Raw genomic sequence first — 56,610 nt, forward strand, 5'->3', positions numbered from 1 at the left:
GGGATACGACGCTCAGGCCAGCTGCAATAGCCAGGGTTTTGGCGAGACGACGAGGAGTAGTAGTGAAAGTCATGTGAGTTACCTCTCTTTCAGTTTTGCGCCCGGTCGGGCGTCTCGGATTTCTGATGTTTAAAAGCGGGGGTGTTCATAGCCATGTTCTGTTGGCGCGAACCGGCTTGTTTAAGCTGCGCAACCCACTGCGGGTCGGCATCACCGATTTCGTTGTTTACCGGCAGATAACGTTCAGGAAACTCCCAGATCAGCACCTGGGGCGGGCTGTTCTTGAAGTCATCGCTTTTCAGGTAGCTGAGCATCGGCAGGATCGGACCGTGGCCGTCTTCCGAATAGTTGATGACGTCGCTGTGCAGGGCTTGCTTGAGCGCACCGACGAAGTTCCAGTTGGGGTTGGCGCTGTAGCTGGTGCCCACCAACGCCACCGGCGTTTCGCTATCGGTAAACAGCGCGTCGTCGCCTTTGCTTTCGGCCAGGTGCGTCACGCGTTTTTCCAGCGGTTCTTTGGGCGGCATCAGGTTTTCGAACAACGGGTCCAGGGGCAGGAACAGACGCAGGTCGCCTTTATGCGGTGCGGTGTTCTCGGCCTCGGTGACAAAGCGTTGCGGCTCGCCGCTCAGCGGGGTTTTTTCGCTGATGGCCTTGGCCAGTTGCTTGGCCGCGATCTCGGCACCGTCCGGGGTCCAGTGGGTGTCGGTGCGCAGGAACACTTGCTTGCCACTCAGCTTGCCTTGTTGCAGCGGGCCGAGCAGGTCGGGTGCCGGGATGTTGTCGGCGGCGACGCGGGCATGGAAGTCCTGGTACAGGTTGGCGTGGATGCTCGCCGGTTTCACTTCACCGACGTGTTCCGGGTACAGGCGCACTTTGGCCGGCACAATCGCCATGACCAATTGAATGCCCTGGGCCTTGAGCTTCTGGCGCACGCCTTCGACCAGCGCGTAGTTGCCTTGCAGGTTCTGGTCTTCGTTGATAATGGGGTTGAACTCTTCGTCGCTGTACAACCAGTGATCACGGCCCAGCACCACGCCAGGGCGACCTTCGTTGAACAGCTTGTAGTCCAGCGCCGCCCACAGGTTGGTGCCGATACGCTTGATCGGGAACTCGTCGTCGTAGTGGGTCTCGACGGCTTTGGTCCAGCGACCGTTAAGCACGGTGGCGTCGGCGTTGGTGCTGAAACCGAAGAAACTGCGCAGCGACCAGGCGCCCAGGGCCAGTAGCAGCACCATGAACAGGCCGATATAGAGAACGCGTAATGAACGGGTCATGGTCGGCTCCCTCAGAATTGGAAGTAAAGGAACGGCGAGAAACTCTGCGCCGACAGTTTGAGAATCGACGCCACGAACAGTGCAAGCACCGCCGCACGCATGGCGTAGCGTGGCCAGTCAGCGGTCCAGTAGGCCGGTTGCACGGCGGCGTCCTGGCCTACGGTAAAACCGGGCTGGTGGATGCTGCCGGGGTTGTCGCCCGGCACGGCCTTGATCAGGCTCGGGTCGGCGGGCTTGGTTTTCTCCGCAGGGCGATTGGTGTAGAAATCCCGCAGGCCGAAGAACGCCAACGTTGCATACGCCACCACCAGAGTCGCCACTTGCAGGCCGGTGAGGCTGGCGCGGTTGAGTTCCGACAGCGACCACTCGCCAAAGCTGAACATCGCGCCGTACATACGGCCGGCGACATGCAGGTTTTCAGCGCGGAAGATCACCCAGCCCATCACCACCAGCAGGAAGGTGAAGGCCCAGCGCACCACGTTGAAGCTGCGTGGTGAAGTGTTCAGGCCGATGGCTTTTTCAATCGCCAGCCACATGCCGTGCCACGCGCCCCACACGATGTAGGTGATGTTCGCGCCGTGCCACAGGCCACCCAGCAGCATGGTCAGGAACAGGTTGCGGTAGGTGATCAGTGTGCCTTTACGGTTGCCGCCCAGGGTGATGTAGAGGTAGTCACGCAGCCAGGTGGAGAGGCTAATGTGCCAGCGGCGCCAGAACTCGGTGATCGACTGGCTGATATACGGCTGCTTGAAGTTTTCCATAAAGCGGAAACCCATCATCAAGCCCAGGCCGATGGCCATGTCGCTGTAGCCGGAAAAGTCAAAGTACAGCTGCGCGGTGTAGGCCAGTGCGCCGAGCCAGGCATCGCCCGTGGTGGGGTTTTGCAGGGCGAAGCAATGGTCAGCCACCACCGCGAGGGTGTCGGCGATAAAGACTTTCTTGATAAAGCCCTGCATGAACCGCGTGCAGCCCTCGGAGAATTTATCGAGGGTGTGGGTGCGGTTGTTGAACTGGTCGGCCAGGTCGCGAAAGCGCAACACGGGGCCGGCAATCAGGTGCGGGAAGATCGCCACGAACGCCGCAAAGTCGATCAGGTTGCGGGTTGCCGGGGTGTCGCCGCGATACACGTCGATGATGTAGCTGATGGACTCGAAGATGTAGAACGAGATACCAATCGGCAACAGCACGTGGGTCAGGATGAACGGCTCCAGGCCCGCCGACTTCATCATCACGTTGATGCTGTCGACGCCGAAGTTGGCGTACTTGAAGTAGCCGAGGATACACAGGTCGACGGCCACGCCGAGCAGCAGCCAGCGCTGGGCCGGCTTGGTGCGTACGCCGGCTGCACCGACTTTAAGGCCGATCCAGTAGTTCCACAGCGTCACAGCGGCGAACAGCGCCAGGAAGTCCACTCGCCACCAGGCGTAGAACACATAGCTGGCAATCAGCAGCAGCAGGTTGCGATAGCGTTGCCCGCTCAAGTAGTACAAGCCGAGGAATATCGGCAAGAACAAAAACAGGAACACATTGGACGAGAAAACCATCCCGATCTCTCCATGTTTAACCACAGTCAAGGGCCGCAGCCCCCCCAAACCCCCCCCACGATTTCGAGGGAGGGCGGTATTGCAATCTCGCTGACGGAACCGGCTCAAAATGTGGGAGGGGGCTTGCCCCCGATGGCGGTGTGTCAGTCACCAGATGCATCCACTGATGCACCGCTATCGGGGGCAAGCCCCCTCCCACATTTGAATCCCATTCAGTCAGTTAACTTTTCAAGAACCTTTGTTGCCTTTTTCATGCGCCGGGTCGTAGACCTTGGTCAGGTCACCGCCAAGACGGAACGTCTTGAACGGCTGCATCCCGTGCTTGCGCTCGATCACATCCGGGGCGCAGGTGTAGAGGGTGCAGAAGGGTTCGAGCCAGGCGAATTTCATGTCCTGCTTCAAGTCCTTCATGTCCTGGTCCTTGCCGTTCTTCTTCTCGAAGATGTCCGGGTCTTTGACCCCGGCCAGTACCTTGTCGCCCAGGCGCTTGAGCGCGCTGTTGTTTTCCTGGCGCAGGTCGACACCGTTGACCAGGGCAAAACTGGCGATCATCGACAGCGGCGGCAGGGCGTAGTTGTGGTACGACAAGGCGCGTTGCTGACGCCTCAACTCGTTCGGCAGGAAGCCCTGGTCATCGACCTGATTCACGCCGACCTTGTATTCCTTGACCGCCCAATCAAACAGGTCGCGACGGTTGGTGGCGACGGACGTGGCCATCACCGACCACGCGGCCCAGTAGGAGTGGTTGTTGGTTTTATCCAGCGGCAGGTTGTCCCAGTCGCTCACCACCTGATCCGCCAACTTGTTGAACCAAGCCTCGATCAGCTGGGATTCCTGTTGATGGTTGGCCAACGGGTGCGAGTCGGAAAACTTCAAGCGCACATAGGCCGACGCCATGCTGCCCAGCGCCCATTTGCGCATGGACTTGCCGGTGTGGTTGAAGTCCTTGGACATCAACGCATCGGCCTTGGCCCAGCTGGTGAGCCAGTTCAAGGTGCATTCGAGCTGCTCCGGACGCCCGTCGCGCATAAATTGCATCACGCGCTTGCTGGTGTCTTTTTCCAGCTTGGTGATATCGGCGGTGCTGTCGCGAAAGGCTTTTTCGGACTGGGTATTCAGGGTGGCGCGCGCCTTGTCCGAACCCTCGTACTTGCTGCGAAATTGCAGCGAGCCGGTGTACGGCGCCGGCATGGCGTCGCAGTCATTCTTGAAGTCGCCGGTCTTGAACGCCTCGATCGGGGCGAAGTAGCCCTGGGGCGGACGCAGTGGGGCGGCGGCGTTGACTGCACCGGCGAACATCGCCAGGCCCAGTAACGTGGGGATCAATAACTTCTGCATAGGTAACCTCATTGCCCGAGCGACGCGGTTTTTTGACCGCCGCTTGGGAATACGTTGCGTGTGCAAATTTTCGCTTCAACCTTCTGCGCGGCCTGGCCCGCTTCGGGGCCTTGCACTTCCACGGCCAGCAGGTTCTGCGAGGCCCAGTCTTCATCGGTACGCAGTTCGAAGGCGAAACGCCCGTCTGTATCGGATGTTTCGGGTTTCTCGATCTTGATGTCCTCGTGGCGCCCGTTCATGTACCAGAGGGTGGCTTGCAGGGTTTTCACCGACGGGTCGGCGAAGCGGATATCAACCTGGTGATTGGCATTACGCAGGTCTTTGTTCGAACTGTTCACCAGCAATTCGTTCTTGCCGGGCTTCAAAGAAGTGCTGGCGGTCATCTGCGCGGTCTTGCCTTCGCAGCCGTTGTCCAGCAGCGACATCATCTGGCGGTAGATGGTCTCCTGGTCCAGGCGATACAGCGGCGAGAACTCCCAGATCAGGATTTTCGGCGGGGTCTTCTGGAATTCATCGCTGCCCAGGTACTGGATCATCGAACCTTCCAGGCCGCCGCCGGGGAAGGCGACGTTGAGGATGTCAGCACCGATTTCCTGTTCCAGGAAGCCGGCGAAGTTGTAGTTCTTGCCGCTGTGGCTGGTGCCCACCAGGGTGATCTGCGGGTTGCCGGAATCGCCGAACAGGTCGCCGTCACCCGCTTCGCCCTTGGGCTCGGTGGTGAACTGGTCCATGTACTGGATCGCGTAGCTGGTGCCGCACAGCTGCCCGGCCATGTTGTGCAGGGTGCCGGTCTTGCCCATGCGTCCGGAGCGGGTGGTTTCGAATTCACGCTTGGGGATATCAGCGAACTCGGGCATGGCGCGCACTTTGGCGCCGACGATTTTCGCGGTGCGCTGGGCGCCGTAGGGGGTCCAGTGTTGGTCGCCGCGGAAGTAGAAATCGTGGGCCGGCAATTCGTCGGGAAGCTGTTCGTTGGTCAACGGCGACAGGTCCGGCACCACGTAGCCCATCTTGGCGAAACGGCCGAGCATGGTCTTGTAGTTGCCCAGGGCCTTGTCGAAATCGAACTTGGCTTTCTCTTCCGGGTTGAGCTTGTTGCGGTTCACCAAACCACGGGTTGGTTGGTAGACCACCACCAGTTCCACGCCCTTGGCCTTGAACGCATCGTGCAGTTGTTGCATGCGTTTGTAGCCGGCCGGTGTGGTATCGAATTCGGTGCGCAGATCTTCCTGGGTACGGAACAGCCAATCACCCTGGGCTTGTACCAGCGTGGTGAAGTTCTGCTGATAACGCGTGGTGTAGTTGCGCGCATCATGGGCGGCGGGGCACAGGCTACAGCACGGTTCGGCGGTATAGGTCGGTGCCTTCACGTCGTCGGCGCGCACGCCCTGGCTGGCCGCGAGCAGGCCGAGGGTCAGACCCGAAAGGCTCAACAATTTGATCATGTGTGGGTGCATAAGGGTCATCCTCAGTCCTGCAATTCGGTCTGGCGTTCGACAGGGTCGATCAGCACGGCTTTCTGCTGGCGCACCAGCAGGTCGAGAATCTCTTCCTGGCGATCACCCAGCACACCGTTGAAGCTGATGCCGCTGGATTTGGTCGGCGCCAGCATCGACACGCGGTACAGCTCCACGCTCAATGGCGAGTCGATGGACAGCGGCCCGCTGCCGTTACCCGCCAGTTCACCGCCGACCACAATCAGCGACACCTGGGCGTCGAACGGGTCGAGGGCGATGTCACGGTCGGTGTCGGTCAAGTCCTTGATGTGGCCGTACAGGCCGGTCAGGCCGTTGGCCATCGAGGTGTTCTCGTACAGCTTGATATTCACGCTGTTACGCACGCGAATGCCGTGGCGACGGTTGGCAATCACCTTGTTGCCCCACAGCAGGTTGTCACCGCTCTCATAGAGGGTGATGCCGTCGGTGTGGTTGCGGTAGAACTCGTTGTCGGCCACCAGGTTGTTGACGCTGTTACGGTCGAGGACCAGGCCCGAGAGCTTGTTGTCGTAGCTGCGGTTATTGAAGATGAAGCTGTCGTTCACTTCCCGGGAAATGATGATGCCGTGCTTCTTCTTGGTGCCGTACACGGTGTTGTCCGCGATGATCAAACCGTGGGAGCGGTCGTGGGGGTCAATGCCGTAGACGATGTTGTCTTTATAGGTATTGCCCTTGATCACGAAGTTCGTGGTCTCGTAGCAGTAGAAGCCGTACCACATGTCCGAGAACTCGGAATCAATGATCCAGCCGGTGGGTTCCGGGCGCTTGAGCACCTTGGCCATGTTCGGCGTGTACTGGGAAATACTGACCCCGTACGACTTACTGTTGGCATAGCCGAAACTGGCCATCTTGGTCTTGGAGACGTAGGTCTCGGTGCCGCCCCAGGCCAGCAGGAATGGGCGGAACTCCTTCGGCGACTTGAACAGCGCCGGACCGTTGGCCTTCTCGCTCCAGCCAGTGATCTTGGTGTCGCGCACAAATAGCTGGCCGTCGTTGATCAGGAACGAACCGGCTTCCTGGGACAGGCGCAACTCCTGGGTTTTCTTGTCGATTTCCAGGATGCCCTTGCGCCCGACCACGATCGGCAACTTGGCCAGGAACACCCCCGGCGAGGTTTCGCTCAGGTACTGCTTGGGCACCTTGCCCAGCAGATCCTTGAGGTTCATATAGCCGTCGTCGACAAAGATCGCCTGGGGAATGCCGTGCTGGCGCACCACCCATTCGGCCATCTTGTTGTCACCGCCGATAAAGTCCTTGAGGGCGTCTTCCTGCATCATGCGGCGGATGCTGATTTTGCCGGGCTTGCTGCGCACGATCTTCTTTTCCATCGCCGCATCGGTGTAGCCCGACAAGTCAGGCAAGGCTGGCTTGGCCATTTCCAGCGGCGCGGTGGGCGGGCTGGAAATGGTGTAGGTCTTGGCCTGTTGCAGTTCTTTGGCGATGGTCGGCGCCTTGGCCTGCGGTGCGGTGTCGGCGAAGGCCGTGGCGTTCGCCATCAGCATCGCGGCGACGAGCAACGTGTGAGGTTTCATAGCGCAGGCTCCCATCAGAATCTCCACACCACATCAACAAACGCGCGGTGCATGTAAGAGTCGACTTGGCTGCCGTAGGCGTCGCCCGGTTTGAACACGCCTGCACGGAAACGCACCAGGGCCGACGGTTCGTCGATGGACTGGCTGAGTGCGGCCGGCAGCAGGCCTTTCTTGAAGTACTTGGTGACCACCAGGTCCATCTCTTGGCCCAGGTCTTTCTTGCCGTCTTCAAGGGGCAGGGAGGTGCTGGACACAATCGCGCCGGTCACGTCATCGGTGTTGTTCTGCACCGCATCGATACCGTTGCTGCCCACCGGCTTGTTGCCGTCGACACGCCAGAACTTGTGGTACACCAGGCTGGCGTCGTAGTCCTCACGCAGCTGCCAGGAACCGAACAGGCTCATGGACTGCATGTTGTTCATCTCGCCACGGAACGCTTCGCCGAAGCGGTGCACGCGGGACTGGGTGCCGGTCCAGTTCGAACGGTTGCTTTGCAGGCCGTTCTGCTCGTACTCGGCGCTGGCGCGGGAATACGCCGCGCCCACTTGCCATTGCGGGTCCAGACGCAGGCGGATACCCAGGTCGGTGGCCCAGCCGCTCACATCATCGCTGCGCTTGGCGTTCGTTGGGCGGGTGCCGTCGGCGTTCAGGGCGTTGACCGTGTCACGGTCGCCGCGCATGCCGGTGATGCTCGCCCAGTAGTTGACGGTGTTGGTATTGCGCCAGTTGTAGGCATCGCTGTTGGCTTCGAGGCCGAGCCAGGTCAGGTCGCCGTTCTCGCGTTTGTCCAACGAGTCGGTCGGCACGCCCGGTTCCGGATAGTCGAGCTTGCCGTTGTCATGGGTATGGTGAGCGCGCAGGCCGACCCACTGGCCAGGCGTCCACTGGTAAGCGCCGTCGGCGTAGAGGTGCTGGCGGTCTTTGTCGACCGGGGCCAGTTCCTTGAGGTCGGTGCGGTATTCGCTGAAACGCTCGGCGACGCCCACATTGGCCTTGAGCAAAGTGGTGTCGAAGGTCCAGTTCAGCGCTTCGATATTGGTGTCGCGCCATTGGCCGTCGTCATTGCGCAGGCGTTGGCGACCGAGCTTGAGGATCTCGCCGGGGTAGGGCGTGAAGCCGCTGTAGCCGACCCAGAACTCGCGCATCGCCAGGTAGTTTTTCTTGGTCTTGCGGTCGTTGTTGCTGGTTTGCTGGTTCTCGTCATCGGCCGACTGTTGGAGGGTGTCGGTCTCGATGATGTCGCTGGAAGTGACCGCCTGGCCCATGGCATAGGCGCTCCACGCGCCGCTTTCGCCATAGATCCACGGGCGCAGGTCAAGGCCGACGCCGTTGACGTCGCCGCCTTTTTGCGTGCCCAGGTCGCGGTCGTCTTCGGACTGGCCGGTGATTTTCACTTCCAGGCCGAAGTTCTTGGTTTCGGTCAGCGCGGCCAGGGTCGGGCACGACCACAGCAGGGCGAAGGTCAGGCCAATACCGGCCTTGACGAAGGGATTGAGCGTCATAGGGATTCCTCGCCGTCTTCTTCTTCCAGGGCGTGCAGTTGCAACGTGCTCTGGGCCAGGGTGCCGCGGGTCGCCAGTTCTTGTTGCACCAGGCGTTGGCCCTGGGTGCGTTGCTCCGGGGTCAGCGGCGCTTCAAGTTGGGTGGCCAAGTCGTTGGCCTCCGGCGTGTCCTGGGCTTTGGCCAACTGGCTGAAGACATAGGCGTTCAATGGGTCGGGCTTGGTGCCCTTGCCTTGGGAAAACAATTGGGCGATGGCGAAGTCGGCACTGTTCTGGCCGTTGCGCGCAGCGGTCAGCAGGTGGTCCAGGGCCTTTTGCGGATAGACCTTGCCCAAATAGCCACGGCGGTAAATCTGGCCGAGGTAGTAATCGGCGGCCACTTCCTTGCCCTGGGCTTTTTCGAAGTGCGCTTCGGCGGCCTTGGCGTCGGCGGGCACCCACTTGCCTTCGTAGTAGAGCTTGCCCAGCAACAGCTCGGCGCGGGGCTGGTCGGCGGCGCGGCCGTTGTCCAGGTACTTCATCATCTGGTCGACGTCGCCCAGTTCGGGGAAGTCGTAGAGCAATTGCGCCAGGCTGACCCAGGAGGCCGGATAGCCGGGGGCGATTTTTTCCAGCAGGGCCTGGGCGGTTTTTTCGTCCGGTTGGCCCAGGCTGGCATCGCCCAGTACACGGGCAACGCTGTCGACGCGCTGCGCGGTGACGGTGCCACGGCTGTAGCCGGCTTCCATCTGCTTGAGCAACTCGGCCTGTTTCTCCGGTGCGGCTTGTTTCTGATAGACCGTGGCCAGCTCGACGTAGCAGATATCGGTGCTGTTCAGTGCGGCCTTGCAGATGCGTTCCACATCATCCAAATGCTGGTCGTACGTGCCTTGGGTGCGATACAGCAGCACCTGGGCCAGACCGGCCTCCGGATAACCCGCGGCCTGCCACTTGCTGATCTGTTGCTGGGCATTCACGTTGGGGAAACTGTGGGGGTATTGCAGGTACAGCATCGCCAGCGGGATCAGGGTATTGCCTTCCCCATTGGCAAAGGCTTTCTTCAACAGGCCTTCGGCTTCGTGGTGCTCGGCTTCGGTAGAGCCAGGCTTGGCCACCAGCAGGCGGCCGAGGCGGGCCTGGGCACGGGGCGAAGTATCAGCCGCCGCACGGTAGGTGGCTTCGGCCTGTTTGATTTGCGCAGGATCACGGGTGCCTACCTGGATATCAGCCAGGCCCACTTGGGCCTCGCTGTAGCCGAGGTCGGCCAGTTGCTGGTAGTTCTGCTGGGCGGTGACGGTGTCGCCACGCTTGAGCGCTTCGTTGGCCAGGCGCTGGTCGGGCAGGCCGGCGCAACCGGCGAGGCTGACTGCAACAGCCAGCAACGCCGCTGTACCCATGTGGGAGCGGCTTTTGTGGCGAGGGAGCTTGCTCCCGCTGGGGTGCGAAGCGCCCCCAACAGCCGGCGACTGCTGCGCAGTCGAACGGGAGCAAGCTCCCTCGCCACAGCAAGCCCGCTCCCACAGGGACCGCGGTGTTTTTGTAAGAGTCATCACAGGCATGTCCTCTGCTTACAGACCGTGGGCCATGGCTTTGTCGATCAGCCAGTTCAGCGAAGGGCCACGGTCGCTGGTCACTTCCACCGGGCGACCGGCGTAGGTGCTGTCCAGCGGTGCGTCGGGCTTGATCTGCACGCGAATGTCGGAGGACAGGTCGGCGCTGTTCAGGCTGGTGCTGCTGACGATGGTGCCGGTGCGCACTTGTTCTTCATCGGCCACCTGGAAGCTCACCGGTGTGCCTGGGCGCACGTCGGCGAACTGGCGATAGGTAAAGCGCGCCTCAACGTTGGCCAGGCTGCCACGTGGCACCAGTTGGAAGATCACATCGCCCTTGTTGGCGTACTGACCATCGGCCACCAATTGCTGGGCGACCACGCAATCACACGGCGAAGTCAGGGTGCCGGTCATTTGCTTGCCGAACAGCTCTTCGACCTTGGCCGGTTGCAGTTGGTCTTCGTCAAGGTGGCCCTTGAGCACATCCAGCATGCTGGTGCTGAAGCTCGCCAGCGGCGCGCCCTTGGCGGCGATGGCGTCACCTTTGAGCAGGCTCTGCACGGTGCCGTCGCGGGGCATGGTCACGTTCATGCCGGGCACGCTGACCAGACCGGCCTGGGCGTGGCTGACGAAGTACATGCCGTACACCGATTTGAAGATAAAACCGAACGCCGCCAGGCCGACGATAAAGATACCGGCGCTGAACGTCACCGCCCGCAGGCGACCGAACGCGCTCATGCCGCTGCCGCTGTCCTTGACCTTGCGCGCCTTGGTGAAATTGTCGCGTTGCAGGGTCGCCAGCACGTCGCCCATGGTCACGATGTCGCCGGACAAGTGCGAGGTGATCAAGTGGCGCAGGGTGGAAATATCCTGCGGTTCCAGGTTCTGGAACTGGCAACCGGTGCGGCCGCTTTGGCGGTCGTAGGAGCGGATTTGCAACTCCACGTCCATCGCCAGGCCCAGGTTATCGATCACAAACTGCAGGCGGCCCTTGTGCACTTCGCCGACGGTCAACGGCTGGGTGGAGGTGAATGCCAGGCCGCCGGCGGACAGGTCGATCACCCGGGCTTCGGTCGGTGTGCGGTCAGTGTTGAAAAAGCGCAGCTTGGCCGGGATTTTGACCCGGGCATGTTGGCGCTGGGCTTCGGATTCGTGGACAACGTTGACGTTTGCTTGGCTATTCATCGGTGTAATTCCTAAGTTAATTCAGGCTTGGTTGGGTCAGACCATCATCAGCAGCACGGCGACAAAAATGCTGCCGGCGGAGAAGGTCATGGTCCGAGACGACCAGGTGTTGAACCAACGTTGAAAGCTGGCCAAATCGCGGGTCAGTTTGGTGTCCTGGCGGGTCCAGGACTGTTGATCAAGGCGGAAGAACACGTAGATCTTCACCAGCGCGCCCATGATCTGGTTGTAATAGAGAATCACCGGGTAAGCCGGTCCGATCTTGTGGCCGGAGCACGACAGCAACAGGGTGAGGATCAGGCGGGTGATGCCGATCCACAGCAGGTACGCGAGGATGAACGCGCCGCCGTATTTGAAGGTGGCGATGAACGCGACCGTCAGGCCCAGCAGGGACGTCCACATCGACACACGCTGGTCGAATAGCACGATGCTGGTGAACAGACCGAGGCGACGCACACCCAGACCGAGGGCGCGGGAGTTCTGGCGCAGGTTGTTGCCGTACCAGCGGAACATCAGCTTGCGGCTGGCCTTGATAAAGCTCTTTTCCGGCGGATGTTCCACGGTGTTGATCGCGGCGTCCGGCACGTAAAAGGTGTCGTAGCCCAGGCGCATCAGGCTGAACCAGCTGGACTTGTCATCGCCGGTCAAGAACTTGAAACGGCCCAGGCGCCAGTGTTGCAGCGAGTCGCTTTCCACGTCGGCGATAAAGCCGGGGTCGGTGACCACGCTGGCACGGAACACCGACATGCGACCGGTCATGGTCAGCACGCGCTTGGACAGGGCCATGGAGCACATGTTGATGTGGCGCTGAGCGAAGCGCAGCTTGTGCCACTCGCTCATGATGTAGCCGCCGCGCACTTCGCAGAACTCGTTGGTGGTCAGGCCGCCGACATTGCCGAACAGCTGGAACCACGGCACGGTCTTGCGTACCACGCCTTCGGCGAGCACGGTGTCGCCATCGATCACGGCGACCACGGCGCGGTCATCCGGCAGGTGGCGGGAGATCGCACGGAAACCAAAGGCCAGGCCATCGCGCTTGCCGGTGCCGGCGATGCGCACGAAGTCGAGCTTCACGTGCTCTGGCGGCTGCATGCGTTCCCACAGGCTTTTCACCAGCAGCTCATCGGACATTTCCACCAGCGAGCAGACCACGGTGGTGGGGAAGCCGCATTCGATGGCTTCGCGAATCACCGAGCTGTACACCTGGGCGGTGGTCAGTGCATCGATCCGAAAGCTTGTGACCATCAGGAACACATGGGACGGGTCGGCGGCCTTGCCCAGCTTGCGCACCTTGCGGCGCAGGTGCGGGTAGACCACGTACAGGAACAGCATGCCGCGAAAGAAATGCGTAGCACCCATCGAGTAGCGCCAGATACCCACGGCGCCAATCAGGAAAATAAAATTCTTCGACTCGGAGTCGAACGTACTCGCCGGCAGCAGCAGGGCGAGTCCCATCAGCAGGCTGAGGAAGAACAGCCAGCCGGCAGATTGCAGTAATACATGTTTTAACTTGGACATAAGCATCTTCCGAAGGTGAAGGAGGTTTCAGGCGGCGCGCGCTGGGGATGGAAACCCGCGTCGCCTGAAACTTGCCGTTGCTGTTACCAGCAGATGCCTTCGGTGCGACCGGTGGTGCAGGTCGCATTTTTCATGAAGCCCACCAGGTCAATCACTTGCTTGCCGTGCGGTGCGTTCTGCGCCAGGGCACGGAATTTCTCGTCACGGTTGCCGAGGATGATCACGTCGGAGTTGTTGATCACATCGTCGAAGTCCGAGTTGAGCAGGGACGACACGTGGGGGATCTTGCCTTCGATGTAGTCCTTGTTCGCACCGTGGACACGGGCGTACTCGACGTTGCTGTCGTAGATGCTCAGGTCGAAACCCTTGCCGATCAGCATTTCGGCCAGCTCTACCAGCGGGCTTTCACGCAGGTCGTCGGTGCCGGCCTTGAAGCTCAGGCCCAGCAGGGCGACTTTGCGCTTGTCGTGGCTGGATACGATGTCGAAGGCGTTCTGTACCTGGGACTCGTTGCTGCGCATCAGCGAATTGAGCAGCGGCGCTTCCACGTCCAGAGAACCGGCGCGGTAGGTGAGGGCGCGCACGTCTTTGGGCAGGCACGAACCACCGAAGGCGAAGCCTGGGCGCATGTAGTACTGGGACAGGTTGAGGGTCTTGTCCTGGCAGACCACTTCCATCACTTCGCGACCATCGACGCCGACGGCCTTGGCGATGTTGCCGATTTCGTTGGCGAAAGTGACCTTGGTGGCGTGCCACACGTTGCAGGTGTACTTGATCATCTCGGCCACCGCGATGTCCTTGCGGATGATCGGTGCGTCGAGTTCTTCGTACAGCGACTGCAGGACATCGCCGGAGGCTTTGTCGAACTCGCCGATAACGGTCATCGGTGGCAGGTCGTAGTCGGCGATGGCGGTGGATTCACGCAGGAATTCCGGGTTGACCGCGACACCGAAGTCGACGCCGGCCTTTTTGCCGGAGCAGTCTTCGAGGATCGGGATGACTACGTTGGCCACGGTGCCTGGCAATACGGTGCTGCGCACCACCACGGTGTGGCGGGTGGTTTTGTCACGCAGGACAAACCCGATTTCGCGGCACACGGCTTCGATGTAGTCCAGTTCCAGGTCGCCGTTTTTCTTGCTCGGCGTACCGACGCAGATCATCGACAGGTCGGTGTCGCGAATGGCTTCGGCGAAGTTGGTGGTGCCGCGCAAACGACCGGTCTCGATACCCTTGTTCAGCAGCTCGCCCAGACCCGGTTCAACGATCGGCGATTTGCCTGCATTGATCAGGTCGATCTTATCCTTGGAGATGTCTACGCCAACCACTTCGTGGCCACGGGCAGACAGGCAACCGGCACACACTGCGCCAACGTAACCTAGACCAAATATGCTGATGCGCATCGCATTTACCTCTTTAATAATCACGCCATTAAATGGCCGGAGTTCATGTTTGCAAGCGTCACTGATGCCACGAAAGTTGGGCGAATAGACGCCGACTCATCGCGTGCAGGCATGTTTAATAACGAGTGACTAACTATTGCACTCAAGTTGTGCGCAACTTGGCCTTGTTATTGGGGCTTGCCCTCAAATGCAGCCGGCCTTCTGGGGGGAAGGTCCCGGCGCCAGTGCCACAAGGCGCAGATAGAGGCATAAAGCCTTTTGATATCAACGTCTTGGGTGTCATCACTGACACATTTGGGTAAGCGCTGCCTTGGCCTAATAGGGGAAAGCAATGAATCCTTATCGCCGCCCTCAACTCATATCAGTTGATGATGTGACCTGTGAGTCAAAGTTGTTATGCAACTTCGCTACTTCCTTAGGTCGTTATGTAAGTCATCTCTTACAGAAACAGAGAATTTCGTTACCGGTGGTATGAGCCGCCCGTTTAGACGAAGTTCCTGGCCGCTCATCCTGTTTCCGGAAATTTCTTGAAATATTAGCAAAGATGGCACTGGTACTATATTGATAGCACTTGCTGTTTTAGTCAGTGGTTATAGGGAGTTGGCGCGGGGGGATAGTTTTGTGCCACTAGTGTTTAAAAAAAGTGGTGCCACTACGAAAAAAAACGACGAATGTCGAGTGAAAGAATCGTTAGGAATGCGTCAAGATGTTTTTTGACGTCAAAATTATGGCTATCCCAGGGCTGAAATGCAGACAAAAATGTGGGAGGGGCGGTGCGACGATTCGACTTGCCCCCGATAGCGGTGGGTCAGCTAAGCATTCATTGACTGACACACTGCCATCGGGGGCAAGCCCCCTCCCACATTTGAACATCTGTGTTCTTGAGAGCGTTATTCCGGTGCGTGATCGCGCAAGAACACCAGATTATCCGGCTTGGACTGCTCCGCATTGAAGCGGTAGCCCTGCACATCGAATTCCTTGAGCCTGGCCGGGTCGTTGATGCGTTCTTCAATCACAAAGCGGCTCATCATGCCCCGGGCCTTCTTGGCGTAGAAGCTGATGATCTTGTACTGGCCGTTCTTCAAGTCCTTGAACTCGGTATTGATGATCCGTGCGTTCAGGGCGGTGCGCTTGACCGCCGAGAAGTATTCGTTGGAGGCAAGGTTCAACAGCACGTCGTCGCCCTGCTCGGCCAGGGCTTCATTCAGCCATTCGCTGATGCGGGTGCCCCAAAAGGCGTACAGGTCCTTGCCACGGGCGTTGGCCAACTTGGTGCCCATCTCCAGGCGGTACGGCATCATCAGGTCCAGGGGGCGCAGCAGGCCGTAGAGGCCCGAGAGCATGCGCAGGTGGTCCTGGGCGTAGGTGAAGTCGGCTTCGCTGAAGGTTTGCGCGTTGAGCCCGGTGTACACGTCGCCCTTGAACGCCAGCAGTGCCTGCTTGGCGTTGGCCGGGGTGAACGCCGGGGTCCAGCTGCCGAAGCGCGCGGCGTTGAGGCCGCCGATCTTGTCGGACACATGCATCAGCTCGCTGATTTGCGCCGGGCTCAACTCGCGCAGTTGTTCGATCAGCTCCTGGGAATGGTCCAGGTACTGCGGCTGGGTAAAACGTTCGGTAGCAGGCGCGGTCTCGAAATCGAGGGTCTTGGCGGGGGAAATCACCGTCAGCATGAAGTCGTCTCCTTAAATCGTGCGGGGATTCTAGGGGCTTGGGCGTTTTGACTCCACCTATGATGGCGATAGGCACGATCCGCTATGATGGGCGGTAACTCTGGAGAGGGAGACCCTGTGTGCGAATCGCGCTTTTGTTATCGGCTTGCCTGCTGTGCCTGACTGCCCAGGCCGCGCCGGTGGATGTGGCCAGCCTGGACCGTGGCACCTGGCCTGAAAAGCTCAGCAGCCCGGCCCTGTTCGATGTGGCTTCACGCGCAGAAATCCTGATGTTCGCCCACAGCCTGCTGGCCAGCGAGAGCCAGGATGAAACGGCGCTCAAGCAACGTCTGGGCTTGAAGATCATCAACCTGGCGGCCATTGACGACCTGCGTCGCCAACTCTGGCAACGCCTGCTGGAGAACTACACCTTCGCCCAGCAGAGCTGCGAGGAAGATGCCTCGTTCTGCTACCTAGTGGAGAGCATGGACGATCTACGCGAGCAGGCCGGCAAATTCGAGGTCAGCGAAAACTCCTTCTATATAGGCTGGGCAGCACCCAGTCATACCTTCCATGAGCGTTATCTGGATGAACTGCTGCGCAAGGCTGCGCTGTTTCCGCAGATCAGCAGCGAAGTCGCGCGTTTTGGCGACCATGAGCGCAATGGCGATGAATTCAACGACCGGATGTTCCTGCTGACCTTCGACGGTGGCCCTGCGCCGGTCAGCGGCAATACCGACTGGCTTGCCGACTACCTGCGCAAGCAGAAGCTGAACGCCACGTTCTTCATCCTTGGCAGCAGCCTGCAAACCCGCGTTGAGCGCAGTTCTGCCGCCGAGGTGCAGGCGTTGTACCAGGGCCAATGCGTCGGCACCCAGGGCTGGCAGTACCGTTCCCACAGTCATTGGGTCGACTGGCAAAGCTCCATCACCCGCACGGCGTTGTTGACGCAGAACCTGATGCCGGAAAACTACGTGCCGCTGTTTCGCCCGCCCTACGGGCAGCGTCGGGCGGACAGTCAGGGTTTTTTCCAGGGCCAGGGTTTGCAGGTGGCGTTGTGGGACATCGACTCCCAGGATGATCCGGGCAAACTCAAGGCCGATGAGTCGGCGCAGCGGGTGCTGACGCTGATGCTGCTGTGGCGCAAGGGGGTGATTGTGTTTCACGACACCCAGGACAAGGCGCGGGTTGCGTTGCCGATGTTGTTGCAGTCAACGGCACAGAGTGGACTGGGTTGGCAGGACTGCCGGGAAGCATTTCGTTAAAAAGACGAAGTGCCCGGCCCTGTTGGGTCTAAGGACTTTTTGGGGTGATTTTGTGCGACAAATCGATGCAGGCGGACTTCCGACTTTAACGGGCTACCTGGCACTCGGCTAGTGCTATTCGTCATCCTGAAAAATAAACTTCAAAAAACCGTCAAAGTGCTTTTTCCTGTCACAGGTTTTGCGGTATTACGAAGTCAGATCGCCGAAACCTGCAGCACAGGTGGCGTCTTCCAAGACTCCTCATGTGGGCATGCACTTGACGTCCCTCAGGTGCATTCGGTGGTCGAATCGAGGCGCAGCACCGCCCAGGTATTGCGTCGACTGGCTCCCACAAAAGGTGACCGAGTATGGATGATCATGGACGCACCCCTTCTTCCGACCAGCCAATCCTTTATGTGCTTGATACGAATGTATTGATCCACGATCCAAACGCTCTGCTCAACTTTGAAGAACACCACGTCGCCATCCCGATGATCGTGCTTGAGGAACTCGACAAACTCAAAAGCGGGCATCACAGCGTTGCCGCCGAATGCCGCCAGGCCATCCGCCTGATCGACCAGACATTGGGCGAAGCTTCACCGGAAGACGTTGAAGTCGGCGTGCCGATCCAGCGCGGCAAAAGTGGGCCCAAGGGCTTGCTGTCGATCCTGATGAGCAAGCACCGCGAGCCCAACAGCCTGCTGCCGGAAAACCTCAACGACAACAAAATCATCAACCAATTGATCGACCTGCACGCGCGTGACAAGGACCTGCGCCTGGTGCTGGTGACCAAAGACATCAACATGCGCCTCAAGGCCCGTGCGTGTGGGATCGCGGCCGAGGACTACAGCACCGACCAACTGGTCGACGACGTGTCGATGCTGTCCCGTGGTTATCACACAGTGACCGGCTCGTTCTGGGACCTGGTGAGCAAGGTCGAAACCCGTCAGGACCATGGCCGCACCTGGCACCAGGTACAGCTGATCGATAACCTGCCGGCCGTGCATATCAATGAATTCATCATCGACGAACAGGGCTTTGTGGGCTGGATCAAAGAGATCCAGGTCGACAAGCTGCTGATCCTCGACCTGCATCAGGAACCCCTGTTGCACCAGGAAGCCTGGGGCCTGAAACCGCGTGACATCTACCAGAGCCTGGCGCTGTATGCGCTGCTCGACCCGGACATTCATTTGGTCAACCTGACCGGCGCTGCCGGTTCCGGCAAGACCATTCTCGCCCTGGCCGCTGCCATCGAGCAGACCATGGTGACCAAGCGCTATCGCCGCATCATCGCCACCCGCAGCGTGCAGGGCCTGGACCAGGAAATCGGTTTCCTGCCCGGCACCGAGGCGGAAAAAATGGAGCCGTGGCTGGGGGCGATCACCGACAACCTCGAAGCCTTGCACATGGATGACGAAAACACCCATGGCAGCGTCGACTACATCCTCAGCAAAGTGCCGTTGCAGTTCAAATCCCTCAACTACATCCGAGGTCGCAGCTTCCAGCAGAGCCTGATTTTGATCGATGAATGCCAGAACCTTACGCCGCACCAGATGAAAACCATCATCACCCGTGCCGGCGCCGGTTCCAAAGTGGTGTGCCTGGGCAACCTGGCACAGATCGACACCCCTTACCTGTCCGCGACCAGCTCCGGGCTGACCTACCTGACGGAACGCTTCAAAGACTTCCCGAACGGCGTGCACATTGCGCTGCAAGGGGTTCCTCGTTCGATCTTGGCTGAATACGCCGAGTCCCACCTGTAACCACTATTAATGTGGAGGGGGCTTGTGTGGGAGGGGGCTTGCCCCCGATAGCAGTGGGTCAGTCAACAGAGATGTTGAATGTGCCATAGCCATCGGGGGCAAGCCCCCTCCCACATAAGCTTGTGACACATCTTGAACAGGGTTGGGTTTACAATCGCTGCTCCTGATCAGGAGTAACCCCGTGCTGACTCATCTCGATTCCCAAGGTCGCGCCCACATGGTCGACGTCACCGACAAAGCCGTGACGTTCCGTGAAGCGGTGGCCGAAGCGCGTGTGCGCATGCTGCCCGAGACCCTGAAAATGATTATCGACGGCGCCCATCCCAAGGGCGACGTGTTTGCCGTGGCCCGCATTGCCGGGATCCAGGCCGCCAAGAAAACCAGTGACCTTATCCCGCTGTGCCATCCGCTGATGCTCACGGGCGTAAAAGTCGAGCTCAGTGCAGACGGTGCGGACGCCGTGCACATCCTGGCGCGCTGCAAGCTCTCCGGGCAGACCGGCGTGGAGATGGAGGCCCTCACGGCGGCCAGCGTCGCGGCATTGACGATCTACGACATGTGCAAGGCGGTGGATCGCGGCATGACCATCGAGCATATTCGCCTGCTGGAAAAACTCGGCGGCAAAAGCGGGCATTTCAAGGCGGACCAGGCATGAGCATCAACGTATTGTTTTTTGCGCGCTATAGCGAAGCAGTGGGTTGGGATTCGCTGGAAGTGGAAGGTGACTTCGCCACGGTCGAAGACCTGCGCAAGACGCTCGCGGCTGACCCAGGTTTTGAAGTGCTTAACGAAACCAGCCTGATGTGTGCGCGCAACCAGGAACTGTGCAACCTCGACGAGCCGTTGCAGGCCGGCGATGAGGTCGCGTTTTTCCCACCCGTAACGGGAGGCTGACCATGGCCATTCGCGTACAAACTCAGCCGTTCGACCCCGGTGCCGAAGTCAACGCCATGCACGCGGCCAATGTGGGCGTGGGCGCGGTGGTGAGTTTTGTCGGTTATGTGCGCGACTTCAACGACGGCCTGGACGTGGCGGGGATGTTCCTGGAGCACTATCCCGGCATGACCGAAAAGGCGTTGGCCAAGATTGTCGTGGAGGCTGAGCAGCGTTGGCCGTTGCTCAAGCTGGACGTATTGCACCGCATCGGCGCGCTGGAACCGGGGGAGCCGATTGTGTTTGTCGGGGCGGCGAGTGCCCATCGCCAGGCGGCGTTTGATGCCTGTGCGTTTGTGATGGACTACTTGAAGACACGGGCGCCGTTCTGGAAGAAAGAGCACACCAGTGAAGGGCCGCGTTGGGTGGAAGGGCGTAGCAGCGACCACGCCGCCGCAGACCGCTGGAAATAACCGGCCAAACACCTATCTCAAAACCAACTGAGATCAAATGTGGGAGGGGGCTTGCCCCCGATGGCAGTGGGTCAGTCAATGGATATTTGGCTGATACACCGCTATCGGGGGCAAGCCCCCTCCCACATTTTGACCGCATTCCAAGGCTGTTTTAGGGGCGTTTGCGCTCTACCGGGCGCAACAAATGCGTCGGTGGCATCTCACAGCTGATCTTGCGACCCAGCAGTTCCTCAATCGACGGCAACTGGTACGAGTCATCTTCCCCGGCAAAACTGATCGACACACCCGCCGCCCCCGCACGACCGGTACGGCCGATACGGTGCACGTAGTCGTCCGGCACTTCCGGCAGGGTGAAGTTGATCACGTGGCTGATGCCGTCGATGTGAATCCCACGGCCCGCCACATCGGTGGCCACCAACACGCGGATCTTGCCTTCGCGGAAGCCTTCCAGCGTCTTGATGCGCTTGTGCTGCGGCACATCGCCCGACAGTTGCGCAGCGTTCACGCCATCGCGCACCAGGCGCTCTTCGATGCGGCGTACTTCGTCCTTGCGGTTGGCGAACACCATCACGCGCTCCCAACCGTTGTCGTTGACCAGGTTGTAAAGCAACTTGTATTTGTCGGCACCGGCCACCGCGTAGATGTGCTGCTCGACGTTGGCGTTGGCGACGTTTTCCGCTTCGATCTCGACGATGGACGGGTCGGTGGTCCACTGCTTGGCGAGGTTCATCACGTCATCGGTGAAGGTGGCGGAGAACAACAGGGTCTGGCGCTCGGATTTCGGCGGGGTCTGGCGAATGATCTGGCGCACTTGCGGGATAAAGCCCATGTCGAGCATGCGGTCGGCTTCGTCCAGCACCATCACTTCGACCATGTCCAGGTGCACGTCGCCGCGCTGGTTGAAGTCCAGCAGGCGGCCCGGTGTCGCTACGAGAATGTCGCAGTGACGGGCCTCAAGGTGCTTGAGCTGCTTGTCGAAGTCCATGCCGCCAACGAACGTCATGACGTTGAGGCCGGTGTACTTGGTCAGGTCAGCGGCGTCCTTGGCGATCTGCACCACCAGCTCCCGGGTCGGGGCGATGATCAGTGCACGCGGCTCACCCATGTAGCGTTCTTTCGGCGGCGGCGTTTGCAGCAACTGGGTGATGATCGAGATCAGGAATGCAGCAGTCTTGCCGGTGCCGGTCTGGGCGCGGCCGATGGCATCTTTGCCGGCCAGGGTGAAGCCCAATACTTGCGCCTGGATCGGCGTGCAGTACGGGAAACCCAGGTCCTGAATGGCGTGCATCAGTTCCGGGGCCAGCTTGAAATCGTGGAAGCGGGTCTTGCCTTCCTGGGGTTCGACGACGAAGTCTTCGAGTTTCCAGGGAGTAACCGGCGGTTTTGGTGCGCGCTCGCGGCGCGGCTTGGGGGCCGGTGCGGCTGCTTGTGCCGGTTCAGGCGTTGTCACCGTAGGCGTTTCGGGCTGGGCGACAGGCGCAGTCCGGTCGGGCTGTTTACCGTCATTGCGGCTGCCGGCAGTCGGGACAGGAGCAGTGGGAACAGGCGCGAGCGGCTCGGCCTCGCTTTTGCCGAACATCTTCTTGAGTGCTTCGAGCACGGTGATCTCATTAATTGGTTAAGGAATGTACGCCGGCCAGTGTAATGCAAGAATCGGGCGCGGCGTAGTGCGTCTGTCATACGGCTACATAAACGCGGGTTTTCAACCCAGGCGAGCGGCCAACCAGGTGCCGATATCGCGAATCTCCTCGGGTAACACTTCGTGGCCCATTGGGTATTCCTGCCATGTCACGGTGACACCACGGTTCTTCAAATGCTCGTAGGCGCTACGGCCCATGGCGTTTTGCACCACTTCATCGTACTGGCCGTGCAGGCACAGGGCTGGAATACGCTGCTGGCTGGCGGACAATTCCAGCTCATCGCTGAAGGTCGGTGCATAGGTGGAGAGGGCGATCACGCCACCCAATGGACCTTCCCAATTCAAAAACGCGGTGTGGAACACCACGGCGCCGCCTTGGGAAAAACCGGCGAGAAAAATTCGCGAAGCGTCTATTCCGGTTCTTTTTTGCGCTTCGATCAAATCCGTGACGGTCTTGGCCGAGATTTCCAACTCTTCCAGGCTGATGGAACGGGCCGGGCTCATGGCCTTGATGTCGTACCAACTGGGCATCTCGTAGCCGCCGTTGATCGTTACTGGACGAGTCGGCGCCTGGGGCAAAACGAAGCGCGTGGTCAGCAGGCTTTCTTGCAGCGCTTCGGCCACCGGCAGGAAGTCGTAGCGATCGGCACCCAGGCCATGCAACCAGATTACGCAGGCGTCTGCGGGCTTGGCGGGCTGAAGAATCAAGGGTTCGGTCATGTCTGCTCCATCTATGTGCGGGCGCTCCGATTAAGTGCGTCGGAACGGTGCGCGACAGGTTGATCTGTTAAGAGAATGTCGCAAGGTTGAATCTTTTGCGCTGGATAGTGAGCTGAAACGACTCAGTCGTCACTCTGGTACGCGCCTTGCTATGTGTTGAACGATGTCAGAACTATCTCTGCAAGCGGTAACACTATCAGTGACTGCCGCTTCTGGGATAGCCGCTGCAATTACGGCGAAAGCCTCATGCTGCTTGACCCTAAAAAAAGCCAACACGGGTCGATATCGCCTCAAAAGGGTGCGCAGGGGTTGGAGCTCCGACACAACAAGAGCAACTGGAGGTTTGAATGAAGGTATTGAAATCCACCCTGGCCATCGTGACTGCGGCGGCTGTATTGGGTGTCAGCGGTTTCGCCCAAGCCGGCGCCACCCTGGATGCCGTGCAGAAGAAAGGCTTTGTGCAATGTGGCGTGAGTGACGGCCTGCCGGGTTTCTCGGTGCCGGATGCCAGCGGCAAGATCCTCGGGATCGACGCTGACGTGTGCCGCGCTGTAGCCGCTGCCGTGTTCGGCGACGCGACCAAGGTCAAATTCAGCCAGTTGAACGCCAAGGAGCGTTTCACCGCGCTGCAATCGGGCGAAGTCGACATCCTCTCCCGCAACACCACCATGACCAGCTCCCGTGACGCCGGCATGGGCCTGAAATTCCCGGGCTTCATCACTTACTACGACGGCATCGGCTTCCTGGTAAACCAAAAGCTGGGCGTAAAAAGTGCCAAGGAACTGGACGGTGCAACCATCTGCATCCAGGCCGGTACTACCACCGAGCTGAACGTTTCCGACTACTTCCGCGCCAATAACCTGAAATACACCCCGATCACCTTCGACACCTCCGACGAAAGCGCCAAGTCGCTGGAGTCGGGTCGTTGCGACGTGCTGACCTCCGACAAGTCCCAACTGTTCGCCCAGCGCAGCAAGCTGGCCGCGCCGAAGGACTACGTGGTTCTGCCGGAAACCATTTCCAAGGAGCCACTGGGCCCGGTCGTGCGTAACGGCGACGACGAGTGGCTGGCCATTGTGCGCTGGGTAGGCTACGCCCTGCTCAACGCTGAAGAAGCCGGTATCACTTCGAAGAACGTAGAAGCTGAAGCCAAGTCCACCAAGAACCCGGACGTCGCGCGTCTGCTGGGTGCTGACGGCGAATTCGGCAAAGACCTGAAAGTGAAGAAAGACTGGGTCGTACAGATCGTCAAGCAAGTCGGCAACTACGGTGAGATCTTCGAGCGCAACCTCGGCAAGAGCACTCCGCTGGAAATCGACCGTGGCCTGAACGCGCTGTGGAACAACGGCGGCATTCAATACGCACCGCCTGTGCGCTGATCGCTGATGGTTCTGTCACCCGGTGGGCCAACCGCCGGGTGATGTTCTGTTCCATTCTTTCCGGGGCACTTCATGCAAACTCAAATCGGCGCACCCAAGCAGAAGCTCAGCTTCAGCGACCCCAAAGTGCGTGCGTGGCTCTTCCAGATCATCACGATTGTGGCGGTGGTCTCGCTGGGCTGGTACCTCTTCGACAATACCCAGACCAACCTTCAACACCGGGGCATTACCTCGGGTTTCGACTTTCTTGAACGCAGTGCCGGCTTCGGCATCGCGCAGCATTTGATCGACTACACCGAATCGGACAGTTATGCCCGGGTGTTTGTGATCGGTTTGCTCAACACTTTATTGGTGACCTTTATCGGGGTGATCCTGGCGACCGTGCTGGGCTTCATCATCGGCGTGGCGCGGCTGTCGCCGAACTGGATGATCAACAAACTGGCGACGGTGTATGTGGAAGTATTCCGCAACATTCCGCCGCTGTTGCAGATTCTGTTCTGGTACTTCGCGGTGTTCCTGACCATGCCGGGGCCACGTAACAGCCACAACTTCAACGACACGTTCTTTGTCAGCAGCCGTGGCCTGAACATGCCGGCCGCGATTGCCGCTGACGGGTTCTGGCCGTTCGTGGTCAGCATCGTGGTTGCCATTGTGGCGATCGTGCTGATGGCGCGTTGGGCCAACAAGCGTTTCGAGGCGACCGGCGAGCCGTTCCACAAGTTCTGGGTGGGCCTGGCGCTGTTCATCGTGATTCCGGCGTTGTGCACCCTGATCTTCGGCGCGCCGTTGCATTGGGAAATGCCCGAGCTTAAGGGCTTCAACTTTGTCGGCGGCTGGGTACTCATCCCTGAACTGCTGGCACTGACCCTGGCGCTGACCGTGTACACGGCGGCGTTCATTGCCGAGATCGTGCGTTCGGGCATCAAGTCCGTCAGCCACGGCCAGACCGAAGCCGCACGCTCACTGGGCCTGCGCCCAGGGCCGACGCTGCGCAAGGTCATCATCCCGCAGGCGCTGCGGGTGATCATTCCGCCGCTGACCAGCCAATACCTGAACCTGGCGAAAAACTCGTCGTTGGCCGCCGGTATCGGTTACCCGGAAATGGTTTCGCTGTTCGCCGGCACGGTGCTCAACCAGACCGGCCAGGCCATCGAAGTCATTGCCATCACCATGAGCGTGTACCTGGCGATCAGCATCAGCATTTCCCTGCTGATGAACTGGTACAACAAGCGCATTGCGCTGATCGAGCGGTGAGGAAACGCCCATGAGTACGCATACGTTCAAACCTGATATGCCGCCGCCGAGCAAAGTGTTCGGGCCGATGGCATGGATGCGCGCCAACCTGTTTTCTAGCTGGCTCAATACCCTGCTGACGCTGTTGGCGTTTTACCTGATCTACCTCGTCGTGCCGCCGATCCTGCATTGGGCGATCCTCGACGCCAACTGGGTAGGGACCACCCGCGCCGATTGCACCAAGGAGGGCGCCTGCTGGGTGTTTATCCAACAGCGCTTCGGGCAATTCATGTACGGCTACTACCCCGGCGACCAACGCTGGCGCGTGGACCTGACCGTGTGGCTGGCCATCGTCGGCGTGGCGCCGTTGTTCATCTCGCGCTTCCAGCGCAAGGCGATCTATGGCCTGAGCTTTTTGGTGCTGTACCCGATCATTGCCTACTGCCTGCTGCACGGCGGGGTCTTCGGCCTGACCAACGTGGCCACCAGCCAATGGGGCGGCTTGATGCTGACCCTGGTGATCGCCACCGTCGGCATCGCCGGCGCCTTGCCGCTGGGCATTGTGCTGGCGCTGGGTCGGCGCTCGAACATGCCGGCGATTCGTGTGGTCTGTGTGACCTTCATCGAGTTCTGGCGCGGCGTGCCGTTGATCACCGTGCTGTTCATGTCTTCGGTGATGCTGCCGCTGTTCCTGCCCGAAGGCATGGGCATCGACAAATTGCTGCGGGCGCTGATTGGCGTGATTCTGTTCCAGTCGGCCTATGTGGCCGAGGTGGTGCGCGGTGGCTTGCAGGCGATTCCCAAGGGGCAGTACGAAGCGGCCGCGGCGATGGGCCTGGGTTACTGGCGCAGCATGGGCCTGGTGATTCTGCCGCAAGCCTTGAAGCTGGTGATCCCGGGCATCGTCAACACGTTTATCGCGTTGTTCAAGGACACGAGCCTGGTGATCATCATCGGCCTGTTCGACCTGCTCAACAGCGTCAAGCAAGCCGCCGCCGACCCGAAATGGTTGGGCATGGCCACCGAAGGCTACGTGTTCGCCGCCCTGGTGTTCTGGATTTTCTGTTTTGGTATGTCGCGCTATTCCATTCATTTGGAACACAAGCTCGACACAGGCCACAAGCGTTAGGAGTTGATGTTATGAGCGAAGCGATCAAACAGCCTGTGAGCCCTGAAGGCATTATCCAGATGCAGGGCGTCAACAAGTGGTACGGCCAGTTCCACGTGTTGAAAGACATCAACCTCAACGTCAAGCAGGGCGAGCGCATCGTGCTGTGCGGCCCGTCGGGTTCTGGCAAGTCCACCACCATCCGCTGCCTCAATCGCCTGGAAGAACACCAGCAGGGCCGCATCGTGGTGGATGGCGTGGAGCTGACCAACGACCTCAAGCAGATCGAAGCGATCCGCCGCGAAGTCGGCATGGTGTTCCAGCACTTCAACCTGTTCCCGCACCTGACCATCCTGCAAAACTGCACGCTGGCGCCGATGTGGGTGCGCAAGATGCCCAAGCGCAAGGCCGAGGAAATCGCCATGCACTACCTGGAGCGCGTGCGTATTCCGGAGCAGGCTCACAAGTTTCCGGGGCAACTGTCCGGCGGCCAGCAACAGCGTGTGGCGATTGCCCGTGCGTTGTGCATGAAGCCGAAAATCATGCTGTTCGACGAGCCGACCTCGGCCCTCGACCCGGAAATGGTGAAGGAAGTGCTCGACACCATGATCGGCCTGGCCGAAGACGGCATGACCATGTTGTGCGTGACCCACGAAATGGGCTTTGCGCGCACCGTGGCCAACCGCGTGATCTTTATGGACAAGGGCGAGATCGTGGAACAGGCAGCACCGAATGACTTCTTCGACAATCCGCAGAATGATCGGACCAAGTTGTTCTTGAGCCAGATTTTGCATTGATCGGAGCTTGAATAAATAAACCCGGCCTAGTGCCTAATGCCAGTCAGTTAAGGCAAACACTGTACCTGTGGCGAGGGAGCTTGCTCCCGCTGGACTGCGCAGCAGTCCCATTCTTTTAAACAAAGAGCGGGGCCGCTTCGCGCCCCAGCGGGAGCAAGCTCCCTCGCCACAGGTCACCTTTTGCCCTTCCGACTTCTTAACTGACTGGCATTAGGCTTGGAGCCGGGTTTATTTTTTTGGGGCTAGGACGTTTTGAGCGATTCAGCCTTATCGTGCTTGGTGTAGGTGAAGGCGCCACGCATATCCGCACCCTCGGCCAACACTTTTGCGTCAGCCAGCAAATGCGGGTGACGGTCCAGCAAACGCATCAGCAGCACCAGGGTTTTGGGCGCCAGCAACTCGCCACGCTCATAGCGAGAGAAGGCGTTGTGGCCGCCACCGGATAGCAGTTCGACGGCTTCTTTTTGCGTCAGGTGCAGTTTGCGGCGGATACGTTTCATCTCGGCGCCGATCATTTGTCGGAAAGCGAGGGTCAGTTCATCCTTTGCCTCGCCGTAGCGGTCCGCACTGTCGTTTTCTGGATCCCAGAATCCGTCACCACATACCTCACACTCCCAGCCTGAAAGATTGTCGATCCGACGCTCCATCCCTTTGACTTTGATTGTTTCGCTGCGGCCCTCGTAATAGCTCAATGCATCGGGAGCCCCGCAGATGTAGCACAGCTCTTTCGTTTTCATAGGTTTTTCTCCTTGAAGGAGATCACCGGCGGTCTACCGTCTGTGCGGTAAGTGACCTTGATGTAAATCTCCCTACTTTTCCATAAGACACCCGAGTTCAATAATTACCCTCAGAGGGTAATTTTACCAATCGAAAATACTGCTCCTTTTCCTGCCCAAGAACCCTAGTGCGTTGCCTTTGTAGGCAGCTCCGAATAGGCTGTAGGAAAATTCATCCTATGATTGGACGAAAGTGCTAAACCCATGACAGACATCGCCCCTCTGATCAAACGCTCCCTGGTGGACCAGGCTCTGGAGCAACTGCGCGAGCGCATCAGCCAAGGCGTATGGGCCATTGGCGAGCGTTTACCCACCGAGCCCGAGCTGTCGGCCGAGCTGGGCATCAGCCGCAATACTGTGCGCGAAGCCATGCGCGTGCTGGCGTTTTCCGGGTTGATCGAGATCCGCCAGGGCGACGGCAGTTATTTGCGCTCGATGACCGACCCGCTCGGCACGATGCGGGCGTTGTCCCACTGCACGCTGGAGCAGGCGCAGGAGACGCGGCAGATTCTGGAAGTGGAGGCGATCAGCCTTGCGGCGTTGCGCCGTACCGAAGACGACCTCAAGGATTTACGCGAAGCGCTGGACGCCAGCGCCGCGCTTTATCACGGCGATCTGGAGGCGTATATCAACGCCGACCTGATCTTCCACAAGCGCCTGGTGGACGCCGCGCACAACCCGGCGCTGAGCGAGCTGTACCAGTACTTCTCCGCCATCGTCGGCGCCCAGTTACGCCAGACGTTGAACATCTCGCCTCGGCGCCAGGCAGTGTTCGACCTGCATGTCGCCCTGCTCGACGCGGTCGAAAACCAAGACCCGGAACGCGCCAAATCCCTCTGCCGGCAGTTGATCAATGAACCCTGAAACCAAGCTTGAAGAACTGTTGATCGACGCCGAAGCCGACGACGAGGTGGTGCAACACACGCCGCCTGCTGTGAGTCGCCCGTGGCTGTTGCTGTTGGGACTGATCCTAGTGGCGCTGAACCTGCGCCCGGCGCTGTCGAGCATGTCGCCCTTGCTCAGCGAAGTGTCCAACAGCCTGGGTTTGTCGGCGGCCAAGGCCGGCTTGCTGACGACATTACCGGTGCTGTGCCTGGGCCTGTTTGCGCCGACCGCACCGATCCTGGCACGGCGTTTTGGTGCCGAACGCGTGGTGCTGGGCATTCTGCTGACGCTGGCGGCAGGCATCGTCTTGCGCAGTTCTTTCGGTGAAGTCGGATTGTTTGCTGGCAGCCTGTTGGCCGGCGCCAGTATCGGCATCATCGGCGTCTTGCTGCCGGGCATCGTCAAGCGCGACTTCGCCAGACAAGCGGGCACCATGACTGGCGTCTACACCATGGCGCTGTGCCTGGGCGCGGCGTTGGCAGCCGGCGCCACGGTGCCACTGAGCCGGTACTTTGGGGACAGCTGGAGCATCGGCCTGGGCTTCTGGATTGTGCCGGCGCTGGTGGCGGCGTTGTTTTGGTTACCGCAAGTCGGGCAGAAACAGGGCGCCCATCAGGTCGCCTACCGGGTGAAGGGCTTATTGCGCGACCGATTGGCCTGGCAGGTGACCCTGTACATGGGCCTGCAATCGTCCCTGGCGTACATCGTGTTTGGCTGGATGCCGTCGATCCTGATCGGCCGTGGCCTGAGTGCCACCGAGGCGGGGTTGGTGCTGTCCGGTTCGATCATCGTGCAGTTGGCCAGCTCACTCGTCGCGCCGTGGCTGGCCACTCGTGGCAAGGACCAGCGCCTGGCGATCGTGGTGGTGATGGTGCTGACCTTGGGCGGTCTGTTCGGCTGCCTGTATGCACCGCTCGACGGCCTGTGGGGCTGGGCGATTTTGCTGGGGTTGGGGCAGGGCGGAACGTTCAGCCTCGCGCTGACGTTGATCGTGCTGCGCTCGCGGGATTCCCATGTGGCCGCCAACTTGTCGAGCATGGCCCAAGGCATTGGTTACACGCTGGCGTCCATGGGGCCATTCGCCGTGGGCCTGGTGCACGATTGGAGCGGCGGCTGGGCTGCCGTGGGCTGGATTTTTGCGGTACTTGGCGTGGGCGCCATCGTGGCCGGCCTGGGGGCAGGCCGGGCGATGTACGTGGATGTGCGCAGCGAGAAGGTGTGAGGATTAGAGGTACACCACTTCCAGGGTGGCGGAGCCATCCATCGGCGTGTCGGTGCTCAAGTCCAGGTTCTGCTTGGCGTTGATCACCGCTTCCAGCTTCAAGGTACTGGTCAGGTTCTGGATCGCCGAAGGGCCGGCCACGCTGCCGATCACATCGGTAAACCCCAGCAGGCTGCGTGAGCCGACATCAATGGGGTTGGTGTTGGAGGTGCGCCACGCCACACCGCCGGTGGTGGACTCGGTGCCGTAGATCTGCGGCAAGTCATCCACCACGGTCTGCTTGGGGTCGAAACTCACCGAGTACACGCCGAGCTTGTTGCCGCTGTGGTCCAGCCCAAGGCCGTAATAGATCTCGCTGTTCACGTGGGCCGTGCCGTCGCGGTTGTCGCGCATGCGCAAGGCGTAACGGCCAGCGGCATTGCAGCTCACTGTCAGCGTCAGGTACTTGAGGGGCAACCGCGTGCCGGTGGCCTGGTTGAGGTCTTTCTGGGAGATCTTGCCGAAGTCCACCAATCCGCCGCCGGACAGCACCGGTGTGCAGGCCATGGGCGTGATCAGGCCCGTGACGGTGAGCTCAACAGTGGAGGCGGCTTGGGCGGCGCCAGAAAGAAAAGCCAGAACAATCAGTGCATTTTTCATGGAACGCTCCTAGAGATAGTTGATTTCGAGGGTGACCGAACCGTCGATGGGCACTTCTTTGGTCAGGGTAAGTGTGTTGGCAGGGGCGATTCGTGGTGTGATCTGCACCTGCGCGCTCAGATGCTGGATCGGATCCGGGGCCAGGTTGGGCGTGCTCCAGTTAAAGGTGAACGAGGAGAGAAAGGCGGCTGACAAAATCGAGGAGGGGCCCCAAGACGTCGTTCCCACGGAACTGATGGCGCGCATCTCGGCGCCATCGGCCATGATTGACTGGAGATTCAATGCCATGCTGCCAAGCTTTTCATTGCCATTGACCAACCCAAGGCCGAATTTGTGCACAGTCTCATTATCGAAATGGGAGCCAGAACGGTTATCCGAGGGCTTCAAGGCCACCAGGGTCGATCCTGCGCAGGTGAGCGTCAGTTGCAGGTTGTGGACGGGAAGCGCGGTGGGTTGATCGGCGTTCAGTTCCTTGGCGGCAATCTTGCCCAGGTCATACACACCGCCATTGGACAGACTCGGTTCGCAGGCGCTGGGCGTGATCTTTCCGCTGACGCTCAGGTCGACGCTGGACGCGGCTTGGGCGCAGGGGACGCTTGCCAGCAGGGCAAGCAGGGTCAGTAGCTTTGTCATCGAAGTGTTCTCAAAGGTAATTGATTTCGAGGGTGCCCGAACCGTCGAGCCGCACCTCACTGCCCAGGTCCAGCGAACCCAGGGGGGCCAGTACCGCTTCCAGGTTCAGCGTGGCGCTGAGGTTTTGAATGGCGCTGGGGCCGCTGATGCTGCCGGCGTTTGCGCTGAAACCCAGGTAGCGGTTGGCGGCGACCGCCATCGGGCTGGCACTGGCACTGTTCCACGGCGCGCCACCGGTGGCGGAGTCGGTGCGATAGACCTGCATGAGGCTGTCTGCCGTGATCCGTGCCGGGTCGAAGATCAGCCGGTAGCGCCCGATCTTTTGTTGCCTGGCATCCAGCCCCAGGCCATAGACGGTGTCGTCCGCACCACCGGTTGCCGAGCCCTGGCGGTTGTCCTGCATGCGCAGGGCAAAGGCCGTCGGGGCGTCGCACGTGACGCTCAGTACTACCTGGCGTGGTAGCAGGGTGGTTTCCTGGTGCTGACTCAAATCAATGACCGACAGTTTGCCCAGGTCCACATTCCCGCCATTGGACAGGCTCGGCGTGCACGCCGCCGGGGCGAAGCGGGCGAGCAGGTTCAATTCCCGCGAGCGGCCGGTGCCGATGGCATCGAACAGCCCGCTGGTTTCCCAGGTCACGGCATCTCGCACGTTTGATGCCTGTTCGGAGGCCCAGGCGCTGGCATCGATCTGCACTGACAGGCTGCGGCCCTTGACCGCTGTACCGCTACGCATCGGCCCAATGCCGTGCTCCGGGCGCCAGGGCAGCGTGGCGGCAGTCATCACCGGCGATTGGCCCGCGCCGGGTAACAAACCCAACTCCACGGCCTGGCCATCGAGCACGGCATCGCGCACCTGCAAGCCATAGCTGCCACGTTCGGTGAAGCGAAAGCGTTGTGCGCTCGCCGCCAACCCTCGATAAAAAATACTCAGGTCGGCCTGCTCGGGACAGTTGAGCGTGAGGGTCAAACGGCGCTCCCCCAGCAGCCGTTCCGAGCTGGGAACGAGCGCCACGGCGCGGTTCATCAGGCCGAAGTCCAGGCGCGATTCGCTGAGGTTGAGCTGGCATTCATCGGCGCCCCACGCGTGGGTGCCCAGCAGTGCAAGGCCCAGTGAGAATAAGGCAGGTTTCATGATGGTTATCCTCATGGCTTCAAGCACCGGGCTGGTGCGCTTTCGTAATACAGATCCGGATCACCGGTTTGTGGCAGGTTGAAGCTCAGTCGGCAGCGTGGCTGGCCAGGCGCCTTGATCCACAGTGGGCGGGTGTCGAGCACGTTGGACAGGAAGACTTGACTGCCTTCCTGAACCAAGGTGATGAACTCGCCGCTCTCGGTGCTCACTGCCGCGCCCCGTGGTAACGGTTGGCCATCGTCGGTGGTCACGCTCAACAGGGCGCGACGGGTCATGGTGACGCCGAATTGCACCTTGTCGACGCTGCCTCGCCCGACCGTCAGTACGGCCATGCCGTTGCTGATGTCGGCGTTGCGCGGCAGTGAACGGGTTTGCACCTCAACCGGGCTACGACCGTAGGCCGTCAGCTGTGGCGCCACCGCCTGGCCTTGCCAGTCGGTCCACACCGGGCCGCTGGGCGTCGAGACCTTGATCCCCGCCATATCGCCGACTTGCATCACTGCAAAGGTGTCGCGAACCGGATACGGTGAAAACGTCACGCCATCGCCATGCACCACCACACCGCCACGGGCGCCGCCCTGGTAGCTGGAACGATCGGCGTCGGAGCGGGTGTAGTTGAAATCCAGCTGGCTGTAATAGGGCAACGCCGACACACCCACGGACGATTCCACTTCGCGGTCGCGGCTGTCGCGCTCCACACCTACGCGGTAGGCCAACTGATCATTGACCTGCTCACTCATGCCCACCCCAAGGCGGTGCTCACCGCCGGTATTGCGGGCCCAGGCACGGCCACGGCGGTTCTCACCCAGGGGCAGGCTGATGTTCAGGTAGACGCTGTCGTCGCTTTGCTGACGGCCACCCACTTGCCATTCGGCATTGGCGGAAACCGACACCGCGCCAAATGACGTGCCCCACGACGCCAGCGCCCGGCTGCTGCTGAAACCGGCATACGAGGCCGAGCGTGAAATGCCGGCGCTGAAGGCGCCCAGCCGGGGACTGGCCCACGAGGCCGTGAGGCTTTGCTGGTCGCGGTAGCGCGAGCGCTCCTGCTCACGGGTGTAGACGGCGTAAGTGGACTCATCCAGGTCACGGTAGCCCAATGATCGCCAGGACGCGGCGGTGGTGATCGCCCAGTTGTCGCCAAGGCGCTGGGACCAGGACAGGTCGGTCTGCACCCCTTGTTCGTTGCCCACTCGCGTAGCCTGGGCGCCCTGGAAGCCAAACTGCACCTGGCTGTCCGGACGGGGCAGCCAGCCCAGGTTCATGCCGGCCGCGCGGTATTCGTCGGCGATCAGTCCGCCCGCACCTACGCTGACTCGGGTGTGCAACGCACCGCTCCATCCGGCGCTGACCACCCAGGGCTCGGCGCCATCACTCTCACCGATCTTGCGCACCTGGCCCGCCGCCACGGAGTATCCCGGCGCCGGCAACCCGAGCCCCAGCATGGCGGCCGGTACGGTAAAACGCCGCTCTTCGCCAGTGGTTTCCCTGACGGTGACTTCCACGTCGGAGCGGCTGTTCAGACGCTTGACATCGGTCAGGGAAAAAGGCCCGGAAGGGACGACTGTGGAGTGGATCAGCGCACCGTTCTGCCGGACTTCGACCTGTGCCGGGCTGTTGGCGATCCCCGTGATGGTCGCGCCTTGGTTCTGGTCCTGCAGGGCGGTTTCGTTCAGCACCTGGGCGCCGGTGATTTGCGTACCGGCCAGCACCGGGTTGTACAGGTTGATCTGCCCCGCCTGGAACACCGCTTGTTGCTCGGCGAAGGTGCGCTGGGCATAGGCATCCAGATGGGTGGTGCGCGAAACCTTGTCTTGCCAGGTTTGCACCTGCCGGCTGCGCACGATCCAGTCACCGGCGTTGAACCCGACCTCGGTGTTGGCTGAGCCGAAGCGGTTGCTGCCGTCTGCGTACTCGTTGTGCAAGCCCGTCAGGTCGTAGTTGAGCAGGCCGGCGATGCCGCCGCTCTGGTAGCCGGACACGTCCTGTACCGCCGGGCGTATCGCTTCGCTGGGGACGATCAGGGCGAGGTTGAGGGCGGCGGGGTCTTGCTCGACCACGGTCTGTGGATAGGTAGCCAGGAAGTCCTGGCAGGGCGCATCCGTGCCTGGCATCACCAGGTTGCCGGTGTCCAGCAGGGATCGGTCAAAGCACAAGGCGCCCTCGCGATCAAACGCGACGTCCACCCGGCCCCGGCGCTGGCCGTTGACGCTGAGGTTCACCGCGTGTCGACCTGGGGGAAAGTGGGGGGCGTCCAGCAGCAAGTGGGCCAGCGCGGGGTCGATTCCACGCTGGGCCAGGGTTTGCGGGTCGAACGAGCCGGGTTTTGTTGCCTCCTCGGCCGAGGGTTCGCCGAAGGGCCATAGGGTGCCAAGGGTCATCGCCAGCCCTGCCAGAAAGGCATGGCGCAGTGAAACGCCAGGCACGGCTTCGCCGTCGCGGTCAGTCATTACTGTGCTCACAAGGTCGTTCCCAATGATGGAAGCGTGTTGGCCGCACTGCGGCGGGGCTTCCGGGTGGCCTTCAATGAGGCCACTTCTCTATTTGAGGGTTGGCGCGGTGTGACCGGCGCCTGTTCTTATAGGTTGAGCGGTGCGACGTAGGGCGCTACGGCAAAGCCATACACGGTGGCAGGTTGCAGCTGCACCGTGGTTGCCGTGGTGATGCTGGGTGTCACATTGAGGGTTTCCCCTGGCAGTACGTAGGTGCGCGGCAGCAGCGCTGAACCTTCACCCGGCAGCAGTCGCAGTTCCTGGGCCAGGCGCACCACATAAGGGGTTGGATTATGTACCTTCAACTGGTTTTTTTTCAGGCTCCAGACCAAGCCTTCCCATGGCGTACGGTTAGGGGCCAGGCCCTTGGGATGGATAATCACCGGCAGGTTCTGGCGCACGGTCACTCCGACCCGTGCATGCCCGGCCTGGGCTTCCGAGCGGCCCTGGGGCATACCTTCGAAAATTACCCGTTTCAACCGTTGGGTGGTCAGGGGGGCGGGGGATTGCAGGATAAAGCGTACCAATTGGCTCTTGGACGGTTCGACCCGGGACAGGGGAGGGGTGACAAACAGCAGTGAGGCGGTGTCTTCGGGAATGTCTTCCAGGGTGACGTGCAACAAGGCCAGCTTGCTATCGGTGTTGGTCACGGACACCGAAGCTTCGCCGTCGGCCTCGTTGACGATGACCACCGAAGTGTCCGGCACCATACCGTCAGCCAGGGTGTGCTGGCTGAGTATCAGTGCCAGTGCGCCGAGGTACAGGCGCAGGGTTGGAAAAGGAAAACCAGGGAAGGTTTGCATGGCTACATATACCTGAGGTCGAGCACGATGGAACCGTCCAGCGGCACTTCCTGATTGAGGGTCAGGACCGCGGCGGCATTGATCGACGTGTTGATTTGCAGGGTGGCGTTGAGCAGGCGATGGGGTTCCGGCACCAGGGTGCCGGGCTTGGCAAAGCCCATGAAGTTATCGGGGTAGGCATTGACTTCGGGGAACCAGGTCTGGCCCTGATTGCTGGAAGCCAGCACCAGTGCCGGCCCACCGTCGGCCATGACGTTGCGAAAAGCCAGGGAGACAGTGCCCAGGCGTTCCTTCGGTGCGTGGATGTTGTTTCCCAACCCGTAATAGAACCCCGGTCCCAGGGATGACGGCGCCCGGTTATCGACGCCAACCAGCACAAACAGCACGGGCTCATTGCAGCTCACGCTCAGGTCCAGCGGCCGCATGGGCAATGCGCTGAACTCGTATTGATTGAGGCTGCGCGCCGGGACCCTGCCGTGATCGACGATGCCGTTATCCGACAACGTGACCTCGCACGCGCTGGGCGTGATCAGCCCCGTAACATTGAGCACGGTGCTGGATGACGCCCATGCCGATTGGCTGGTGCTGAACAGGTAAAGCAAGGCGAGCAGGCCGGAAGTCGCAGTCTTCATGGGGGGTCACAAGGTGCCTGGGTTTTCGAGGGCATCACCTGAGTAATGCATCCACGCAAATGGGTTGGAACGAGCGGCGAGTGGCTCGCCGCTCCCGGATTTACAGGTAGCGCACGGTCAAGGTGGCCGAGCCATCCATCGTCAACTCTTTGTCCAACGTGAGGCCGTTGGCGGGGGCGATGTAGGCGTCGATATCGATATCTCCACTCAGTGCCTGAAGGGCAACAGGTGCGATCGTCGTGCTGTCGGCTACCGACATCAAATAGTTGGGCCGCATGACAGCAAAAGCTTGCCAGGTCGAACCGTTGTTCGATGATGCGATCACGCGCATCGACTCACCATCGGCCGTGAGGTTATTCAAACGCAGGCCGTAATCGCCGAGCTTTTCTGTGTCATTGACGATACCCAGGCCGTACATACGGCCATCGCCATCAGGGTCTGAACCGGCACGGTTGTCCGTACCCCGAAAGCCGATCAACGTCTTGGCTTCGCAGGTGATAGTGAACGGGATGGTGCGTATGCCAAGTGGGGTGTAGCCATCGGCCGTCAGGTCTTTGGCGGAGATTTTGCCGTAGTCGATTGCTCCGCCGCCTATCAGGGCCGGAGTGCAGGCGCTTGGGGTGATCAGGCCGGTCACACTCAGGTCGACACTGGACGCCGCAAATGCGTTGGCGGTGGCGGTCAGTAGCAGGGCAGGCAACAGGCATTGCGATAAACGTTTCATGGTTGGGTCAGATCCTTCAGGGAAAAGGGAGGTTGGGATTACAAGTAGCGAACCGTCACGGTCACGGAACCGTCGATGGCCACTTCGTTGTTCAGGGTGAGCTGGCTGGTGGGGGCGATTTTCGGGGCAACTTCCAGCGCAGTGGTCAGCAGCTCCACGGGCATGGGGGCGACGGTGCTGGCGTCGGCGACCGAGAGGATGTTGGTGCGTGTCAGGTTGTTCTCGAGCACCCAGGTAGAGCCCCCGTCTTCGGAGCCGATGGTGCGCGTCGACACGCCGTCGGCCACTGGGGTTTGCAGGGTCAAGGTCATGGCGCCGAGCTTTTCGGTGCCATTGATCAGGCCCAGGCCGAACTCGGACGAATCATTGTTGTAGTCAGAGCCTTCGCGGTTGTCCTTGGCCTCCAGGGCCATCAGGGTTGCCGCGTCGCAGGTGACGGTCATTTGCACGGTTTGTGGCGTGAGGGGTGTGGCTTGGACGGGGTCCAGGTCCTTGGCGGAAATCTTGCCGTAGTCCACCGCGCCGCCATTGGACAGGGTGGGCTCGCAGGCGCTCGGGGTGATCAGGCCCACGACGGTCAGGTCGACGCTGGACGCGGCGAATGCACCGGCACTGGTGGTCAATAGCAGGCTGGCGATGAGGGGGGACAGGCGTTTATTCATGATGGAACTCCAGGAGAAAAAAGGGTGGGTTTACCAGTACTTCAATTGCAGCGTGGCGTGACCGTCGATGGGCAGTTCATCCAACAGGCTCAGGTCGCCTGCCGGCGCAATCACGGTGAAGGCGTGCAGGCGCGCGGTAAGGTCTTGCAGGGCAATGGGCGCATAGGGAATGCTGCCACTGTTGGAGAACGCGGTCTGCGCTGCGTGCCCCAGGTAGGAGGAAGGCCCCCAGGTGGTGCCGCCGTCGCGGGACATGATGGGTTGTACCGGGTCGTTATCGGCTACAGCTTCAAATACACCGAATGACACGGCACCGAGTTTCTGGTCGTCATTGACCATGCCCAGGCCGTGCATCGAGCGTGGGTTGATGGCGGCTGTACCCGCCCGGTTGTCCACCGTGGTCAGGGTGAATAGCGTGGCGCCCTCGCAATGCACTTCCAGTTGCATGACGCCCGTGGCCAGGCGGGTAGGCAGCACGGGGTCAAGGTCCCGTGCGGTCAACTTGCCGTGGTCCACCACGCCGCCGTTCGACAGAAGTGTTTCGCAAGCGCTGGGGGTGATGGCGCCAGTGATGCTCAAATCCGTGCTGCTGGCGGCGAAGGCGCCGGGTGCGCTGGCCGCGAGCAGCAAGGCCAGAGAGGCGCGGGTGTGTCTATCCATGGGCACAAGTCCTTTTGGAGTGGGGAAAGGGGTGTCAGAGGTACACCACGTCCAGCGTGGTGCTGCCGTCCAGCGGTACTTCCTCGGTGAGGGTCAGGGTTTTGGCAGGTGCAATGTCGGTGGCTATGCGCAGGTCGACGGTGACGTTCTTCAACGCGATCGGTGTGGGGGTGAGGCCAAACGCATTCCAGTATTCATGGCCCATAAAGCTGCCGGATGAGTTGACCAGCCAGGTCTTGCCATAGTCGAAGGAGAACAGGGGGTATACGGCGGTGTCCGCGACCGGGTTGTACACGCCGATCCGATAGGCTCCCAGCTTCTGGTCTCCATTGATCAGCCCGAGGCCGTAGTATTCGGACAGGGATGAATAGATTGACGAGCCTCGGCGGTTGTCACGACCGTGCAGGGCAAACAAGGTCTCGGCGTCGCAATTCACACTCAGTTTGAGTGTGGCCTCAGGGAGTTCGGTGGGCCGGTCGACCGACAGATCCTTGGCCGGGATCTTGCCGTAATCCACCCGTCCACTGCCGCTCAGGCTGGGGGTGCAAGCGCTTGGGGTGATCGTGCCGGTGACGCTCAGGTCGATACTGCTGGCCGCCTGTACGCTGGAAGTACAGACGATAAGGCAAGCGGTCGCGCAGGCTATAAAGGGGACGTTCATCAATGTTCCTCGGGAAAAATGTGCAAGCAGGCATTGCCCAGGCAGTGCGCTGGCCGGTCAGGCTTGTAAGTGTTGGAACTGACCGGTCGCGCCTTCTATGTGCCTGGAACGGTGGCGAATTTAGCGGCGGGCTCGGGCTTGGGGAATGCAACAAATACGACATTCCGGCGCGCGCGCCGAGGGGCTGCGCAAGAGTTGGAAAAGTGCGTTTTGCCGACGAAAAAAAGCCCGTTGTCGTAGTTGTTGTATCGCTTGAACGTGGTTATTCGGATACTTTTTCACGCTTGAATTCGCTGCTCCCTATTCATTTGGAGCTATAGCTGTTTCTTCGCGAAAAGTTCGAGTGCCGTTGTCCTGCCGGGCGACACCTTTCAGGCGACGCCGTACCTTCGGGTGGCAACCTGATGAGCTGATCGCTCTGCATGAGGTTGTTATGCCGGGCAACTCTTCCGACCGCGCTCCGACTGGGGGGGCGGGTGCGCATTCCTCCGTTGACTGGCACCACCTCAGGGTATTGGTGGTCGACGATCACCGCCTGTACCGACTGCTACTGGGGGCCATGCTGGAGAAGCTCGGCATGCGTCACGATGTGTACGCCAACGGCCAACAAGCCCTCCATGCAATGAGCGTTCAGCGCTTTGATCTGGTGATCAGTGATTGTCGTATGCCGGTGATGGATGGGTACGAACTGACGCGTGAAATTCGCCAGCGAGAACAACACGCCGGCAGTGCCCCTATCCCGATCATTGCGTTGAGCGCCCACCTTGCGCTTGAGGATGTGCGTCTGTGCAGGGCGTGCGGCATGGACGCCTGGTTGGTCAAGCCGCTGGGCTTGATGCAGTTGCGTGAAGTATTGCTGTACTGGCTGGCCCTGCCGGCGTACCGCACCGGTCATCCCTATGTGCCGGTGCGCTGGAAGCAAAAACAGGCCACCCGCACACGGCTTATTGAAGCCTTCGGTTCGTGGGATGTGGTGGAACCCATGCTGTTCAACTTGCTACAGGAGGCTTATATCGACCTGACCGAATTGACCCAGGCTCGGGCCCGTCTGGACGCACTGGTGACTACCCAGCGTCTGCATCGCCTGGTCGGTAGCCTGGCCTTTCTCGGCGCAACGGACCTGGAGCCGCGAGCGATTGAGTTGATCGCGCGAGTAAACCGGGCAGGGGTCGTGATCAACGCCTGGGAGTTGGAACAGTTCCAGCAAGATATCGAGCGTTACTTGCAACGCTTGGCTGATCTTTGAAGTAAGCCGGGTATTTGTAGGAATTTACTCTGTTGATATGTAGTACTTTTCTGTATGTATTTTCTTTTTATTTTGTAGGTGTAAGTTCCCGGCTCCTGAAATAAAGGGGAACTGCGCAATTAGGCTATTTATTGCCAGTTGTTGCTCTGAACTTCACGAGGTATTTTGCGGGGACTCAAATTGCCATCATGGATAAAACAATGTTGCGCGTGATTATTGCTGACGATCATCCGATTGTTCGTGTCGGGCAAAAAGTGGTGATTGAGGGCTCAGGCAATTACAGCGTGGTGGGTGAGGCCAACGGTCCGGACCAACTGCTGGCATTGCTTGCCACTACCCCGTGCGATGTGATCGTCACGGATTTCGCGATGCCCGGTGGCCAGCAGGCCGATGGCTTTAGCCTGTTGGGTCTACTGCATCGCCAGTACCCCAAGGTGCCGGTGATCCTGGTCACCATGTTTGCCAACGTGGCGACTTTGCGCGCTGCGTTTTCCCATGGGGCAAAGGCGATTGTGGCCAAGAGTGCCTCGGCCCGGGAGTTGCCTCAAGCGCTCAAGACCGTGATGCAGGGCAAGCCGTTTGTCAGTGAATGTTTGAAGTTGCAATTGGACTTGGCCGCTGTCACCCAGGCGACCCAGACGCCGCAACTTTCCGGCAAGGAACGCGAAGTGGTACGGATGTTGGCCAGCGGGTTGACCGTCAGCCAGATTGCCGCTCGGGTAAATCGCAGCATTTCGACGATCAGCAAGCAAAAGAGTACGGCCATGCACCGTCTATGCATATCCACCGATGTTGATTTGTTTGCCTATGCGCGGGAAAACGGGATGGTGCCCTAGAAAGGATATTTTCAGGGTGAATGACCATGGCGTAATGCGTCGCTGAGGATTATCGTGCAGGCCTATTGACCCAATGGATTGCGGAGCCTGCCCATGAGTGATGCCCACGACGCCCTGATTACCCGGTTCTATCAAGCGTTCCAGCGCCTGGACGCCGAAGCCATGGCGGCTTGCTACACCGATGATGTGGTGTTCAGTGACCCCGCGTTTGGCGAACTGCATGGGCGTGATGCGGGTGATATGTGGCGCATGCTCACCACCCGCGCCAAGGACTTCTCCCTGACCTTCGATAGCGTACGCAGCGATGAACTCAGTGGCAGTGCGCATTGGGTGGCGACTTACTTGTTCAGCGCCACCGGTAACACCGTGGTCAACGATATCCAGGCGCGCTTCGTGTTTCGCGATGGCAAGATCAGCGAGCACCACGACAGTTTCGACCTGTGGCGCTGGTCGCGTCAGGCATTGGGCACCAAGGGCCTGTTGCTGGGCTGGACGCCCGTGGTGAAAAACGCTGTGCGCACCCAGGCCCTGCGGGGTTTGAAGGCCTTCCAGGCCAGTCGCTGAGTGAACACGCCCGACCCCAAGCCCTGGTTCGTCTACCTGGTACGCGCGGCCAATGGCTCGTTGTACTGCGGCATCAGCAATGACCCGGTGCGTCGTTTTGCAACTCACCAGAGCGGCAAGGGCGCACGGTTTTTCCTGTCCAGCCCGGCGGTGGCGCTGGTGTATACCGAGCAGTGCGCAAGCAAGGGCGAGGCATTGCGCCAGGAGCGCTTGATCAAGAAATTGAGGAAGAGTGCCAAGGAGTGCCTGGCGGCGAATGGCTCACAAATTTGACTCATCATCTTATGTGCTACCAATTGATACTGATATCTACCAAAAATTGATAGCTTTAAGTATTGTTCGGTAGATATTCGTACTGATGGATGTTTCAATGGATCCTTACCGTAATCCTTTTGCGCCAGGTGCAGGCAGTCGCCCTCCAGAAATCGCGGGTCGTGACAAGATCCTCGAAAATGCAAGGGTCGCCTGCGGCCGTGCCATCCTGGGGCGCAATGCCCGTTCAATGCTGCTACTGGGGCTGCGGGGCACAGGGAAAACGGTACTGCTGAACGAGATTGGCCGGGTCGCCGAGCATGAAGGCCTTCTGGTCTCTAAAGTGGAGGCCCCAGAGAACGAAAGCCTTGCCCGCCTGCTTTATCCCGAAATGCGCAAGGTGATGCGCTCGCTGTCGAGCGTGGCTGCGGCAAAGCAGACAGCCGTTCGAGGCCTGCAGGCGCTTCGAGGGTTTGCAGCTATTTTCAAAATTGAAGTCGCAGGAGTTGAAGTTGCCGTTGAGCCTGAACCAGGTTTGGCTGACAGCGGCGATCTCCAGTACGACCTTCCTGACTTATTCACCGTAATCGGTAAAGCTGCACAAGCTGCCGGCAAAGGCTGGATTCTTCTTATAGATGAAGTGCAATACCTTTCAGACGCGGATCTTTCGGCACTGATTGTTTCTATTCATCGCATGTCCCAGGAAGGGCTACCGATTCTTCTGGTCGGTGCGGGGCTTCCGCAGGTCGCTCGTCTTGCCGGAGAAGCAAAGTCGTATGCGGAGCGCCTCTTTCTTTACCCAGGAGTGGGGGCGCTCGACGCGCTTGATGCGGCGCAAGCAGTAGAAAAACCAGTGCAGGAGGAGGAGGCGTCCATTACTGGCGACGCCTTGAGCGCGATCGTCGAGCGGACACGGGGCTACCCATTTTTCCTGCAAGAATGGGCCTCCATTGCCTGGAACAACGCCGAGGGTCCCGAAATCACACTGGATGATGTCAACCAGTCTTACGCTGAGACCCTTGCAACACTCGATGCCGGTTTTTTCAGGGTTCGCCTGGATCGGCTGACCAAGGCTGAGGTTCAGTTCGTGAAAGCCATGTCGGATCTGGGGGACGGTCCCTACGCGATGGCTGATATCGCGAAGGGAATGGGGCGCCCCCAATCATCATTGGGGCCAACCCGAGCAAAGATCATCGCCAAGGGAATGATCTACAGCACTGACCACGGTTATCTGGATTTTACGGTGCCGCTGTTTGCAGAATACATGCAGCGACAAGGTGATCCTTTGGCTCATTGATTTGACTGATAAGTTCCCATCGCCCCCCTTGGGGACGTTGCAGGCTAAGCTAGTGGCTCACTTCTAAAGCGGAGCCTGGCATGTCTGAGTTGATCCTCCACCACTACCCGCAGTCCCCCTTCGCAGAAAAAGCCCGCCTGCTGCTGGGCTTCAAAGGCTTGTCCTGGCGTTCGGTGCATATCTCGCCAGTGATGCCCAAGCCAGACCTCACCGCCCTCACCGGCGGCTACCGCAAGACTCCGGTGTTGCAAGTGGGCGCCGATATCTACTGCGACACCGCCCTGATTGCCCGCCGCCTGGAGCAGGAAAAATCTGCGCCTGCGCTGTTTCCCCAAGGCCTGGAACTGGTCACCCAGGGCTTTGCCGCCTGGGCGGATTCGGTGGTGTTTTCCCATGCCGTCGCCTTGGTGTTCCAGCCGGAATCCCTGGCGGTCAAATTTGCCAAGGTGCCGCCGGAAATGCTCCAGGTGCTGGTAGCCGACCGCAGCAAACTGTTCAGCGGTGGCAGCGCCGCCCGTGTGCAGTTGGACCAGGCCAAGCACCAATGGCCGGCCATCGTCAGCCGCATCGATCAGCAATTGCAGCATCAGGCGGGGGATTTTCTGTTCGGTGAGCCGTCGATTGCCGACTTTGCCCTGGCCCATCCGTTGTGGTTCCTCAAAGGTTCTTCGGTGACGGCGCCGTTGGTGGATGCCTACCCGGCTGTTGCCGCCTGGCTGGATCGCGTACTCGGCTTTGGCCATGGCACGTTCACTCAGATGAGCGCCGATCAAGCCCTGAATGTGTCGCGCAATGCCACACCGGCTGCGCTGCCGCAGGAAGTGTTCGAGGACTTGAACGGCTTCAAGGCCGGCCAACCGGTCACTATCAGCGCTACCGACTACGGCACCGATCCGGTGGCCGGCGAGTTGCTGTTTGCCGGGCGTGAAGAGCTGATCCTGCGCCGCACCGACGAGCGTGCCGGCACCGTGCATGTGCACTTCCCGCGCATGGGGTTCCGCATCCAGGCGCAATAAATAAACTTTTTTGCAAACAAAGGTGAGGTAAACCGGCGGCCCACTCGTGTAGTGCTTTGAAACTGCGATCTATTCGCATTAACAGCGTTTTCTACACGGGTTCTCACAGCATGAAGTCGACGGCGGGCGGTTTGGTTAAACAGTGGCTGGGAGCCTCGGTATTGGCGGTATCAGGGTTGGCGTTGCTGCCCTTGAGCGTGGCGCAGGCGCAGGAACAGCAAAGCACCCAGTTCAACTTTGCGTTGGCAGCCAAACCGCTGCCCCAGGCCTTGAGCGATTTCAGCCGGGTCACCGGGATCAGCGTGATCTACACCGATGAAGCGCCCTACGGCCTCAGCGCCCCGGCGGTCAGCGGCCAGATGAGCGCGACCCAGGCCCTGCAACGCCTGCTCGGCAACTCGGGTTTCACCTTCCGCCAGATCGACGCCCGCACCCTGGCCCTGGAGCCGGTGCCCACCGAAGGCGCCGTCAACCTCGGCGCCACCACCATCAGCGGTGTCGGCCAGCAAACCCAGGACAGCACCAGCTATCAACCACCGCCCACCAGCTCCGTAATGCGTTCCCATGGCCTGCTGCTGGAAACCCCGCAAACCGTCAACGTGGTGCCAGCCCAAGTGCTGCGCGACCAGACGCCACGCAACCTGGATGACGCCCTGGGCAATATCAGCGGCATCACCCAGGCCAACACCTTGGCCAGCACCCAGGACGCGGTGATGCTGCGCGGGTTTGGTGATAACCGTAACGGCTCGATCATGCGCGACGGCATGCCCATCGTGCAGGGCCGTGCGCTGAATGCCACCGCCGAGCGCGTCGAAGTGCTCAAGGGCCCGTCCTCGTTGCTGTACGGCATCCAGGACCCGGGCGGCGTGGTGAATATCGTCAGCAAAAAGCCCGAGTTGGTGCAGTCCACTGCGTTGACCGTGCGCGGCTCGACCTTCGGCGACGGCAAGAATGGCAGCGGCGGCAGCCTCGACACCACCGGCCCGATTGGTGACAGTGGTTTGGCGTATCGCTTGATCGTCGACCATGAAGACGAAGACTACTGGCGTAACTTCGGCACCCACCGCGAGACCTTGGTGGCGCCGTCCCTGGCCTGGTATGGCGACAACACTAAGTTGCTGTTCGCCTACGAGCATCGCGAGTTTCTTTCGCCGTTCGACCGGGGTACAGCTATCGACCCCAAGACCAACCACCCGTTGAACATCCCGTCCACTCGCCGCTTGGATGAACCTTTCAACAACATGGAAGGCCGTTCCGACCTGTACCGTTTCGAAGCCGACCACGACCTGAACGACGACTGGAAAGCCCACTTCGGTTACAGCTGGAACCGTGAAACCTACGATGCCAGCCAGGTGCGCGTGAGTGCGGTGGGTGCCAACGGCGCCTTGACCCGCAGGATGGACGGCACCAAAGGTGCGATCACCACCGACCGTTTCACCACGGCCAGCCTGGAAGGCAAGGTCAACGTATTTGGCCTGCAGAACGACCTGGTGTTCGGCATGGACGACGAGTACCGCAAGATCTACCGTGCCGACCTGATTCGTCAGAACTCGCGCAGCACGTTCAACTACAACAACCCGGTCTACGGCAATGAAGTCGCGGGCACCACCGTCAGCGCCGCCGACAGCGCTCAAACCGACCTGTTGCGCAGCGACTCGCTGTTCTTCCAGGATGCGATTCACCTGACCGACCAGTGGATCTTCGTCGCCGGTGCGCGCTATCAGATGTACGACCAATACGCTGGCAAAGGCGTACCGTTCAAGGCCAACACCGACGGCAATGGCCAGGCCTGGGTGCCGCGTGCGGGCCTGGTGTACCGCTACACCGATGAGTTGTCGTTCTACGGCAGCTACACCGAATCGTTCAAACCCAACTCCACCATTGCGGCATTGGCCGATGGCAGTACCTTGACCGGTGACCTGACACCGGAGAAATCCAAATCCTGGGAGTTGGGGGCCAAGCTCGATATCCCCGGGCGCATCACCGCCAGTGTCGCGTTGTTCAACATCGACAAGCGCAACGTGCTGGTGTCCTCGGAAGTCGCTGGAACCACCATCTATAGCCTGGCCGGCCAAGTCCGCTCCCGTGGCCTGGAACTCGACGCCACCGGCCAACTGACCGACCAGTGGAGCCTGATCGGCAGCTACGCCTACACCGACGCCGAAGACATCAAGGACAAAGACCCAACCCTGGAAGGCAACCGCCTGCAAAACGTCGCCAAGCACACCGGCTCGCTGTCGGTGGCCTATGACTTCGGCAGCATCTTCGGTGGCGACCAACTGCGGGTGGGCACCGGGGCCCGTTACGTCGGCGAGCGCGCTGGCGACGCTGCCAATGACTTCAACCTGCCGGGCTACACCGTGGCGGACGCGTTTGCCACCTACGACACCAAGATCGATGGGCAGAAGGTCAAGTTCCAGCTCAACGTGAAGAACATGTTTGACCGCACCTACTACACCTCGGCGGCCAGCCGTCTGTTCGTGTCGATTGGTGATGCACGGCAGGTGTCGGTGTCCAGTACGTTGGAGTTCTGATGAAAATACTGGCAGCTGTATTGGCGTTGTTGCTCAGCGGTTCGGCCCTGGCTGAGGCGCCTTCGTACCACCGCGAACACCGGGTGACCTTGCCCGGTTCCGGTCACAGCTGGGGTTTTGTCGGGCTCGACCCGACACGGCCCTACCTGTTCGTGGCCCGTCGCGAAAACGGCCTGACGGTGTTTGATGTGCAGCACCAGCGCGCGGTTAAAACCGTCGCGCAGTCCGAGGGCGCCAACGGTGTGGTGTTCGTGCCCGAGCTGGATCGGGTATTCGTACTCAACACCGACGGCAGTCTGGGGGTGGTGCAGTTATCCACACTCAAGCCGATCAAGCGTATTGCGGTGGCGCAGAGCAACCTCAACAGCGCGGTGTATGAACCGTCCACCGGCAAGGTGATCATCGTCAGCGGGCGGCGCGCGGATCGTTCGACCCTGTTTGAGTTCGATCCCCAGCAGGAACGCATCACCGGCGCCCATGAACTGGCGGTGAAGAAAATCGACCCGTTGCTGCTCAAGGGCGACGGCAGTTTCTTCCTGCCGATGCGCGATGAAGGCCAGGTGGCGCGTTATTCCGCCAGCACCTTTGGCGTGCTCGATACCTGGCAATTTGCCGACTGCCCCAAGCCCAGCGCACTGGCCCAGGATGTTGAGCGCCAGCGTTTGTTCGTCGCGTGTCGCGGCAAGACGCCGCTGTTGATCGTGGCAGACCGCGAGACGGGCGAAGTGAAGGCCAGGTTGCCGATCGGGCGTGACGTCAACGCCGTAGCCTACGACGCGCAGCATCGGCGTCTGCTGATCCCCAGCGGTGTGGAGGCGAACCTGTTGGTCATCGATCAGCAGGACGCCGATCACTACGCCTTGGCGGCTACCGTCAGCACCTTGCCGATGGCCTACAACATGGCGTTTGACCCCCAAAGCCTGCGGGCTTACTTGCCGGCCATGGACTATGTGTTGCCGGCCGCCGAACCCAAGGCGGATCCACAATTCCAGGCTGGCACGTTCTCCATCACCACCCTGGCACTTGATTGAGCGCGGTGAATTAACCAAGCTGCGCACTCTTTCAGATTCAGGAATGCCAGGGTGATGCGGTTGAAACGATGGATACACGCCGGTGCAATGGTGCTGGGTTTTGGCCTGTTGCTCGGCGGTTGCGCCTCGCCGTCGAAGACCGCCACCGGGCAAAGCCTTGACCAGTTGCTGGCCGACCCGGCGCTGCACGGCGCCACGGTGTCGTTGATGGTGCGTGATGCCAGCAGCGGCAACACGCTCTATCAACACAACCCACGCACGCGGCTGGTGCCGGCGTCCAATCTCAAGTTGCTGACCACGGCGGCGGCGATGGACGTGCTGGGGCCGCACTACCGGTTTTCGACGCAACTGCTGACCAACGGCACACAACAGGGCGAACGCCTGGTGGGCAATCTGTACCTGCGTGGGCTGGGTGATCCGACCTTGCAGTTTTCGGACTACCAGGCGCTGGCCGCGCAACTGGCCAGTCGCGGTGTGCGCCAAGTGCAGGGCGACCTGGTATTCGACGACACCTGGTTCGACGCCGAGCGGCTGGGCGTTGATTGGTCCCACGACGATGAAAGCACCTACTACGGCGCGCAGATTTCGGCGCTGACCGTGTCCCCCAACACCGATTTCGACGCAGGCACCGTGCTCGTCACGGCCAAGGCCCCCGTACGGGCCGGCCAGCCGGTGGGCGTGGAAATCTTCCCGCCTACCGACTACCTGCAACTGAGCAACCGCGCCGTCAGCGGGCCGGGCAATACCTATGGCATCAACCGCCGCCATGGCACCAACCTGTTGCAGCTCAGCGGCGCGGTGGCGCCGGGCAGGCAGAGTCGGCAATTGGTGAGTGTGTGGGAGCCGACGCAACTGGTGGCGAATCTGTTTGAGCAGGCGCTGGCGCAGCAGGGCATCAGTGTCGTGGGGCGGCGGGTAATCGGTGGTGCGAGCCCGGCGACGGCGACGGCACTGGCCGAACACCAATCGGCGCCGTTGCAGGAACTGATCACGCCGCTGCTCAAGCTGTCGAACAACAACATGTCCGAAGCCTTGCTCAAGGCCATGGGCCGGCAGACGGCCAATAGCGGCACGGCGGCGGCCGGTACGCTGGCGGTGGCCGGGTTTCTCAAGCGTCAGGGGCTGGACGCGACCACGCTGAACCAGGTCGACGGTTCCGGCCTGTCGCGGCGTAACCTGGTGTCGTCGCAAACCCTCACCGACCTGTTGCTGGCCGCGAGCAAACAGCCGTGGTTCAACGCCTGGTACAACGCGCTGCCGATTGCCGGCAACCGCGACCGCATGACCGGCGGCAGCCTGCGTTATCGCCTGCGCGACACGCCCGCAGCAAACAACCTGCATGCCAAGACCGGCTCCATGGGCGGCGTGTCGTCATTGGGCGGCTACATCACCGATGCCCACGGGCGCCGCTTGGTGTTCTCGATGATCACCAACAATTACGTGGTGGGCGGCGCGCAGGTGAAGGCGCTGGAAAACCGCGTGGCGCTGACCTTGGCCAACTGGTGACTCAGGGCTGATAGCCCATGCGCCAGCTCACGGCCCGGGTCGCCGCCAGCAAGTGCTGCGCCGCCGGGCCATCTTCATCGGCATGAAACAGTGAGGTGGGACCGACCACGGTCATCACCGCCGCCACTTGCCCGACCGCGTTGAACACCGGCGCCGACAACGCATCCACACCCGGCATCAGCAAGCCATGCACAAAGTGCAGGCCGCGGCTGCGGATTTGTTCGCAGTTGCTGGCGTAAGCCTGATCGTCCGCCAACGCGTGGGCGATACCGGCCTGGATCTCGCGTTCGCGCAAGTCCACGGTTTCCCGCGACGGCAAATAGGCGCTGAACACCAACCCGGTGGACGAACTGAGCAGCGGCAACACCGAGCCCAGTTGCGTCACCACCGTGACTGCCCGCACGGCCGGTTCGATATGCACCACGGTCGCGCCCTGGTTGCCCCACACCGCCAAAAAGCAGGTTTCATTCAGTTCATCGCGTAGCTCCGCCAGGGGCAGGGCGCCGACTTTCAACACGTCCATGCTGCCCAGCGCGGCCAAGCCCACCCGCAAGGCTTCGCGGCCCAGGCCGTAGTGGTTGGTGGCGGTGTTCTGTTCGGCAAAACCCGAGGCGATCAGGGCCTGCAAATAGCGGTGCACCTTGCTCGCCGGCATCTGCACATGCTCGGCCAGGCGCGACAGCGAAGTGGCCGGCGACAGTTCAGCCAGGGCCTTGAGGATATCGGTGCCCACTTCGGCCGAGCGGACTTTCTGTTTACCGGTGTCGCGGGGCTTTTCCATGGGGGAGCGAGAATCCGAGAGATGAATGGGCGTCTTTATAGCTTGACGGTCGATAGTGATCAAATTACGTTATGCGTAACTGGATTACGATAAAAACAACTTCCGTAAAGAGGATGCTCCATGAACCTCGAATACCTCTCGGGCTTCGGCAATGAATTCGCCAGCGAAGCCCTGCCCGGCGCACTGCCCGTCGGCCAGAACGCCCCGCAAAAAGCGCCCTATGGGCTGTACACCGAACTGTTCTCCGGCACGGCCTTCACCATGCCCCGCAGCGAAGCCCGGCGTACCTGGCTGTACCGCATCCAGCCGTCGGCCAATCACCCGGCGTTCGTCAAGTTGGAACGGCAATTGGCCGGCGGGCCGCTGGGCGCTGTGACGCCGAACCGGTTGCGCTGGAACCCGTTGGATATTCCTGGCGAACCGACAGACTTTATCGACGGCCTTGTCGGCATGGTGGCCAATTCCGGCTCGGAAAAGCCCTCGGGCATCAGCATCTACACCTACCGCGCCAACCGTTCCATGAAGCGGGTGTTCTTTAACGCCGATGGCGAACTGTTGATCGTTCCCGAGCAAGGCCGCCTGCGCATCGCCACCGAATTGGGCGTGCTGGACGTGGAACCGCTGGAAATCGTCGTACTGCCACGCGGCCTCAAATTCCGTGTGGCGCTGTTGGATGCCCAGGCGCGCGGTTACGTCGCCGAAAACCATGGCGCGCCGCTGCGCCTGCCGGACCTGGGGCCCATCGGCAGCAATGGGCTGGCCAACCCGCGGGACTTTCTCACGCCGGTTGCGCACTACGAAGACCTCAAACAACCGTCCACGCTGGTGCAGAAGTTTCTCGGCGAACTGTGGGCGTGCGAGCTGGACCATTCACCGCTCAACGTGGTCGCCTGGCACGGCAATAACGTGCCGTACAAATATGACCTGCGCCGCTTCAACACCATCGGCACCGTGAGTTTCGATCACCCTGACCCGTCGATCTTCACCGTATTGACCTCGCCCACCAGCGTGCACGGCCTGGCCAACCTCGACTTTGTGATCTTCCCGCCGCGCTGGATGGTGGCCGAGAACACCTTCCGTCCGCCGTGGTTCCATCGCAATCTGATGAACGAATACATGGGCCTGATCCAGGGCGCCTACGATGCCAAGGCCGAGGGCTTCCTGCCCGGTGGTGCATCGCTGCACAGCTGCATGAGCGCCCATGGCCCGGACGGCGAGACCTGCACCAAGGCCATCAACGCCGAGCTGGCGCCGCACAAGATCGATAACACCATGGCCTTTATGTTCGAGACCAGCCAAGTGCTGCGTCCCACACAGTTCGCCCTGGACTGCCCGCAACTGCAACCTTCCTACGACGCGTGCTGGGCCTCGCTGCCCGCCACCTTCAACCCGAATCGGAGATAACCCATGACTCAGCCCACCCAAACCCGCAGTTGGGTGACCTCCGCCAACGGTCACAGCGACTTTCCCCTGCAAAACCTGCCATTGGGCGTGTTCAGCATCAACGGCTCGGCGCCACGCAGTGGCGTGGCGATTGGTGATTCGATCCTCGATCTGCATGCCGCTATCGACGAGTTCGACGGTGAAGCCCGCCGTGCCGTCGAGGCCACGGCCGGTGGCCAACTGAATGCGTTTTTCGAGTTGGGCCGTGGCCCACGGGTGGCCCTGCGCGAGCGCCTGCTGGAGCTGCTGGCCGAAGGCAGCAAGCTGCATACCCGTGAGGCCCAGGTGCTGCACCGTGCCGCCGATTGCCAGATGCACGTGCCGGCGCGGATCAACGACTACACCGACTTCTACGTCGGCATCGAACACGCGCAGAACGTTGGCAAACTGTTCCGCCCTGATAACCCGTTGCTGCCGAACTACAAGTACGTGCCGATTGGTTACCACGGGCGTGCCTCGACCATTCGCACCTCGGGAGCTGATGTACGGCGCCCCAAAGGCCAGACCCTACCGGCTGGCGCCACCGAGCCGACCTTTGGTCCCTGTGCACGCCTGGACTACGAACTGGAACTGGGCATCTGGATCGGCCAGGGCAATGCCATGGGTGACTCGATTGCCATCGGCGACGCTGCCGAACATATTGCTGGTTTCTGCCTGCTCAACGACTGGTCGGCGCGGGATATCCAAGCCTGGGAATACCAGCCGCTGGGGCCGTTCCTGTCGAAAAGCTTTATCACCACGATCTCTCCGTGGGTGGTCACCGCCGAAGCCCTGGAACCGTTCCGCAAGGCCCAACCGGCACGTCCCGAAGGCGACCCGCAACCGCTGTCGTACCTGCTGGATAAACGTGACCAGGCGGCGGGTGCCCTGGATATCGAACTGGAAGTGCTGCTGACCACCGCCAGCATGCGCGAGCAGAACCTGCCGGCCCATCGCCTGGCCCTGAGCAACAGCCTGCATATGTACTGGACCGTCGCGCAGTTGGTGGCGCACCACAGCGTCAACGGCTGCCAGTTACAAGCCGGTGACCTGTTTGGCTCGGGCACCTTGTCGGGGCCGGAAGCAGGGCAGTTCGGCAGCTTGTTGGAGATGACCGAAGGCGGTAAAAAAGTGGTCGAACTGCCGTCCGGCGAAGTGCGCAAGTTCCTTGAAGACGGTGATGAAATCATCCTGCGCGCACGCTGCAACCGGGAAGGCTTTGCGTCCATCGGCTTCGGCGAATGCCGTGGCACTGTGATTGCGGCACGTTAAGAGGGCTTGGGTGATGGAACTCTATACCTACTACCGTTCCACTTCGTCGTACCGGGTGCGCATTGCCCTGGCGCTCAAGGGCCTGGATTTTACGGCGGTGCCGGTCAACCTGCTGGTGCCGCCGGGCGGCGCGAACCGCCAGCCCGAATACCTGGCGATCAACCCCCAGGGCCGGGTGCCGGCCTTGCGTACCGATGACGGCGATCTGTTGATCCAGTCGCCGGCGATCATCGAATACCTGGACGAACGTTATCCACAGGCACCATTGCTGTCCAAAGACCTGGCGACCCGTGCGCATGAACGGGCGGTGGCGTCGATCATCGGCTGCGATATCCATCCACTGCATAACTCCAGCACCCAGAACCTGTTGCGCCAGTGGGGGCACGATGAAACGCAGGTGCTGGAGTGGATCGGGCATTGGATCAGCCAGGGGCTGGGGGCGGTGGAACAGTTGATCGGGGAGCAGGGGTTTTGTTTTGGCGAGCAGCCGGGCATGGCCGATGCGTTCCTGATTCCGCAGTTGTATGCGGCGGAGCGGTTCAAGGTGTCGTCGGTGGCGTATCCGCGCATTGCCAGGGTCGCGGCATTGGCAGCGCAGCACCCGGCATTTATCCAGGCCCATCCTGCCAATCAACCTGACACACCCTGATTTTCGAAATTTGCACGAGACCAATGTGGGAGGGGGCTTGCTCCCGATTGCGGTGTGTCAGGCAATGCATCTGTTACTGACCCGTCGCCATCGGGAGCAAGCCCCCTCCCACACTGGATGTGAGTCACCTCAAATAAAAACAAGACAGGTACCTTGCGATGCACAATCAGATTGCCAGCTTTCGCGCGGCACTCGACGCCCGTCCGGTGTCGCGCTATCAGTGGTTGATCCTCCTGTTGCTGGCGCTGTTGCTGGTGACCGATGGCTACGACGCTCAAGTCCTCGGCTACGTAGTCCCTGCGCTGGCCCAGGATTGGGGCCTGGAAAAAGCCGCATTCGGCCCGGTGTTCAGTGCCAACTTGCTTGGCTTGACCTTGGGCTCGCTGCTGGTGACGCCGCTGGCGGACCGATTCGGTGTGCGCAGGATCCTGCTCGGCTGTGTGCTGATCTACGCCAGTCTCACGGTGTTGATGGTGTTTGCCAACTCACTGACCACCTTGATGGCAGCCCGCTTTATTTGCGGCATCGGCATGGGCGGCGCGATGCCCAGCGCCATGGCCTTGATGTCGGAGTACTCGCCACCGCGCCTGCGTACGCTGATGGTGACCTTGGCCGCGTGTGGCTTCTCATTCGGCGGTGCGGCGGGTGGTTTTGTGGCGGCAGGGTTTATCGACGGTTTTGGTTGGCAGGCGGTGTTTTTGGCGGGGGGTGTGACGCCGTTGTTGCTGTTCCCGTTCCTGGTGTGGCTGCTGCCTGAGTCCTTGCCGCGTTTACTGCGGGATGCACCGCCCTACGCGCGCTTGCATAAAGTCACCGCGCGCATGCTGCCGGACTGGCGGGCGCCGCTGGCCAGCGAGGCAGACAATCAGTTGGAGCAGGGCAGCAAGCTGACCGTGGTAGAGCTGTTTCGCAACGGCTACGCCCGCCCGACGCTGCTGATCTGGGCGACGTTTTTTGTCAGCCTGATCCTGCTGTATTTCATGATCAGTTGGTTGCCGTCGCTGTTGCTGGAAAGTGGCCTGGCGCTGAAAGAAGCGAACCTGGTGACCTCGATGTTCCTGTTCGCCGGCACCTTGGGCGCCATCGGCATGGCCTGGTTTGCCGACCGCTTGAAGAGCAAGGTGCGGCTGCTGTCCGGTGTGTTGGCGGCGGCTGCGGTGTGCACCATCCTGCTGGGCTTGAACCACGACAACCCGCGCTATCTGGTGGCCTGCGTGTTTGCCGCTGGTTTCTGCATTATCGGCGGGCAACTGACCCTCAATGCCTTCGCCAGCAACTTCTACCCCGCGCATGTACGTGCCACCGGTACTGGCTGGGCACTGGGGGTGGGGCGATTTGGTTCTATCCTGGGGCCGTTGTTTGGCAGCCTGCTATTGGCGATGCATATCCCGGTTGAGCAGATTTTCTTCTTCTGTGCGGTGCCGGCGGTGATTGCGGCGTTGCTGATTATTCAGGTGCGTTCGCCTGGCCTGAAAGTGCCGAAGAGTGCGTTGCCGGGCGATATCCTAAAACCCCCTAGTTCAATGTACGACTGAATTAGGCGGCAGGTGCCCCAATCGCTCGGTCAGGCGCAGCCGTTGGATTGGGTCTTCGCTGAGCAACAGGGCGTGTTCCAGGTCGAAGCGTTCGGCATTTGGGCAATCCAGCCGTTGGTAGAGACTGGCCCGTGCCAGGTAGTCGGCGGCGCTGGCATTACCCAGCTCCAACACACGCTCGGCATCGACCAGGGCATCCAGCGGAGCATCGTTGGAAAGATGCAGTTGGCGCAGGTTGCGTGACAGGCGTTGCAAAATCGAGCGCGGATCAGCGGTGTGCAAGTGGTCGGCCTGCAACTTGAGGTTGGGGCCGTATTGGCGGTGCAGCAACTCGCGACAATCATTGGGATATAAGCGCCGGCCCCCGCACGGGTCCAGCAAGTGATCAGCGCCCGGCACGCGCAACAGGAAATGCCCCGGAAAATTCACGCCGACCATCGGAATATCCAGACGCCTCGCCAGTTCAAGGGCAATCAATCCCATCGCCAGCGGTTGCCCGCGTTTGCGTTGCAGCACTTTGTCCAGCAAGGCCGCAGCGGGGCGCAGAGGTGTGAAGTCATCCTGGGCAAACCCCAGGTCATTCAGGCGTCGCAGTAACGGTTGGCCCAACTCATCCGCCGGCAACATCGGCATGCCTACGCCAACCTGTTGTTGCAGCAACATCAGCTCCTGCAGGATCACCAACGGCTGCACAGCGGCGTCGTGTTCGGCGGCAATCCACAGCGCTGCTTCAAACAGCGCAGGGGGGGAGCGTTCCAGGCAGGCGAAAAAGGCTTTGCGGGGATTCATTGCATTCTCCGGCGGATGCCCCCGTTTTAGCCTTGCTGGGAATTTTCGTCCAGTAGCTTGCGAAATATCCCACGCGCTTATGTCCTGCAATCCACAAAAGCGCGCCGCTTATTCCAGCGTGTTCCGGCAGTTTTCTACTGCAAGCCTATACTTGGCCCACTACCAGAAGTGATTCGGGAGCTTGATGATGTTTGCGCTCATGCACAGCACCCGCCTTGAATCGCTGCACCTGAGCGTCGACCCGGTCACCGGACTCAAGGCGGTCATCGCCATTCATAACAGCCGCCTCGGGCCAGCCCTCGGCGGCTGTCGTTATCTTTCCTATCCCGACGACCAAAGCGCTGTGGAAGATGCCGCGCGCCTGGCCCAGGGCATGAGCTACAAAGCCGCCCTGGCGGGTTTGCCGGTGGGCGGTGGCACGGCGGTGATCATGCGACCTGTCCATGTGGAAAGCCGCGCGGCACTGTTCGAAGCCTTCGGCCGTTGTATCGAAAAACTCGACGGCCGCTTTATCATCGCCATCGACAGCGGCACGTCGGTGGCCGATATGGACTGCATCGCCCAGCAAACCCGCTTTGTCACCAGCACCACGGCGGCCGGTGATCCGTCGTCCCATACCGCTATGGGCGTATTCACGGGCATTCGCACCACCGCCATGGCCCGCCTGGGCAGCGACAACCTTGAAGGCCTGCGTGTGGCGGTGCAGGGGTTGGGCAACGTGGGCTACGCCTTGGCTGAACAACTGCATGCCGCTGGC

52 protein-coding genes and 2 pseudogenes (1 of these 54 only partly in view) are annotated in these 56,610 nt (G+C 60.7%); 26 read left to right on the forward strand and 28 right to left on the reverse strand.

Annotation, left to right across the window (positions count from 1 at the left end):
• From DYL61_RS21010 to yaaA, 12 genes and pseudogenes are all read right to left on the reverse strand, one after another.
• Positions 1 to 73: pseudogene (locus tag DYL61_RS21010) on the reverse strand (alginate O-acetyltransferase AlgF); the annotation flags it as partial.
• Between the two features lie 16 nt (positions 74 to 89).
• On the reverse strand, positions 90 to 1,277 hold the full coding sequence (locus tag DYL61_RS21015; protein ID WP_135309919.1) for an alginate O-acetyltransferase: 1,188 nt from the start codon (positions 1,275 to 1,277) through the stop codon (positions 90 to 92).
• A gap of 11 nt (positions 1,278 to 1,288) precedes the next feature.
• The gene (locus DYL61_RS21020) at positions 1,289 to 2,821 is read right to left on the reverse strand and encodes an MBOAT family O-acyltransferase (protein WP_105696084.1); all 1,533 of its coding nucleotides are present in this window, start codon (positions 2,819 to 2,821) and stop codon (positions 1,289 to 1,291) included.
• A 228-nt stretch (positions 2,822 to 3,049) separates the two neighbouring features.
• A complete protein-coding gene (locus DYL61_RS21025; protein ID WP_135309920.1) occupies positions 3,050 to 4,159 on the reverse strand; it encodes a mannuronate-specific alginate lyase in 1,110 nt (369 codons plus the stop codon).
• 8 nt (positions 4,160 to 4,167) lie between these two features.
• Positions 4,168 to 5,616, reverse strand: coding sequence for an alginate O-acetyltransferase (locus tag DYL61_RS21030; protein WP_105696223.1), 1,449 nt, complete (start codon positions 5,614 to 5,616; stop codon positions 4,168 to 4,170).
• Between the two features lie 11 nt (positions 5,617 to 5,627).
• Positions 5,628 to 7,202 carry a mannuronan 5-epimerase AlgG gene (gene algG / locus DYL61_RS21035; RefSeq protein WP_135309921.1) on the reverse strand — a complete coding sequence of 525 codons (1,575 nt, stop codon included), beginning with the start codon at positions 7,200 to 7,202 and terminating at the stop codon, positions 5,628 to 5,630.
• Positions 7,202 to 8,689 carry an alginate export family protein gene (locus DYL61_RS21040; RefSeq protein WP_135309922.1) on the reverse strand — a complete coding sequence of 496 codons (1,488 nt, stop codon included), beginning with the start codon at positions 8,687 to 8,689 and terminating at the stop codon, positions 7,202 to 7,204. The genes algG and DYL61_RS21040 overlap by 1 nt, the downstream gene beginning before the upstream one ends.
• Complete coding sequence (gene algK, locus DYL61_RS21045; protein WP_135309923.1) at positions 8,686 to 10,065, reverse strand: alginate biosynthesis TPR repeat lipoprotein AlgK; 1,380 nt, start codon at positions 10,063 to 10,065, stop codon at positions 8,686 to 8,688. The genes DYL61_RS21040 and algK overlap by 4 nt, the downstream gene beginning before the upstream one ends.
• Before the next feature lie 171 nt (positions 10,066 to 10,236).
• On the reverse strand, positions 10,237 to 11,403 hold the full coding sequence (locus tag DYL61_RS21055) for an alginate biosynthesis protein Alg44 (protein ID WP_135309925.1): 1,167 nt from the start codon (positions 11,401 to 11,403) through the stop codon (positions 10,237 to 10,239).
• Between the two features lie 36 nt (positions 11,404 to 11,439).
• A complete protein-coding gene (alg8, locus tag DYL61_RS21065; protein ID WP_105696077.1) occupies positions 11,440 to 12,921 on the reverse strand; it encodes a mannuronan synthase in 1,482 nt (493 codons plus the stop codon).
• A gap of 83 nt (positions 12,922 to 13,004) precedes the next feature.
• Entirely contained in the window at positions 13,005 to 14,321 is a 1,317-nt protein-coding gene (locus DYL61_RS21070) for a nucleotide sugar dehydrogenase (RefSeq protein WP_105696076.1), read from the reverse strand.
• A gap of 890 nt (positions 14,322 to 15,211) precedes the next feature.
• Complete coding sequence (gene yaaA, locus DYL61_RS21075; protein ID WP_105696075.1) at positions 15,212 to 15,991, reverse strand: peroxide stress protein YaaA; 780 nt, start codon at positions 15,989 to 15,991, stop codon at positions 15,212 to 15,214.
• 119 nt (positions 15,992 to 16,110) lie between these two features.
• Between yaaA and DYL61_RS21080 the strand changes: the two genes are divergently transcribed.
• The 5 genes from DYL61_RS21080 (at position 16,111) to moaE (ending at position 20,323) form a co-directional block, all read left to right on the forward strand.
• Entirely contained in the window at positions 16,111 to 17,235 is a 1,125-nt protein-coding gene (locus DYL61_RS21080) for a polysaccharide deacetylase family protein (protein ID WP_135309926.1), read from the forward strand.
• 347 nt (positions 17,236 to 17,582) lie between these two features.
• The gene (locus DYL61_RS21085) at positions 17,583 to 18,977 is read left to right on the forward strand and encodes a PhoH family protein (protein ID WP_105696073.1); all 1,395 of its coding nucleotides are present in this window, start codon (positions 17,583 to 17,585) and stop codon (positions 18,975 to 18,977) included.
• A gap of 181 nt (positions 18,978 to 19,158) precedes the next feature.
• Positions 19,159 to 19,632, forward strand: coding sequence for a cyclic pyranopterin monophosphate synthase MoaC (gene moaC / locus DYL61_RS21090; protein ID WP_135309927.1), 474 nt, complete (start codon positions 19,159 to 19,161; stop codon positions 19,630 to 19,632).
• The gene (gene moaD / locus DYL61_RS21095) at positions 19,629 to 19,871 is read left to right on the forward strand and encodes a molybdopterin converting factor subunit 1 (protein WP_105696071.1); all 243 of its coding nucleotides are present in this window, start codon (positions 19,629 to 19,631) and stop codon (positions 19,869 to 19,871) included. Before moaC ends, moaD begins: the two co-directional genes overlap by 4 nt.
• 2 nt (positions 19,872 to 19,873) lie before the next feature.
• Positions 19,874 to 20,323 (forward strand): molybdopterin synthase catalytic subunit MoaE, encoded by a 450-nt coding sequence (gene moaE, locus DYL61_RS21100; RefSeq protein ID WP_135309928.1) that lies wholly within the window; start codon positions 19,874 to 19,876, stop codon positions 20,321 to 20,323.
• Between the two features lie 151 nt (positions 20,324 to 20,474).
• On the opposite strand, the gene rhlB is transcribed toward moaE, so the two are convergent.
• Together rhlB and DYL61_RS21110 are read right to left on the reverse strand one after the other, a co-directional pair.
• The gene (gene rhlB, locus DYL61_RS21105) at positions 20,475 to 21,923 is read right to left on the reverse strand and encodes an ATP-dependent RNA helicase RhlB (RefSeq protein ID WP_135309929.1); all 1,449 of its coding nucleotides are present in this window, start codon (positions 21,921 to 21,923) and stop codon (positions 20,475 to 20,477) included.
• A 102-nt stretch (positions 21,924 to 22,025) separates the two neighbouring features.
• Positions 22,026 to 22,682, reverse strand: coding sequence for an alpha/beta hydrolase (locus DYL61_RS21110; protein WP_135309930.1), 657 nt, complete (start codon positions 22,680 to 22,682; stop codon positions 22,026 to 22,028).
• 347 nt (positions 22,683 to 23,029) lie between these two features.
• Between DYL61_RS21110 and DYL61_RS21115 the strand changes: the two genes are divergently transcribed.
• The 4 genes from DYL61_RS21115 to DYL61_RS21130 all read left to right on the forward strand — a co-directional run bounded on the left by DYL61_RS21115 (position 23,030) and on the right by DYL61_RS21130 (position 27,199).
• The gene (locus tag DYL61_RS21115; RefSeq protein WP_135309931.1) at positions 23,030 to 24,061 is read left to right on the forward strand and encodes an amino acid ABC transporter substrate-binding protein; all 1,032 of its coding nucleotides are present in this window, start codon (positions 23,030 to 23,032) and stop codon (positions 24,059 to 24,061) included.
• A gap of 72 nt (positions 24,062 to 24,133) precedes the next feature.
• Entirely contained in the window at positions 24,134 to 25,315 is a 1,182-nt protein-coding gene (locus tag DYL61_RS21120) for an amino acid ABC transporter permease (protein ID WP_135309932.1), read from the forward strand.
• 10 nt (positions 25,316 to 25,325) lie between these two features.
• Positions 25,326 to 26,423 (forward strand): amino acid ABC transporter permease, encoded by a 1,098-nt coding sequence (locus DYL61_RS21125; RefSeq protein ID WP_105696065.1) that lies wholly within the window; start codon positions 25,326 to 25,328, stop codon positions 26,421 to 26,423.
• Between the two features lie 11 nt (positions 26,424 to 26,434).
• On the forward strand, positions 26,435 to 27,199 hold the full coding sequence (locus DYL61_RS21130; protein ID WP_003171943.1) for an amino acid ABC transporter ATP-binding protein: 765 nt from the start codon (positions 26,435 to 26,437) through the stop codon (positions 27,197 to 27,199).
• A gap of 242 nt (positions 27,200 to 27,441) precedes the next feature.
• Here DYL61_RS21130 and DYL61_RS21135 read toward each other — a convergent pair whose 3' ends face one another.
• Both DYL61_RS21135 and DYL61_RS31635 read right to left on the reverse strand, forming a co-directional pair.
• Positions 27,442 to 27,936 (reverse strand): type II toxin-antitoxin system MqsA family antitoxin, encoded by a 495-nt coding sequence (locus DYL61_RS21135; RefSeq protein WP_135309933.1) that lies wholly within the window; start codon positions 27,934 to 27,936, stop codon positions 27,442 to 27,444.
• A pseudogene (locus tag DYL61_RS31635) lies at positions 27,933 to 28,007 on the reverse strand (type II toxin-antitoxin system MqsR family toxin); the annotation flags it as partial. The pseudogene DYL61_RS31635 and the gene DYL61_RS21135, both read right to left, overlap by 4 nt.
• A gap of 172 nt (positions 28,008 to 28,179) precedes the next feature.
• On the opposite strand from DYL61_RS31635, the gene DYL61_RS21145 reads away from it, so the two are divergent.
• Positions 28,180 to 28,839 carry a FadR/GntR family transcriptional regulator gene (locus tag DYL61_RS21145; protein WP_135309934.1) on the forward strand — a complete coding sequence of 220 codons (660 nt, stop codon included), beginning with the start codon at positions 28,180 to 28,182 and terminating at the stop codon, positions 28,837 to 28,839.
• The gene (locus DYL61_RS21150; protein ID WP_135309935.1) at positions 28,829 to 30,082 is read left to right on the forward strand and encodes a CynX/NimT family MFS transporter; all 1,254 of its coding nucleotides are present in this window, start codon (positions 28,829 to 28,831) and stop codon (positions 30,080 to 30,082) included. Before DYL61_RS21145 ends, DYL61_RS21150 begins: the two co-directional genes overlap by 11 nt.
• 3 nt (positions 30,083 to 30,085) lie before the next feature.
• Here the strand turns inward: DYL61_RS21150 and DYL61_RS21155 are convergent, their stop codons facing one another.
• The 10 genes from DYL61_RS21155 to DYL61_RS21200 all read right to left on the reverse strand — a co-directional run bounded on the left by DYL61_RS21155 (position 30,086) and on the right by DYL61_RS21200 (position 39,123).
• Complete coding sequence (locus DYL61_RS21155; protein WP_135309936.1) at positions 30,086 to 30,721, reverse strand: DUF1120 domain-containing protein; 636 nt, start codon at positions 30,719 to 30,721, stop codon at positions 30,086 to 30,088.
• A 9-nt stretch (positions 30,722 to 30,730) separates the two neighbouring features.
• Positions 30,731 to 31,354, reverse strand: coding sequence for a DUF1120 domain-containing protein (locus DYL61_RS21160; RefSeq protein WP_135309937.1), 624 nt, complete (start codon positions 31,352 to 31,354; stop codon positions 30,731 to 30,733).
• A 10-nt stretch (positions 31,355 to 31,364) separates the two neighbouring features.
• On the reverse strand, positions 31,365 to 32,489 hold the full coding sequence (locus tag DYL61_RS21165) for a DUF1120 domain-containing protein (protein WP_135309938.1): 1,125 nt from the start codon (positions 32,487 to 32,489) through the stop codon (positions 31,365 to 31,367).
• A gap of 11 nt (positions 32,490 to 32,500) precedes the next feature.
• Positions 32,501 to 34,951 (reverse strand): fimbria/pilus outer membrane usher protein, encoded by a 2,451-nt coding sequence (locus tag DYL61_RS21170; RefSeq protein WP_135309939.1) that lies wholly within the window; start codon positions 34,949 to 34,951, stop codon positions 32,501 to 32,503.
• A 116-nt stretch (positions 34,952 to 35,067) separates the two neighbouring features.
• Entirely contained in the window at positions 35,068 to 35,784 is a 717-nt protein-coding gene (locus DYL61_RS21175) for a fimbria/pilus chaperone family protein (protein WP_135309940.1), read from the reverse strand.
• Between the two features lie 2 nt (positions 35,785 to 35,786).
• The gene (locus tag DYL61_RS21180) at positions 35,787 to 36,416 is read right to left on the reverse strand and encodes a DUF1120 domain-containing protein (RefSeq protein WP_135309941.1); all 630 of its coding nucleotides are present in this window, start codon (positions 36,414 to 36,416) and stop codon (positions 35,787 to 35,789) included.
• Between the two features lie 100 nt (positions 36,417 to 36,516).
• Positions 36,517 to 37,140 (reverse strand): DUF1120 domain-containing protein, encoded by a 624-nt coding sequence (locus DYL61_RS21185; RefSeq protein ID WP_135309942.1) that lies wholly within the window; start codon positions 37,138 to 37,140, stop codon positions 36,517 to 36,519.
• Between the two features lie 38 nt (positions 37,141 to 37,178).
• Positions 37,179 to 37,802: a DUF1120 domain-containing protein gene (locus tag DYL61_RS21190; protein WP_135309943.1), complete on the reverse strand. Its 624-nt coding sequence runs from the start codon at positions 37,800 to 37,802 to the stop codon at positions 37,179 to 37,181.
• Positions 37,803 to 37,832: 30 nt separating this feature from the next.
• Entirely contained in the window at positions 37,833 to 38,462 is a 630-nt protein-coding gene (locus tag DYL61_RS21195) for a DUF1120 domain-containing protein (protein ID WP_135309944.1), read from the reverse strand.
• A 34-nt stretch (positions 38,463 to 38,496) separates the two neighbouring features.
• A complete protein-coding gene (locus DYL61_RS21200; RefSeq protein ID WP_135309945.1) occupies positions 38,497 to 39,123 on the reverse strand; it encodes a DUF1120 domain-containing protein in 627 nt (208 codons plus the stop codon).
• A 2-nt stretch (positions 39,124 to 39,125) separates the two neighbouring features.
• On the opposite strand from DYL61_RS21200, the gene DYL61_RS21205 reads away from it, so the two are divergent.
• The 10 genes from DYL61_RS21205 to dacB all read left to right on the forward strand — a co-directional run bounded on the left by DYL61_RS21205 (position 39,126) and on the right by dacB (position 49,405).
• Positions 39,126 to 39,443, forward strand: a complete 318-nt coding sequence (locus tag DYL61_RS21205; protein WP_135309946.1) for a hypothetical protein — start codon at positions 39,126 to 39,128, stop codon at positions 39,441 to 39,443.
• A gap of 113 nt (positions 39,444 to 39,556) precedes the next feature.
• Positions 39,557 to 40,369, forward strand: coding sequence for a response regulator (locus DYL61_RS21210; protein ID WP_135309947.1), 813 nt, complete (start codon positions 39,557 to 39,559; stop codon positions 40,367 to 40,369).
• 200 nt (positions 40,370 to 40,569) lie between these two features.
• Positions 40,570 to 41,205, forward strand: coding sequence for a response regulator (locus DYL61_RS21215; RefSeq protein ID WP_135309948.1), 636 nt, complete (start codon positions 40,570 to 40,572; stop codon positions 41,203 to 41,205).
• Between the two features lie 93 nt (positions 41,206 to 41,298).
• Positions 41,299 to 41,769 (forward strand): nuclear transport factor 2 family protein, encoded by a 471-nt coding sequence (locus DYL61_RS21220; protein ID WP_135309949.1) that lies wholly within the window; start codon positions 41,299 to 41,301, stop codon positions 41,767 to 41,769.
• Positions 41,770 to 42,042: a GIY-YIG nuclease family protein gene (locus DYL61_RS21225; RefSeq protein ID WP_135309950.1), complete on the forward strand. Its 273-nt coding sequence runs from the start codon at positions 41,770 to 41,772 to the stop codon at positions 42,040 to 42,042. It abuts the gene before it with no gap.
• A 97-nt stretch (positions 42,043 to 42,139) separates the two neighbouring features.
• Positions 42,140 to 43,318, forward strand: coding sequence for an ATP-binding protein (locus DYL61_RS21230; RefSeq protein WP_135309951.1), 1,179 nt, complete (start codon positions 42,140 to 42,142; stop codon positions 43,316 to 43,318).
• An 80-nt stretch (positions 43,319 to 43,398) separates the two neighbouring features.
• The gene (locus DYL61_RS21235; protein ID WP_135309952.1) at positions 43,399 to 44,334 is read left to right on the forward strand and encodes a glutathione S-transferase family protein; all 936 of its coding nucleotides are present in this window, start codon (positions 43,399 to 43,401) and stop codon (positions 44,332 to 44,334) included.
• 110 nt (positions 44,335 to 44,444) lie between these two features.
• On the forward strand, positions 44,445 to 46,868 hold the full coding sequence (locus DYL61_RS21240) for a TonB-dependent siderophore receptor (protein ID WP_135309953.1): 2,424 nt from the start codon (positions 44,445 to 44,447) through the stop codon (positions 46,866 to 46,868).
• Positions 46,868 to 47,899, forward strand: coding sequence for a YncE family protein (locus DYL61_RS21245; protein ID WP_135309954.1), 1,032 nt, complete (start codon positions 46,868 to 46,870; stop codon positions 47,897 to 47,899). The genes DYL61_RS21240 and DYL61_RS21245 overlap by 1 nt, the downstream gene beginning before the upstream one ends.
• Before the next feature lie 54 nt (positions 47,900 to 47,953).
• Positions 47,954 to 49,405, forward strand: a complete 1,452-nt coding sequence (dacB, locus tag DYL61_RS21250; protein ID WP_135309955.1) for a D-alanyl-D-alanine carboxypeptidase/D-alanyl-D-alanine endopeptidase — start codon at positions 47,954 to 47,956, stop codon at positions 49,403 to 49,405.
• Position 49,406: 1 nt separating this feature from the next.
• Here dacB and DYL61_RS21255 read toward each other — a convergent pair whose 3' ends face one another.
• Positions 49,407 to 50,186 (reverse strand): IclR family transcriptional regulator, encoded by a 780-nt coding sequence (locus DYL61_RS21255; RefSeq protein WP_135309956.1) that lies wholly within the window; start codon positions 50,184 to 50,186, stop codon positions 49,407 to 49,409.
• A gap of 120 nt (positions 50,187 to 50,306) precedes the next feature.
• Between DYL61_RS21255 and hmgA the strand changes: the two genes are divergently transcribed.
• The 4 genes from hmgA (at position 50,307) to DYL61_RS21275 (ending at position 55,064) form a co-directional block, all read left to right on the forward strand.
• Positions 50,307 to 51,590: a homogentisate 1,2-dioxygenase gene (gene hmgA / locus DYL61_RS21260; RefSeq protein ID WP_135309957.1), complete on the forward strand. Its 1,284-nt coding sequence runs from the start codon at positions 50,307 to 50,309 to the stop codon at positions 51,588 to 51,590.
• A 3-nt stretch (positions 51,591 to 51,593) separates the two neighbouring features.
• Entirely contained in the window at positions 51,594 to 52,880 is a 1,287-nt protein-coding gene (gene fahA / locus DYL61_RS21265) for a fumarylacetoacetase (RefSeq protein WP_135309958.1), read from the forward strand.
• A gap of 13 nt (positions 52,881 to 52,893) precedes the next feature.
• On the forward strand, positions 52,894 to 53,529 hold the full coding sequence (gene maiA, locus DYL61_RS21270) for a maleylacetoacetate isomerase (protein WP_135309959.1): 636 nt from the start codon (positions 52,894 to 52,896) through the stop codon (positions 53,527 to 53,529).
• A gap of 158 nt (positions 53,530 to 53,687) precedes the next feature.
• Positions 53,688 to 55,064 (forward strand): MFS transporter, encoded by a 1,377-nt coding sequence (locus DYL61_RS21275; protein WP_135309960.1) that lies wholly within the window; start codon positions 53,688 to 53,690, stop codon positions 55,062 to 55,064.
• Here the strand turns inward: DYL61_RS21275 and DYL61_RS21280 are convergent.
• The gene (locus DYL61_RS21280) at positions 55,050 to 55,853 is read right to left on the reverse strand and encodes a SirB1 family protein (protein ID WP_135309961.1); all 804 of its coding nucleotides are present in this window, start codon (positions 55,851 to 55,853) and stop codon (positions 55,050 to 55,052) included. The genes DYL61_RS21275 and DYL61_RS21280 overlap by 15 nt on opposite strands.
• A gap of 187 nt (positions 55,854 to 56,040) precedes the next feature.
• On the opposite strand from DYL61_RS21280, the gene DYL61_RS21285 reads away from it, so the two are divergent.
• Positions 56,041 to 56,610 carry the 5' portion of a Glu/Leu/Phe/Val dehydrogenase family protein gene (locus DYL61_RS21285; RefSeq protein ID WP_135309962.1) on the forward strand. Its footprint extends 450 nt past the window's final position, so only the first 570 of its 1,020 coding nucleotides appear in the window; it begins with the start codon at positions 56,041 to 56,043; its stop codon lies off the right edge, out of view.

The sequence above is a fragment of the Pseudomonas nabeulensis genome (assembly GCF_004682045.1).
In the GTDB taxonomy this organism is placed as follows: Bacteria; Pseudomonadota; Gammaproteobacteria; order Pseudomonadales; family Pseudomonadaceae; genus Aquipseudomonas; species Aquipseudomonas nabeulensis.

Excerpts from the sequence above, each read along its gene's own strand:
- DYL61_RS21030 (WP_105696223.1), bottom strand. The coding sequence starts at position 5,616 with ATGCACCCACACATGATCAAATTGTTGAGCCTTTCGGGTCTGACCCTC.
- DYL61_RS21255 (WP_135309956.1), bottom strand. The coding sequence starts at position 50,186 with ATGGAAAAGCCCCGCGACACCGGTAAACAGAAAGTCCGCTCGGCCGAA.
- DYL61_RS21220 (WP_135309949.1), top strand. The coding sequence starts at position 41,299 with ATGAGTGATGCCCACGACGCCCTGATTACCCGGTTCTATCAAGCGTTC.
- DYL61_RS21245 (WP_135309954.1), top strand. The coding sequence starts at position 46,868 with ATGAAAATACTGGCAGCTGTATTGGCGTTGTTGCTCAGCGGTTCGGCC.
- DYL61_RS21175 (WP_135309940.1), bottom strand. The coding sequence starts at position 35,784 with ATGCAAACCTTCCCTGGTTTTCCTTTTCCAACCCTGCGCCTGTACCTC.
- DYL61_RS21055 (WP_135309925.1), bottom strand. The coding sequence starts at position 11,403 with ATGAATAGCCAAGCAAACGTCAACGTTGTCCACGAATCCGAAGCCCAG.
- DYL61_RS21280 (WP_135309961.1), bottom strand. The coding sequence starts at position 55,853 with ATGAATCCCCGCAAAGCCTTTTTCGCCTGCCTGGAACGCTCCCCCCCT.
- DYL61_RS21115 (WP_135309931.1), top strand. The coding sequence starts at position 23,030 with ATGAAGGTATTGAAATCCACCCTGGCCATCGTGACTGCGGCGGCTGTA.
- DYL61_RS21205 (WP_135309946.1), top strand. The coding sequence starts at position 39,126 with ATGTTCCTCGGGAAAAATGTGCAAGCAGGCATTGCCCAGGCAGTGCGC.
- yaaA (WP_105696075.1), bottom strand. The coding sequence starts at position 15,991 with ATGCTGACGGTGATTTCCCCCGCCAAGACCCTCGATTTCGAGACCGCG.
- DYL61_RS21180 (WP_135309941.1), bottom strand. The coding sequence starts at position 36,416 with ATGAAGACTGCGACTTCCGGCCTGCTCGCCTTGCTTTACCTGTTCAGC.
- DYL61_RS21230 (WP_135309951.1), top strand. The coding sequence starts at position 42,140 with ATGGATCCTTACCGTAATCCTTTTGCGCCAGGTGCAGGCAGTCGCCCT.
- DYL61_RS21020 (WP_105696084.1), bottom strand. The coding sequence starts at position 2,821 with ATGGTTTTCTCGTCCAATGTGTTCCTGTTTTTGTTCTTGCCGATATTC.
- DYL61_RS21025 (WP_135309920.1), bottom strand. The coding sequence starts at position 4,159 with ATGCAGAAGTTATTGATCCCCACGTTACTGGGCCTGGCGATGTTCGCC.
- DYL61_RS21155 (WP_135309936.1), bottom strand. The coding sequence starts at position 30,721 with ATGAAAAATGCACTGATTGTTCTGGCTTTTCTTTCTGGCGCCGCCCAA.
- DYL61_RS21015 (WP_135309919.1), bottom strand. The coding sequence starts at position 1,277 with ATGACCCGTTCATTACGCGTTCTCTATATCGGCCTGTTCATGGTGCTG.
- DYL61_RS21110 (WP_135309930.1), bottom strand. The coding sequence starts at position 22,682 with ATGACCGAACCCTTGATTCTTCAGCCCGCCAAGCCCGCAGACGCCTGC.
- DYL61_RS21185 (WP_135309942.1), bottom strand. The coding sequence starts at position 37,140 with ATGAAACGTTTATCGCAATGCCTGTTGCCTGCCCTGCTACTGACCGCC.
- moaE (WP_135309928.1), top strand. The coding sequence starts at position 19,874 with ATGGCCATTCGCGTACAAACTCAGCCGTTCGACCCCGGTGCCGAAGTC.
- algK (WP_135309923.1), bottom strand. The coding sequence starts at position 10,065 with ATGGGTACAGCGGCGTTGCTGGCTGTTGCAGTCAGCCTCGCCGGTTGC.
- DYL61_RS21160 (WP_135309937.1), bottom strand. The coding sequence starts at position 31,354 with ATGACAAAGCTACTGACCCTGCTTGCCCTGCTGGCAAGCGTCCCCTGC.
- DYL61_RS21275 (WP_135309960.1), top strand. The coding sequence starts at position 53,688 with ATGCACAATCAGATTGCCAGCTTTCGCGCGGCACTCGACGCCCGTCCG.
- fahA (WP_135309958.1), top strand. The coding sequence starts at position 51,594 with ATGACTCAGCCCACCCAAACCCGCAGTTGGGTGACCTCCGCCAACGGT.
- maiA (WP_135309959.1), top strand. The coding sequence starts at position 52,894 with ATGGAACTCTATACCTACTACCGTTCCACTTCGTCGTACCGGGTGCGC.
- DYL61_RS21215 (WP_135309948.1), top strand. The coding sequence starts at position 40,570 with ATGTTGCGCGTGATTATTGCTGACGATCATCCGATTGTTCGTGTCGGG.
- dacB (WP_135309955.1), top strand. The coding sequence starts at position 47,954 with ATGCGGTTGAAACGATGGATACACGCCGGTGCAATGGTGCTGGGTTTT.
- DYL61_RS21125 (WP_105696065.1), top strand. The coding sequence starts at position 25,326 with ATGAGTACGCATACGTTCAAACCTGATATGCCGCCGCCGAGCAAAGTG.
- DYL61_RS21200 (WP_135309945.1), bottom strand. The coding sequence starts at position 39,123 with ATGAACGTCCCCTTTATAGCCTGCGCGACCGCTTGCCTTATCGTCTGT.
- DYL61_RS21040 (WP_135309922.1), bottom strand. The coding sequence starts at position 8,689 with ATGACGCTCAATCCCTTCGTCAAGGCCGGTATTGGCCTGACCTTCGCC.
- DYL61_RS21085 (WP_105696073.1), top strand. The coding sequence starts at position 17,583 with ATGGATGATCATGGACGCACCCCTTCTTCCGACCAGCCAATCCTTTAT.
- DYL61_RS21240 (WP_135309953.1), top strand. The coding sequence starts at position 44,445 with ATGAAGTCGACGGCGGGCGGTTTGGTTAAACAGTGGCTGGGAGCCTCG.
- moaD (WP_105696071.1), top strand. The coding sequence starts at position 19,629 with ATGAGCATCAACGTATTGTTTTTTGCGCGCTATAGCGAAGCAGTGGGT.
- DYL61_RS21195 (WP_135309944.1), bottom strand. The coding sequence starts at position 38,462 with ATGGATAGACACACCCGCGCCTCTCTGGCCTTGCTGCTCGCGGCCAGC.
- DYL61_RS21145 (WP_135309934.1), top strand. The coding sequence starts at position 28,180 with ATGACAGACATCGCCCCTCTGATCAAACGCTCCCTGGTGGACCAGGCT.
- DYL61_RS21150 (WP_135309935.1), top strand. The coding sequence starts at position 28,829 with ATGAACCCTGAAACCAAGCTTGAAGAACTGTTGATCGACGCCGAAGCC.
- DYL61_RS21130 (WP_003171943.1), top strand. The coding sequence starts at position 26,435 with ATGAGCGAAGCGATCAAACAGCCTGTGAGCCCTGAAGGCATTATCCAG.
- DYL61_RS21190 (WP_135309943.1), bottom strand. The coding sequence starts at position 37,802 with ATGAATAAACGCCTGTCCCCCCTCATCGCCAGCCTGCTATTGACCACC.
- DYL61_RS21070 (WP_105696076.1), bottom strand. The coding sequence starts at position 14,321 with ATGCGCATCAGCATATTTGGTCTAGGTTACGTTGGCGCAGTGTGTGCC.
- DYL61_RS21210 (WP_135309947.1), top strand. The coding sequence starts at position 39,557 with ATGCCGGGCAACTCTTCCGACCGCGCTCCGACTGGGGGGGCGGGTGCG.
- DYL61_RS21135 (WP_135309933.1), bottom strand. The coding sequence starts at position 27,936 with ATGAAAACGAAAGAGCTGTGCTACATCTGCGGGGCTCCCGATGCATTG.
- algG (WP_135309921.1), bottom strand. The coding sequence starts at position 7,202 with ATGGGAGCCTGCGCTATGAAACCTCACACGTTGCTCGTCGCCGCGATG.
- DYL61_RS21165 (WP_135309938.1), bottom strand. The coding sequence starts at position 32,489 with ATGAAACCTGCCTTATTCTCACTGGGCCTTGCACTGCTGGGCACCCAC.
- DYL61_RS21235 (WP_135309952.1), top strand. The coding sequence starts at position 43,399 with ATGTCTGAGTTGATCCTCCACCACTACCCGCAGTCCCCCTTCGCAGAA.
- alg8 (WP_105696077.1), bottom strand. The coding sequence starts at position 12,921 with ATGTCCAAGTTAAAACATGTATTACTGCAATCTGCCGGCTGGCTGTTC.
- hmgA (WP_135309957.1), top strand. The coding sequence starts at position 50,307 with ATGAACCTCGAATACCTCTCGGGCTTCGGCAATGAATTCGCCAGCGAA.
- DYL61_RS21120 (WP_135309932.1), top strand. The coding sequence starts at position 24,134 with ATGCAAACTCAAATCGGCGCACCCAAGCAGAAGCTCAGCTTCAGCGAC.